52 protein-coding genes, 1 tRNA gene, 1 pseudogene and 1 riboswitch (1 of these 55 running past the window's edge) are annotated in these 57671 nt (G+C 48.9%); of the genes and pseudogenes, 46 read left to right on the top strand and 8 right to left on the bottom strand.

The genetic code is table 11. The features are described from left to right. From SOW26_RS08945 to SOW26_RS08975, 7 genes and pseudogenes are all read left to right on the top strand, one after another. A pseudogene (locus tag SOW26_RS08945) lies at positions 1-233 on the top strand (branched-chain amino acid transporter AzlC); the annotation flags it as partial. Beyond that, entirely contained in the window at positions 230-556 is a 327-nt protein-coding gene (locus SOW26_RS08950; protein WP_320652266.1) for a branched-chain amino acid transporter permease, read from the top strand. The pseudogene SOW26_RS08945 and the gene SOW26_RS08950, both read left to right, overlap by 4 nt. Positions 557-680: 124 nt before the next feature. Further along, a complete protein-coding gene (locus SOW26_RS08955) occupies positions 681-1946 on the top strand; it encodes an SPFH domain-containing protein (RefSeq protein WP_154478566.1) in 1266 nt (421 codons plus the stop codon). Between the two features lie 2 nt (positions 1947-1948). Further along, entirely contained in the window at positions 1949-3103 is a 1155-nt protein-coding gene (locus SOW26_RS08960) for a TFIIB-type zinc ribbon-containing protein (RefSeq protein ID WP_276958645.1), read from the top strand. 12 nt (positions 3104-3115) lie between these two features. Next, positions 3116-3919: a TPM domain-containing protein gene (locus SOW26_RS08965; RefSeq protein WP_320652267.1), complete on the top strand. Its 804-nt coding sequence runs from the start codon at positions 3116-3118 to the stop codon at positions 3917-3919. A 238-nt stretch (positions 3920-4157) separates the two neighbouring features. Further along, entirely contained in the window at positions 4158-5549 is a 1392-nt protein-coding gene (locus tag SOW26_RS08970; RefSeq protein WP_154478572.1) for an aminopeptidase, read from the top strand. A gap of 11 nt (positions 5550-5560) precedes the next feature. Continuing rightward, positions 5561-5905, top strand: coding sequence for a cupin domain-containing protein (locus SOW26_RS08975; RefSeq protein ID WP_276958647.1), 345 nt, complete (start codon positions 5561-5563; stop codon positions 5903-5905). Positions 5906-6134: 229 nt separating this feature from the next. On the opposite strand, the gene SOW26_RS08980 is transcribed toward SOW26_RS08975, so the two are convergent. Further along, positions 6135-7223 carry a pyridoxal phosphate-dependent aminotransferase gene (locus tag SOW26_RS08980; RefSeq protein ID WP_320652268.1) on the bottom strand — a complete coding sequence of 363 codons (1089 nt, stop codon included), beginning with the start codon at positions 7221-7223 and terminating at the stop codon, positions 6135-6137. Positions 7224-7352: 129 nt separating this feature from the next. Here SOW26_RS08980 and SOW26_RS08985 point away from each other — a divergent pair, with 129 nt between their 5' ends. The 30 genes from SOW26_RS08985 (at position 7353) to SOW26_RS09130 (ending at position 41434) form a co-directional block, all read left to right on the top strand. After that, positions 7353-10643, top strand: coding sequence for a DUF5717 family protein (locus SOW26_RS08985; protein WP_320652269.1), 3291 nt, complete (start codon positions 7353-7355; stop codon positions 10641-10643). Positions 10644-10653: 10 nt separating this feature from the next. Then, positions 10654-11943, top strand: coding sequence for a DUF5716 family protein (locus tag SOW26_RS08990; RefSeq protein ID WP_276958650.1), 1290 nt, complete (start codon positions 10654-10656; stop codon positions 11941-11943). Then, positions 11918-12700: a hypothetical protein gene (locus tag SOW26_RS08995; RefSeq protein ID WP_276958651.1), complete on the top strand. Its 783-nt coding sequence runs from the start codon at positions 11918-11920 to the stop codon at positions 12698-12700. The genes SOW26_RS08990 and SOW26_RS08995 overlap by 26 nt, the downstream gene beginning before the upstream one ends. Positions 12701-12801: 101 nt before the next feature. Then, positions 12802-13623, top strand: coding sequence for an amino acid ABC transporter substrate-binding protein (locus tag SOW26_RS09000; protein WP_154478582.1), 822 nt, complete (start codon positions 12802-12804; stop codon positions 13621-13623). 72 nt (positions 13624-13695) lie between these two features. Continuing rightward, positions 13696-14346, top strand: a complete 651-nt coding sequence (locus SOW26_RS09005; protein WP_320652270.1) for an amino acid ABC transporter permease — start codon at positions 13696-13698, stop codon at positions 14344-14346. An 11-nt stretch (positions 14347-14357) separates the two neighbouring features. Then, positions 14358-15047: an amino acid ABC transporter ATP-binding protein gene (locus SOW26_RS09010; RefSeq protein WP_276958729.1), complete on the top strand. Its 690-nt coding sequence runs from the start codon at positions 14358-14360 to the stop codon at positions 15045-15047. Between the two features lie 249 nt (positions 15048-15296). Further along, positions 15297-16004, top strand: coding sequence for a phosphoribosylaminoimidazolesuccinocarboxamide synthase (gene purC / locus SOW26_RS09015; RefSeq protein ID WP_276958728.1), 708 nt, complete (start codon positions 15297-15299; stop codon positions 16002-16004). Positions 16005-16015: 11 nt separating this feature from the next. Next, positions 16016-17449 carry an adenylosuccinate lyase gene (purB, locus tag SOW26_RS09020; protein WP_320652271.1) on the top strand — a complete coding sequence of 478 codons (1434 nt, stop codon included), beginning with the start codon at positions 16016-16018 and terminating at the stop codon, positions 17447-17449. 180 nt (positions 17450-17629) lie between these two features. Next, a riboswitch (glycine riboswitch) is annotated at positions 17630-17734 on the top strand. A 248-nt stretch (positions 17735-17982) separates the two neighbouring features. Next, positions 17983-18369 carry a GrdX family protein gene (locus SOW26_RS09025; protein ID WP_276959495.1) on the top strand — a complete coding sequence of 129 codons (387 nt, stop codon included), beginning with the start codon at positions 17983-17985 and terminating at the stop codon, positions 18367-18369. Positions 18370-18437: 68 nt separating this feature from the next. Then, positions 18438-19718 (top strand): glycine/sarcosine/betaine reductase component B subunit, encoded by a 1281-nt coding sequence (locus tag SOW26_RS09030; RefSeq protein ID WP_276959493.1) that lies wholly within the window; start codon positions 18438-18440, stop codon positions 19716-19718. Positions 19719-19731: 13 nt separating this feature from the next. Further along, entirely contained in the window at positions 19732-21042 is a 1311-nt protein-coding gene (grdB, locus tag SOW26_RS09035) for a glycine reductase complex selenoprotein B (protein WP_320652272.1), read from the top strand. Between the two features lie 34 nt (positions 21043-21076). Beyond that, positions 21077-22021, top strand: a complete 945-nt coding sequence (trxB, locus tag SOW26_RS09040; RefSeq protein ID WP_154478596.1) for a thioredoxin-disulfide reductase — start codon at positions 21077-21079, stop codon at positions 22019-22021. 116 nt (positions 22022-22137) lie between these two features. Then, positions 22138-22455, top strand: a complete 318-nt coding sequence (gene trxA / locus SOW26_RS09045; protein WP_276959491.1) for a thioredoxin TrxA — start codon at positions 22138-22140, stop codon at positions 22453-22455. A 66-nt stretch (positions 22456-22521) separates the two neighbouring features. Further along, positions 22522-22995, top strand: coding sequence for a glycine/sarcosine/betaine reductase complex selenoprotein A (gene grdA, locus SOW26_RS09050; RefSeq protein ID WP_154478600.1), 474 nt, complete (start codon positions 22522-22524; stop codon positions 22993-22995). A gap of 122 nt (positions 22996-23117) precedes the next feature. After that, positions 23118-24653: a glycine/sarcosine/betaine reductase complex component C subunit beta gene (grdC, locus tag SOW26_RS09055; RefSeq protein ID WP_154478602.1), complete on the top strand. Its 1536-nt coding sequence runs from the start codon at positions 23118-23120 to the stop codon at positions 24651-24653. A gap of 12 nt (positions 24654-24665) precedes the next feature. Next, complete coding sequence (gene grdD, locus SOW26_RS09060) at positions 24666-25817, top strand: glycine/sarcosine/betaine reductase complex component C subunit alpha (RefSeq protein WP_276959489.1); 1152 nt, start codon at positions 24666-24668, stop codon at positions 25815-25817. A gap of 312 nt (positions 25818-26129) precedes the next feature. Continuing rightward, positions 26130-27083, top strand: a complete 954-nt coding sequence (locus tag SOW26_RS09065; RefSeq protein WP_154478606.1) for a substrate-binding domain-containing protein — start codon at positions 26130-26132, stop codon at positions 27081-27083. Positions 27084-27173: 90 nt separating this feature from the next. Beyond that, on the top strand, positions 27174-28673 hold the full coding sequence (locus SOW26_RS09070) for a sugar ABC transporter ATP-binding protein (RefSeq protein ID WP_276959487.1): 1500 nt from the start codon (positions 27174-27176) through the stop codon (positions 28671-28673). Positions 28674-28693: 20 nt separating this feature from the next. Next, a complete protein-coding gene (locus SOW26_RS09075) occupies positions 28694-29680 on the top strand; it encodes an ABC transporter permease (RefSeq protein ID WP_154478610.1) in 987 nt (328 codons plus the stop codon). 40 nt (positions 29681-29720) lie between these two features. Next, positions 29721-30689, top strand: coding sequence for an ROK family protein (locus tag SOW26_RS09080; RefSeq protein WP_276959485.1), 969 nt, complete (start codon positions 29721-29723; stop codon positions 30687-30689). A gap of 16 nt (positions 30690-30705) precedes the next feature. Further along, positions 30706-31575 (top strand): class II fructose-bisphosphate aldolase, encoded by an 870-nt coding sequence (locus SOW26_RS09085; protein ID WP_276959483.1) that lies wholly within the window; start codon positions 30706-30708, stop codon positions 31573-31575. Then, positions 31572-32519 (top strand): 6-phosphofructokinase, encoded by a 948-nt coding sequence (locus tag SOW26_RS09090; protein WP_276959481.1) that lies wholly within the window; start codon positions 31572-31574, stop codon positions 32517-32519. The genes SOW26_RS09085 and SOW26_RS09090 overlap by 4 nt, the downstream gene beginning before the upstream one ends. 36 nt (positions 32520-32555) lie before the next feature. Continuing rightward, a complete protein-coding gene (locus SOW26_RS09095; protein WP_276959479.1) occupies positions 32556-33347 on the top strand; it encodes a DeoR/GlpR family DNA-binding transcription regulator in 792 nt (263 codons plus the stop codon). Then, entirely contained in the window at positions 33340-34353 is a 1014-nt protein-coding gene (locus SOW26_RS09100; protein ID WP_276959477.1) for a dihydroxyacetone kinase subunit DhaK, read from the top strand. The genes SOW26_RS09095 and SOW26_RS09100 overlap by 8 nt, the downstream gene beginning before the upstream one ends. Before the next feature lie 17 nt (positions 34354-34370). Next, a complete protein-coding gene (dhaL, locus tag SOW26_RS09105) occupies positions 34371-35030 on the top strand; it encodes a dihydroxyacetone kinase subunit DhaL (protein ID WP_154478620.1) in 660 nt (219 codons plus the stop codon). Next, positions 35027-35989 carry a 1-phosphofructokinase family hexose kinase gene (locus SOW26_RS09110; RefSeq protein WP_320652273.1) on the top strand — a complete coding sequence of 321 codons (963 nt, stop codon included), beginning with the start codon at positions 35027-35029 and terminating at the stop codon, positions 35987-35989. The genes dhaL and SOW26_RS09110 overlap by 4 nt, the downstream gene beginning before the upstream one ends. Positions 35990-36351: 362 nt before the next feature. Beyond that, the gene (locus SOW26_RS09115) at positions 36352-37542 is read left to right on the top strand and encodes a GNAT family N-acetyltransferase (RefSeq protein WP_276959475.1); all 1191 of its coding nucleotides are present in this window, start codon (positions 36352-36354) and stop codon (positions 37540-37542) included. Further along, positions 37539-38006, top strand: coding sequence for a threonine/serine exporter family protein (locus tag SOW26_RS09120; protein ID WP_154478624.1), 468 nt, complete (start codon positions 37539-37541; stop codon positions 38004-38006). Before SOW26_RS09115 ends, SOW26_RS09120 begins: the two co-directional genes overlap by 4 nt. 67 nt (positions 38007-38073) lie before the next feature. Next, positions 38074-39534, top strand: coding sequence for a glutamate--tRNA ligase (gene gltX / locus SOW26_RS09125; RefSeq protein WP_320652274.1), 1461 nt, complete (start codon positions 38074-38076; stop codon positions 39532-39534). Positions 39535-39544: 10 nt separating this feature from the next. Beyond that, the gene (locus SOW26_RS09130; protein WP_320652275.1) at positions 39545-41434 is read left to right on the top strand and encodes an ATP-dependent helicase; all 1890 of its coding nucleotides are present in this window, start codon (positions 39545-39547) and stop codon (positions 41432-41434) included. Here the strand turns inward: SOW26_RS09130 and SOW26_RS09135 are convergent. Next, positions 41404-41694 carry a DUF1292 domain-containing protein gene (locus tag SOW26_RS09135; protein WP_154478630.1) on the bottom strand — a complete coding sequence of 97 codons (291 nt, stop codon included), beginning with the start codon at positions 41692-41694 and terminating at the stop codon, positions 41404-41406. The two genes, SOW26_RS09130 and SOW26_RS09135, sit on opposite strands and share 31 nt — an antisense overlap. A gap of 182 nt (positions 41695-41876) precedes the next feature. On the opposite strand from SOW26_RS09135, the gene SOW26_RS09140 reads away from it, so the two are divergent. The 3 genes from SOW26_RS09140 to SOW26_RS09150 are packed head-to-tail and all read left to right on the top strand — an operon-like array spanning position 41877 to position 45210. Further along, positions 41877-42869, top strand: a complete 993-nt coding sequence (locus SOW26_RS09140) for a sugar ABC transporter substrate-binding protein (RefSeq protein WP_276959497.1) — start codon at positions 41877-41879, stop codon at positions 42867-42869. A gap of 12 nt (positions 42870-42881) precedes the next feature. Further along, entirely contained in the window at positions 42882-44636 is a 1755-nt protein-coding gene (locus SOW26_RS09145) for an alpha-amylase family glycosyl hydrolase (protein ID WP_320652276.1), read from the top strand. Next, positions 44596-45210, top strand: coding sequence for a DUF5662 family protein (locus tag SOW26_RS09150; RefSeq protein ID WP_320652277.1), 615 nt, complete (start codon positions 44596-44598; stop codon positions 45208-45210). The genes SOW26_RS09145 and SOW26_RS09150 overlap by 41 nt, the downstream gene beginning before the upstream one ends. Positions 45211-45363: 153 nt before the next feature. Here SOW26_RS09150 and SOW26_RS09155 read toward each other — a convergent pair. Next, positions 45364-45448, bottom strand: a tRNA-Leu gene (locus tag SOW26_RS09155). A 99-nt stretch (positions 45449-45547) separates the two neighbouring features. Between SOW26_RS09155 and SOW26_RS09160 the strand changes: the two genes are divergently transcribed. The 6 genes from SOW26_RS09160 to SOW26_RS09185 all read left to right on the top strand — a co-directional run bounded on the left by SOW26_RS09160 (position 45548) and on the right by SOW26_RS09185 (position 52868). After that, positions 45548-46552: a deoxyguanosinetriphosphate triphosphohydrolase gene (locus tag SOW26_RS09160; protein ID WP_154478638.1), complete on the top strand. Its 1005-nt coding sequence runs from the start codon at positions 45548-45550 to the stop codon at positions 46550-46552. A gap of 27 nt (positions 46553-46579) precedes the next feature. After that, positions 46580-48358: a DNA primase gene (gene dnaG / locus SOW26_RS09165; RefSeq protein WP_276959464.1), complete on the top strand. Its 1779-nt coding sequence runs from the start codon at positions 46580-46582 to the stop codon at positions 48356-48358. Positions 48359-48448: 90 nt separating this feature from the next. After that, positions 48449-49558 carry an RNA polymerase sigma factor RpoD gene (rpoD, locus tag SOW26_RS09170; RefSeq protein WP_154478642.1) on the top strand — a complete coding sequence of 370 codons (1110 nt, stop codon included), beginning with the start codon at positions 48449-48451 and terminating at the stop codon, positions 49556-49558. Positions 49559-49569: 11 nt separating this feature from the next. Then, positions 49570-50274 carry a tRNA (adenine(22)-N(1))-methyltransferase gene (locus SOW26_RS09175; RefSeq protein WP_320652278.1) on the top strand — a complete coding sequence of 235 codons (705 nt, stop codon included), beginning with the start codon at positions 49570-49572 and terminating at the stop codon, positions 50272-50274. 49 nt (positions 50275-50323) lie between these two features. Next, positions 50324-51106: a Nif3-like dinuclear metal center hexameric protein gene (locus SOW26_RS09180; protein ID WP_320652279.1), complete on the top strand. Its 783-nt coding sequence runs from the start codon at positions 50324-50326 to the stop codon at positions 51104-51106. 91 nt (positions 51107-51197) lie between these two features. Then, positions 51198-52868 carry a nucleoside kinase gene (locus SOW26_RS09185; protein WP_320652280.1) on the top strand — a complete coding sequence of 557 codons (1671 nt, stop codon included), beginning with the start codon at positions 51198-51200 and terminating at the stop codon, positions 52866-52868. Positions 52869-53066: 198 nt separating this feature from the next. Here SOW26_RS09185 and SOW26_RS09190 read toward each other — a convergent pair whose 3' ends face one another. The 5 genes from SOW26_RS09190 to aroC form a co-directional block, all read right to left on the bottom strand. Continuing rightward, a complete protein-coding gene (locus SOW26_RS09190) occupies positions 53067-54950 on the bottom strand; it encodes an extracellular solute-binding protein (RefSeq protein WP_276959985.1) in 1884 nt (627 codons plus the stop codon). Beyond that, the gene (locus tag SOW26_RS09195; RefSeq protein WP_154478657.1) at positions 54947-55795 is read right to left on the bottom strand and encodes an ABC transporter permease; all 849 of its coding nucleotides are present in this window, start codon (positions 55793-55795) and stop codon (positions 54947-54949) included. The genes SOW26_RS09190 and SOW26_RS09195 overlap by 4 nt, the downstream gene beginning before the upstream one ends. Continuing rightward, positions 55767-56840: an ABC transporter ATP-binding protein gene (locus tag SOW26_RS09200; protein ID WP_154478658.1), complete on the bottom strand. Its 1074-nt coding sequence runs from the start codon at positions 56838-56840 to the stop codon at positions 55767-55769. Before SOW26_RS09200 ends, SOW26_RS09195 begins: the two co-directional genes overlap by 29 nt. Before the next feature lie 34 nt (positions 56841-56874). Then, positions 56875-57414, bottom strand: coding sequence for a helix-turn-helix domain-containing protein (locus SOW26_RS09205; RefSeq protein ID WP_154478659.1), 540 nt, complete (start codon positions 57412-57414; stop codon positions 56875-56877). Between the two features lie 244 nt (positions 57415-57658). Beyond that, positions 57659-57671 carry the final stretch of a chorismate synthase gene (gene aroC / locus SOW26_RS09210; protein ID WP_320652281.1) on the bottom strand. It continues 1106 nt past the right edge of the window, so 13 of the gene's 1119 nt are visible here — the last part of the coding sequence; the start codon falls outside the window, past its right edge; it ends in the stop codon at positions 57659-57661.

The following is a 57671-nucleotide window of genomic DNA, read 5'->3' on the forward strand; positions in this document are numbered from 1 at the left end:
AGGGGATCGAATTTGTGATGACGGCGATGTTCGTTGTTATTTTTCTGGAGCAGTGGAGAAAAGAAAAAAGCCATGAAAGCGGCGTGCTGGGGCTGGGAATCTCCCTTCTGTGTCTTTTGGTATTTGGAAGAGACCATTTTATCATTCCGTCGATGGTGGGGATCCTGGTGGTGTTAAGCGGGATGCGGATCTATACACGGCAGAGGGAAAAAGGAAGGGAGGAAGTTGTATGACGGTGGGACAGCAGATGATCCTGATCGGCCTGATCGTACTGGGAACGGTTCTGACGCGGTTTTTTCCCTTTCTGCTATTTCCCAGAGGGAAGGAAACGCCAAAGTATATCGTCTATCTGGGTAAAGTGCTTCCTATGGCGGTATTTGGCCTTCTGGTAGTGTATTCTGTAAAACAGGTACACATACTTCAAAGACCGTATGGGATTCCGGAGGCTCTTGGGATTTTGGCGGTCGTAACCCTGCATTGCTGGAAAAAACAGATGCTTTTGTCCATTGGAGGAGGAACGGTGTTTTATATGTTGCTGGTGCAGCTGGTCTTTTAGCCGGAGGAAACATCCGGGAAGGAACAGTGTAGAAAACACAGGGAAGAAATCAGATTTTACGGAGAAGATGGCGGCGCAAGCCGCAGGAGATAACGCTTGCAAAAAGCAGGAAAGGAGATAGGATATGGGATTGATCAAAGCAGGATTCGGTGCGGCAGGAGGAACCTTGGCAGATCAGTGGAAGGAGTTTTTCTATTGTGACGCTCTGGAGGGGGACGTGCTGGCGGTACGAGGAGAAAAAAGAGTCGGAGGCCGTTCCTCCAACAAAAAAGGGAACGACAACGTGATCTCTAATGGTTCAGGGATCGCAGTGGCAGACGGCCAGTGCATGATGATCGTGGAGCAGGGAAAAGTGGTGGAGGTCTGTGCAGAGCCGGGAGAATACACCTATGACACTTCCACAGAACCCAGCATTTTTACGGGAAGTCTGGGAGAAAGCATCAAGGAGGTTTTCCGGACGATAGGAAAACGGTTTACCTTTGGGGGAGATACGGGAAAGGATCAGAGAGTTTACTATTTTAATACCAAGGAGATTATGGACAATAAATTTGGGACAGCCAATCCCTTTTTGTTCCGGGTGGTGGATAAAAATGTAGGGCTGGACCGGGATGTATCGGTGCGCTGCAATGGGATCTATTCCTACCGGATCACCAATCCGCTGCTGTTTTATACCAATGTGTGCGGAAATGTAGAAAATATATATGAAAGAGAAGAGATAGACGGGCAGTTAAAGACGGAGTTTGTCAGCGCACTGCAGCCGGCTTTTGCCAAGCTGTCTCTGTTAGAACTGCGGCCCAGCCAGATTCCGGCACATTCTGCGGAACTGGAACAGGCTATGAATGAAGTGCTGACGAAAAAATGGTCGGAGCAAAGAGGGATTACGGTAGTGTCGGTAGCCATGAATCCCATCACACTGAAAGAGGAAGACCTTCAGAAGATCCAGCAGGCACAGGACAGTGCGATCCTGAGGGACCCTACCATGCTGGCAGCAACGCTGGGCGGAGCGCAGGCAGAGGCAATGAAAGCGGCGGCAGCCAATCCCAACGGAGCCATGATGGGATTTATGGGAATGAACATGGCGGGAAATGCCACAGGGACCAATGTGCAGAATCTCTTTGAAATGGGGGAACAAAGGCAGGCACAGCAGATGGGGGCAGGAACTTTTGCTTCGGGACAGCAGATGCAGACAGGACAGGTGCAGCAGTGGTTCTGCCCATCCTGCAAAACGGCCAACGAAGGAAAGTTTTGCTGTAATTGTGGCACAAAAAAGCCGGAAGGAAGCGCAGGCTACCGATGTGATAAGTGTGGATGGCAGCCACAGGCAGGACAGAATCCGCCGAAATTTTGTCCGGAATGTGGAGATCCGTTTCGCGAGGAGGATAAGATCTGAACATGACAGGTACAGTGGAATATAAATGTCCCGCGTGCGGGGGCGCCATGGAGTTTGACAGCGCTACCCAGAAGATGAAATGCCCCTTTTGTGGGACGGAACTGGAAGTAGAGAAATTTCTCAGACTGCAGGAGCAGGAGGAGACGAAGCGCGCAGAAACGTCAGGGGTATCAGAGCTGTCTGAGCCTGCGGAGGTGAAAGCGGGGGAAAGCGCCCAAAAGCCGGAGGAGCAGAAATCCTGGGAATCCGAAAAAGAGGGATGGTCCCCGGAAGAAGCGGAACAGATCTGCGTTTATATCTGTCAGTCCTGCGGAGGAGAGATCGTGGCAGAAGCGACCACAGGCGCCATGTCCTGTCCGTTTTGCGGCAACCATGTGACCGTTCGCGGGAAATTTGAACAGGATGCAAAACCGGATTACGTCATTCCCTTCAAGAAAAACAAACAGGAGGCAAAAGCGGCTTACCGGAAGCATTTGGAGAGAAAGCCTTTTTTGCCCAAGGTGTTTTCCAAAGAAAATCACATAGATGAGATCAGAGGGCTTTATGTGCCCTTTTGGATTTTTGATACACAGGCGGAGGGCGATATTTCCTACGAAGGAGAGAAGATCCGGAAGTGGAGGATCGGAGATATTGAGTATACGGAACATGAGCTGTACCAGATACAAAGGAGCGGAAGAATAGAATTCAGGCACATTCCGGCAGATGCTTCCAGAAAAATGGAAGACACCCTGATGGAATCCATTGAGCCTTACGAGTTTTCCGAGGCGGTGCCGTTTGAACTGGCGTACCTGGCAGGCTACGTGGCAGACCGTTACGACGTGGAAAGAAAAGAGTGTGAAAAGCGGGCGAAGGAAAGGGTAAAAGCCAGCGTAGAAAGAGAATTTGCGGCTACGGTGGAAGGGTATCTGGCGGTCAGCTGTACCGACAGCAGGCTGGATGTCTCCAAGGGAAGATACTGGTACACCCTGTATCCGGTCTGGATGCTGAATACCACCTGGAAGGGCAAACAATATACCTTTGCCATGAATGGACAGACGGGGAAGTTTGTAGGAGACCTTCCCATGGATAAGAAGGCGTTTTGGATGTTTGTCCTTCCCTGTGGACTGATACTGAGCGTGGTGATCTATGCCATCGTATGGCTGTTGTCCATGCTGTAGGAGGGAAAACGCATGAAAAAAAGAAGAAAGCTTCTTGCGGTGGGGATTTTGTTTCTAGCAGTGCTGGCCGGATGGGCGACCGGCGGGGAAGCGTCGGGACATCCGTCAGAAAGAATCCTGGATCAGGCAGACCTTTTGACGGACCGGGAGGAGAGCAGGCTGTCGCAGCTTCTGGACCGGTACAGTCAAAAGAATCAATGTGATATTGTGGCGGCTACGGTGGATTCCCTGGGAAACAAGACGGCGCAGGAGGCGGCGGACGATCTGTTTGATGAAAAGGGATATGGCACAGGAACGGAAAGAGACGGGATTCTCTTACTGGTCAGTATGGAGCGCCGGGACTGGGCCATCAGCACCTCCGGATTTGCTATGCAGGCGTTCTCCTTGGACGGGCAGACGTATATCATGGATCAGGTAAAGCCTCTTCTTGGGGAAGAAGAGTATTTCCAGGCATTTCAGACATATGCAAACCTGTCTGCGGAGCTTGTGGAACAGGCAAGGGAAGGGAATCCTTACGGAGAGGGAAAGAGCTCCGGAAAGCCGGTTCCTCTCTACTGGATCCCGGTGAGTATAATCCTGGGAATGGGACTGGCATGGGTATTTGGAAGAATCAGAGCCTCTGCATTAAAATCTGTCACAGGAGAGAAGCTGGCAGCCAGGTACATCGTTCCAAAGAGCTTCCATCTGACGGTCAGACAGGATCAGCTGATCCGAAAATTTGTTACCACCAGAAGAATAGAAAAAAGCGGGTCGGGAAGCGGAGCGCACACAAGCTCTTCCGGCAGAACCCATGGCGGTTCCAGCGGAAAATTTTAAGAGGAAAGCTGTACGCATACAAAAAGAAGGAGGCATCAGGCGTCCTTCTTTTTGTATAAGAATCCATGGGGAATTTCCCTGAAAAATCCGAAAGGCTCCGTTGCCGAAAGAAGGGCAAAAGCCTGTAGAAAAAGAAGGAAACAGAGGGAAACCGGGAGCTGACTTATATTGAACCGGGAAAAAAATTGTGCTATATTGGAGACAGCAAAACTATATCAATTTGACGGAGGACAACAAAATGGAACGTAAAAATGTCTGGAAAGAGTATACCAAAGAGCAGCTGGACCAAGTGGAAGCTATGGCAGTGCGCTACAAGACCTGTCTGGATCTGGGGAAGACAGAAAGGGAATGTGTAAAAATCTCCATAGACATGGCGAAAGAGAGAGGATATGTAGACCTGAACGAATGTATTGCGCAGGGAAAGACTCTGAAAGCCGGAGATAAGGTGTATGCATCCTGGATGGGTAAGGCGGTAGCCTTCTTCCATATCGGAGAAAGACCGTTGGAAGAGGGGATGAACATCCTGGGAGCCCACATTGATTCTCCCAGGATCGACCTGAAGCAGAATCCGCTGTACGAAGATTCGGAGCTGGCTTTTCTGGACACACACTATTATGGAGGTATCAAAAAATACCACTGGGTAGCCATGCCGCTGGCACTTCACGGAGTAGTGGCAAAGAAGGACGGGACGGTTCAGGAAGTGGTGATCGGAGAAAGGGAGGAAGATCCGGTTCTGGTCATTACAGACCTGCTGATCCATCTGTCACAGGAGCAGATGGAGAAGAAGGCAAGTGTCGTGATCGAGGGAGAAAACCTGGATGTGCTGGTAGGAAGCAGACCTTTGACGGGAGAGGAAAAGAAAGAGGGAGAAGAGGTAAAAGAAGCGATCCTCAAATTCCTGAAGGACACCTATGACATAGAAGAAGAGGACTTTCTGTCTGCAGAGCTGGAACTGGTTCCGGCAGGAAAGGCAAGAGACTGCGGACTGGATCGGAGCATGGTCATGGGATATGGGCAGGATGACAGGGTATGTGCCTTCACCTCCCTGTTTGCCATGCTGGAAGCAGACGCTCTGAAGCGGACGGGCTGCTGTCTTCTGGTAGACAAGGAAGAAATCGGAAGTATGGGAGCAAGCGGGATGCAGTCCAGATTTTTCGAGGATATGGTGGAGGAAGTGGCTCTGTTGACAGGAAACGGCAATACGGTTGCGGCGAGAAGAACTCTGCGGAATTCTTTCATGCTGTCTTCAGACGTAAGCGCCGCCTTTGATCCTTTGTATGCCAGTGCTTTTGAAAAGAAGAATACGGCGTTCTTTGGGAAAGGAATGGTGCTGAACAAATACACAGGTGTTCGAGGCAAGGCAGGAAGCAGTGATGCCAATGCAGAATACATTGCAAAGATCCGCAAAGTGTTTGCGGACAGGCAGATCGCTTTCCAGACGGCAGAGCTGGGAAGAGTCGATCTGGGCGGCGGCGGTACCATTGCCTATATCATGGCGAATTACGGAATGAACGTGATTGACAGCGGAGTGGCTGTTCTGGCCATGCATGCACCCTATGAGATCAGCAGCAAGGCAGATATTTACGAGACCTGTCGGGGATATAAGGCCTTTTTGGAAGAGATGGAATAGGGGGAAGCGTGATGACGAAAGCAGGAGAAAGAGAAGTAGTGCGGGCAGAGCATGTCAACGGAGGAGCCGGATACATCCTAAAGGAAGCTCTCCTGAATCAGGAGGAGATGGGAGCGCACTGCCGGATGTTCAGCAAGGTTGTCATCCCGCCGGGAGGCGAGCTTGGATGTCATGAGCATGTGGGAGAGACGGAAACCTACTATATTTTGTCCGGACAGGGTATTTACACCGACAACGGAACGGAGCTGACGGCAGAAGCGGGAGATGTTTTCTTCTGTAAGGATGGAGACAGCCACGGTCTGAGAAATACGGGAACAGAGGACATTGCCTTTGTGGCAGTGATCCTGAAAAAGTAGCGTAGAAGCAAAGACAGAATACAAAGACAGGATACAGATACAAAGAGGATCCACAAACAGCCAAAGAGACAGCTGACGGGATCCTCTTTTGGTGTCACAGACAAAAAGAAACCACCTGCATAGTCGGTGCCCCTGATTTCGACAGAAACGAGCCAGAGCGCAGGCTTGCCCAAGACCCCGGCGACTGCAGGGGGACCGGAATGCCTGTGCAGTTCGGTGATCAGGCATATTAGGCAAACAGTCTTTGAAAAAATTCCAGCAGCCGCTGATCTTCCTGTGGCAGGCGGTAGCAGAAGCGGACATATTCTCCCTTTAGCCCTGCAAAAGAAGAGCAGTCCCGGATCAGAAATCCTTCCCGGATGGCGGCCTCAAAGACCTGTGGGGAAGTCGGGCCGCGCAGGATCTGCACCAGCTGGAAGTTGGCAAAGGAAGGATATAGTTTCAGAGCGGGAATGGCAGACAGCGCTTTCTGGCAGCGAAGGCGTTCCTGCCGGATCAGTTCCTTCGTCTGTTGGATGTAGTCGGTATCCTGAAACAGCCGTTCTCCGGCAAAGGCTGCGATGCTGTTCAGGCTCCAGGGATTCTGCAGCTTCTGCAGATGGGCCAGGAAGTGCCGACTGCCGGTGACGCCGTAGCCCAGACGCAGGCCGGGTGCGGCGAAAAACTTGGAAACACCCCGGATGACCATCAGGTTGTCATAGCGCTTTGTCAGAGAAACAGAGGAAATGTTGTCCGCAGGGGCAAACTCCACATAGGTTTCATCGATCATCACATAGATGTTTCTGGCTTTGCAGAAGCGTATGATCTCTTCCATCTCGTCCAGGCAGATGGCGGAGGAGGTGGGATTGTTGGGGTTACAAAGGATCAGAAGGGAGATGGTTTCATCCAGCGCCTGAAGAAAATGAGGAAGATTCAGGCGAAAATCATCCTCTCTGCGAAGGAAATAAGAAACCTTGCCGCAGCCGTTCAGGGAAAGCTCCCGTTCGTATTCCGAATAGGACGGAGAAAGGAGCAATGCCTTTTTCCGGGCGTACAGTCGGATAAACAAAGAGATCAGCTCTGTAGATCCGTTGCCGATGGCGACGGAAGAGGGGGAAACATCCAGATACTGCCCGATGGCCTCTTTCAGAACCGTATAATTCCGGTCCGGGTATCTGGTGACAACATCCAGATGAGCTGCCAGCTCCTGACGGACGGCAGGGGAAAACCCCAGAGGATTTACGTTGTCGGCAAAGGGAAGGATGGACTCGGGAGAGATCCGGTAAAAAGCGGATATTTCTTCCAGATCACTTCCGTGAAAGGTGGCTGTTTTTGTCATATATAGGGTCCTCCTGTCATTGTGTTCAAGATTTTGTGTCTATTCCATTGCTATTTTCCTTAGAGTGATGATATAATTTATTATAATTATGCGTGTAGAAAAAAGCAATGGAAGAAGCAGGTGTGAAAGTTGAAGAATAAGATTCAAAAATTTTCAAAAGGGGATTTTCAGGAATCCAGGACACAGGTGGTGCTGGATGAGACCAATCTGGTTTTGATCATCGGAGAGGGAGAAGTCTATCGGGGGAGTTTTACGATCCGGACCAATGGAAAGGGAACGGTAAGAGGGCTGGTCTATCCCTCTTCTTTTCGCGTCAGTTTCAAGGACCAGGGATTTGAAGGCAATCCGGCCAGGGTCGAGTTTACCTACGACGGAAGAGGACTGCGCCCCGGACATGTGGAGGAAGGAAAGTTTACGGTGGTCTGCAATGGAGGAGAGCTGGACCTGGCCTTTACGGCGATCATCGAAAAGCCTTATGTGATGACCTCCTACGGAAAAGTCCAGAGTACGGATGATTTTCGGAAACTTGCCATTAAGGATTTTTCGGAAGCGGTGCGGCTTTTCCGCTCCAGAGAATTTTATGAGATCTTAAAATACGAAAACGAACGGATTTTTCACCTGTATGACAATATGAGAAAATGGTCCCTGGGAGAACAGGCGATGGAGGAGTTTCTGGTGGGGATCAAGCAGAAGGAGTGTATCTTCCTGACCATGCAGGGAGACGGGATGCTGTTTGAAGACATCCAGGAGCCTACCAAGGGGACACTGACTCTGATGAAGAATACCTGGGGATTCATGCCGGTCAGGATCGAGACGGAAGGGGAGTTTCTACGGGTTTCCCGCACGCAGTTAAGTACCGATGATTTTGTAGGAAATGTGTACGAGGTAGAATATGTGGTGCGTCCGGAAAAGCTGCACGGAGGCCGGAACTTTGGCATGCTGAAGTTTGTCACGCCCTACGAGGAGCTGACCTACCAGGTGGAAGTGCTTCAGAATCAGGAATATCATGACGATCATGGGATCGCGGAGCTTTTGAAGGCGCAGATCCTGAAAGAATATATCGGATATGTTGCAGGAAGAAATGAACTGGGACGATGGGTGGACAGCGCCACGGAAAAGATGACGGCGCTGCGAAAGATAGACCCTCTGAATGAAATGTACCAGCTGATGCAGGCGCATGTGTACCTGTTCGGCAACAAGGTGGAGGAAGCAAAGTGGATCCTTGAGAATTATAACTACAACCGTTTTGCCATCGGAAAGGATCCGGTCACCAATTGCTACTATCTGTTTTTGACGGCGATGGTCAGGGGAAAGGGCAATCATGTGGAGCGGGTGCTGGACGAGATCGGGAAGACCTACATGAAGCACCAGGATTCCTGGTTTTTGCTGTTTATGATCATGAAGCTGGATCCCCGCTACAAAAACCCGTACAAACGGATCGAAGTGCTGGAACAGCAGTTTCAGTATGGGATCAACGAAGCGCTGTTTCTTCTGGAATCCTACCTGTGCTACCAGGAGAAGCCGATCCTGCTGAAAAAGCTGGGACGCTTTGAGATCCAGGTGCTGAATTTTGCGTCCAAATACCGGCTGATGACAAGGGAGCTGGCGCTGTATGTGGCCAATTTTGCCAGCCAGCAGAAGCAGTACAGTGACGAGATGTTCCGGATCCTGGAGCGTATCTACAAAATGTACAGTGAGCCGATGATCTTAAACACCATCAGCACCTTCCTGATGAAGGGAGATAAAAAAGAGCAGAGGTATTTTGGTTGGTATCAGAAAGCGGTGGAGGCGAAGCTGAAGATCGCAAGGCTGTATGAATATTACATGATGACGATCCGGGAAGATGTGGTAAGAGGGCCTCTTCCCAAGGAGATCCTCCTTTACTTTATGCACGGGAATTCTCTGGACTACAGAAAGGCGGCTCTTTTATATACCAACCTGGTGACCTACGAGGAACAGGCGGGAGATTTGTACCTGGCTTACCGGGAGCAGATGGTGGCCTTTACTTGGGAGCAGCTGGAGAAGCGTCATATCACAGAATCCCTTCGGGTTTTGTACAAGCGCTTTTGCAGGGAGGAAGAGATGACGCCGGAGAGGATGGAGGCGATGCGGGATATCTGCTATTCCTACGAGATCACCACCAGGGTACCCAATATGAAGTGCGTGCTGGTGATCGAAAAGGACGGAAGCATCCGACAGCGGATCCCCTATACGGAAGAGGGAACCATTGTCCGCTTGTACGACAAGGAGTCCAGAGTGGTGTGGGAGTCGGTGGAAGGCCGCTATTACACAGACTCGGTGGCCTATGAGACGAAACGCCTCTTTTATGAACCGAGGTTTCTGGAAATGTGCCGCAACTATGAGGGCGGCACAGGGGCGTGGAAACAGGAGCAGAAAAAAGAAGAGCCTACGTTTGAGAACATTCATCAGAAAGGACTGGATGCCTTCGATGAAAAGGATGTATTTATCCTCTGCAGCAAACGGATCCGGGAAGACAACTACGAAGAAGATGACTTCCTGAGCCATCTTTGTTTTGAACTGTTTAAGCGGGGACAGTACGATAAAGTCACCCTCACCTACCTGGCAAGTTACTACTGCGGAGCGACTTCGGACATGAAGCGTCTGTGGAAGGCTCTGAAGGAGTACGAAGTGCCTGCGCATAAGGTGGGAGAACGGATCATTACCCAGATGGTCTTTTCGGAAAACCTGTTCGGGGAAGAAAAGATCTTTGAGGATTATTATCTGACGGATATGGTATATTTCCGATTAAAGCAGGCGTACCTGGCCTATGTTGCCAGAGAATACATTTTGTATGAAAGAGAACTGGAAGAAAGCGTGTTCCAGATCATTGGAAATGAGTGTGAGAAAAAGGAAGATCTGCCGGATGTATGCAAAATTGCCCTTCTGAAGTTTTACGCCGGAAAAACCTGTTCCTCCGACATGGAGGCGGTGCTGCACCAGGCGCTGCGGGAGATGTGTGAAAAGCAGATCGTATTCCCCTTCTACTTTCAGTATCGGGAAGAGTGGCTGCGGGAGGTGCTGCTGTACGACAAGGTGCTGCTGTCCTACCGGGGCAGACCGGGCAGCAGCGTGGTGCTGTATCACAAGAGCAAGGAGGCCGGGAAGGAAGAGCTGGGCTATCGGTCAGAAGCCATGATCTCTGCCTACGAAAACATCTATGTAAAACGGTTTGTGCTGTTCCAGGACGAAGCGGTGCATTACTACATACAGGAAACGGACGGAGATCAGATCCTCACCACGGATAAGCATGTTCTGACGGGAGAGGCCAACCGTACCGTTTCCGGAAAATACGGAAGACTGAACCAGATGACAGAAATGGAAGGCGGAAATCTGCTGAGAGCCATGCAGACATATGCGGAAGAGGAAGAGATGGCAAAGAAGCTGTTCCACAAATACTAAAAAGGAGGATATGCCGGTGAGAAAGGGCGGTATTCTTGGCTATGACTTAAACGATAAGTATTGCCAGATCAGCTATTATGACGAATCAAAGGAAGAACCACAGACACTGGAATCCTCCGGAGAAAACTACCAGATCCCCATGATGATCGGATATGTGCGGGAGCACTGGGTCTATGGCAGGGAAGCGAAAAAGTACAGCGTTATCAATGAAGGTCATATTGTATCGGGAATTTTTGAGAAGGCGGTCAAGCGGGAAAAGGTTATGATCGGCGGAAAGAGTTTTGACGGAGTGTGGCTGTTGGCCAGATTCATCCGACTGAGCCTGCAGGAATTTGACTCCATCGATTTCATCACATTTTCTGTTCCCTATACGGATATCGACATGTCCAAAATGCTAAAAGGCATCGGGCAGCATATTGGCGTGGAGAAGGATCGGATCTTTATAGAAGACTATAAGGAAAGCTATTGCAACTATATGTTTTATCAGCCAAAGGAGCTGTGGCAGTACGAATCGGCTCTGTTTTACTGCGATGCAAGAGAGATCCGCGCCTACATGCTGAGAAAGCTGAACGCCATCAGCGGAAGAGGAAACGACAGATTCGTGACGGTGGATGAGGTGGCAAACGCCAGGATCCAGGAGTTGTCGGCTATCTATCCGGTTTTAAATGTGGACCGGGCAAAGGATGCAGACGAAAAGTTTAAAGGGTTTATCGAAAATATTTTTGAGAAAAAGGTGGTTTCTTCCGTGTATCTTACGGGGGAAGGATTTGAAAACAGCTGGTATCCCAATTCTTTGAAGATTCTTTGCAACGGAAGGCGGGCATTTATCGGGAATAACCTGTACAGCAAGGGCGCCTGCTATCACTCCATGAAGAAACTGAGAGGATATGAGGAGGGGCCGATCTATCTGGATGAATCCAAGATGGCGGAGCAGATCTGTCTCCGGATGCGGGTGAGAGGACAGGAAAGATGGTATCCCATCGTAGCATGGGGAACCCACTGGTACGAAGCAGACGGCGAATGGGAAGTTCTTTTGGAGGATGCTTCGGACATTGAGATCCGTGTGGAGACGCTGGCAGGCAGCGAGGTGCAGATGGAGCGGGTATCCCTGTCGGGACTGCCTTCCAGAAGGGACTACTCTTTGAGGCTTCGGATCGAAGTGATGTTTTTGGATGAGAGGACCTGCAAGATCATCTTCCGGGATGCGGGGTTTGGAGAATTCTTCCCCGCCACGGATTTTTATGCAGAGAAGCTGTTGAATTTAGGAGGGACCAATGGGCAGTTTAATTCTATGTCATAGGCAAAAAGCAAAGCAACCATATGAGATTGCCAGGGTCCATGTACGGGTCTATACCATAGAGGAGCTTTGCTATTACATCTGCAACAACCTGTATCTCATTGATTATACCCTGATGAATCGAAGGCTTTGCAGATGGTTTGAAACAGAACTGGGACTTTTGGAGCTGGCAAACAAGCTGCGGGAAGCGCTGGATGAAAACTGTTCGCTGGAACAGTTTGTGATGATGATCCTGAAAGAGTCCTGCATTTATCTTCCGGCTGATCTGAACCGGATCCAGGGGATCCTGGAGCACCTGCAGTCCCAGAAGGAAGTGGAAAGAGCCAAGCACAAGGCGGACAGCCTTTGGGAAGGCGGAGAATACGAGGCTTCGATCCTGGTGTATCAGACCATTGTGGACGGCGAATGGGATGACTCTCTGGATAAGAGCTTTTACGGAAAAGTGTACGCCTGCCTGGGGGCGGCTTACGGCAGGCTGTTTTTGTACAAAGAAGCCATTCGTATGTATGAAGAGGCCTGCAGGCTGTGTGAAGAACCGGAATTTTTAAAAGCATACCTGTATTGCTGTAAAAGAGGGCGGTCCGAGGCGGAGTATGTCAAGATGCTTTCGGGCAATCCGGCATTTTTAAGCCTGGACTCTGTCCTGAAAGAGGAATTAAAGCAGATTTCAGTGGAAAGTGAACCGGTCTGCACACAGGAGCAGTTGACACTCTGGAAAAAAGACTACAAAAAGGTTGACAATCATTCCGAAGCGTGTTAGTATGACAAAGTAATTTAGCAAGGTAAAGTAGTCAATTGTTAGCAAGGTAGCATAATGACGAAACAAAAGCATACCGACAGAACAGATTTGGAGGAATGGTTATGAAGAGGAAACTGGCAGTTGTATTGGCACTGACGATGGCGGCAGCAGTGGTATTGGCAGGCTGCGGCAGCAATAAGAAAGAAACAAAGAAGGAAAGCAAGGCAGAATTTGCAGCCAAGGAAAAAGGGGATACCTTTACAGTAGGGTTCGATCAGGATTTCCCGCCCATGGGCTTTGTGGGGGATGATGGGGAATATACAGGATTTGACCTGGAGGTGGCAAAGGCTGTGTGTGAAAAACTGGGCCTGAAATTTGTACCCAAGCCCATTGCCTGGGACGCAAAGGATGCAGAGCTGAAATCCGGCGGGATCGACTGCGTATGGAACGGATTTACCATCAATGGAAGAGAAGACGATTATACCTGGAGCAAGCCGTATCTGAATAACAAGCAGGTGTTTGTGGTCAGGAAGGATTCCGGGATCAAGACGGAGAAGGATCTGGCAGGGAAGGTGGTAGACGTGCAGACGGACTCTTCTGCCCAGGTAGCGTTGGAAGACAACAAAGAACTGACAGACACCTTTGGAAATCTGCAGGTGGTCGCGGATTATAATACCGGCTTTATGGATCTGGAATCCGGTGCGGTGGATGCAGTTGCCATGGATATCGTGGTGGCAGCGTACCAGATTGAAAAAAGAGAAGCGGAGTTTGAAATTCTGGATTACGAGATCGCGTCCGAGGAGTACGGAGTGGGATTTGCAAAAGGAAATGAGGCCCTGCGTGACCAGATCCAGAAGGCGCTGGAAGAACTGGCCGATGAGGGGACACTGGCACAGATCTCCGAAAAGTGGTTCCAGAAAGATATTACAACGATCAATCAATAAGCTTAGGGGAAGCGAAACAGGTGAGCTGTCCGAAAGATGGCTCGCCTTTCGTTTCGTAGGAAGGAGTAAGTTATGTCCGTTTCAGTCATGATCCATAAATTGATGGAGGGCATGCTGGTGTCGCTGGCGATCTTTGCCGTTACACTGGTGTTTTCTTTGCCGCTGGGACTTTTGGTGTCCTTTGGAAGGATGTCCAGAAATCCGGTAGTCCGGGGCGTGTTCAAAATTTATATTTCCATTATGCGGGGAACGCCCCTGATGCTCCAGCTGATGGTCATTTATTTTGGACCCTACTATCTGCTGGGGATCCAAAACAGCTACACCTGGAAAAACATGGCGGTGGCAGTGGGATTTGTGTTGAACTATGCAGCATATTTTGCGGAAATCTACCGGGGCGGGATCGAATCGATGCCAAAAGGACAGTATGAGGCGGCAAAGATCCTGGGCTATAACAGAAGCCAGACGTTTCTTCGGATCATTCTTCCCCAGGTAATGAAAAGGATCCTTCCTTCCATCACAAACGAAACGATCACGCTGGTCAAGGACACCTCTTTGGCCTTTACCATCGGCATCATGGAGATGTTCACCATTGCCAAGGCGCTGGCAGCGTCCCAGACCACCATGCTTCCGTATCTGTTTGCAGGGATCTTCTATTATGTGTTTAATTTTGTAGTAGCATTCCTGATGGAAACCATCGAAAAGAAAATGAACTATTACAGTTAGGGGGAAATCAGATGAACTTATTGGAAATGCGTCATATCAGAAAAAGTTTTGACGGTGTGGAAGTGTTAAAAGATATCTCCCTGACGGTGAAAGAAGGAGAGGTACTGGGGATCATAGGACCCTCCGGTTCCGGGAAATCCACGCTGCTTCGCTGCGCGACAAAGCTGGAGACTTACGACGCCGGAGAAGTGACATACGGAGGAAGCGTGGGCCTGGTCTTCCAGAATTTTAATCTTTTCCCACATTTTTCAGTGCTGAAGAATATCATGGATGCACCTATACGGGTACAGAAGAGAAACCGGGCGGAGGTAAAACAGGAGGCGGAGGAGCTTCTGGAAAAAATGGGGCTGAAAGACAAGGCGAACGCCTATCCCTGCCAGCTGTCAGGGGGACAGCAGCAGAGGGTATCTATCGCGCGGGCTTTGGCCATGAAGCCGGACATCCTGTTTTTTGACGAGCCGACTTCTGCTTTGGATCCGGAGCTGACAGGCGAGATCCTGAAGGTGATCCGGCAGCTGGCGCAGGAGAAGATGACCATGGTGATCGTGACGCATGAGATGGATTTTGCAAAACATGTTTCGGATCACATTATTTTCATGGAAGAAGGCTATATTGCCCTGGAAGGAAGCCCGGAGGAGGTTTTTGAGTCTTCTAATGCCAGGATCCAGGAGTTTTTGGGGAAGTTTTCCAAGAACCGGTAGAGGACAGGAAACTTTTCGCGGAGAAGCAGGAGCAGAAAGGCGTGCCGCAAAAGCGGCTGCCGATTCAAATACATGGGACAAAACTAATAAGTGATGAAAATAAATTAGGTATACTAATAAATAATCACAATAGAAATAATAATCAAATACAAGACACAGGCAGGGGGAAATATTGCTTTTCCCCCTGCCTTGTATTATACTGAGAAGGCACACAAAGGGCAATGAATTCAGAAAAGGATGGGTGTTATTATGCAAAAATTAGAGCAATTGTACGAGGGAAAAGCAAAGAAAGTGTTTCGGACGGACGATCCGGATGTGGTGATCGTAGACTATAAGGATGACGCTACTGCTTTTAACGGAGAGAAAAAAGGAACAATTGTGGGGAAGGGTGTAATCAACAACCGTATGACCAATTATATTTTTCAGAAATTAGAGGAAGAGGGCGTGCCGACACACTATGTGCAGGAGCTGAGCGACCGGGAGACGGCAGTAAAGAAAGTGGAGATCGTACCTCTGGAGGTGATCGTGCGTAATGTGGCGGCAGGAAGCTTTTCCAAAAGACTCGGGATCGAAGAGGGAACGGCCCTTCTTGCCCCGACGCTGGAATTCAGCTACAAGGACGATGATCTGGGCGATCCTCTGATCAACGATTATATGGCGATCGCCATCGGAGCTTCCACCAGGGAAGAAATTGAAAAGATCACAGAATATACCTTTAAGGTCAACGAGGTCCTGAAAGCGTTTTTCAAAGAAGCAGGGATCGAACTGATCGACTTTAAGATTGAGTTTGGGCGCTACCACGGAGAAGTGATCCTGGCAGATGAGATCTCTCCGGATACCTGCCGCCTGTGGGACAGCAAGACCAGAGAAAAGCTGGATAAAGACAGATTCCGCAGGGATATGGGGAATGTGGAGGACGCTTATCAGGAAGTATTCAGAAGGATCGGAATTCAGTAAGGAGCAGAAGAATGAGTCAGGACAGATACAAAAGCCCTCTTTCCGAGAGGTACTCCAGCAAGGAGATGCAATATATATTTTCGCCTCATAAGAAATTTACCACCTGGAGAAAATTATGGGTGGCCCTGGCGGAGACAGAAATGGAACTGGGACTTCCCATTACACAAGAGCAGATTGACGAACTGAAGGCAAATGTAGAAAACATCAACTACGACGTGGCCCGGGAAAGAGAAAAGCTGGTGCGCCACGATGTGATGTCTCATGTATATGCCTACGGGGAACAGTGCCCGAAAGCCAGAGGGATCATCCATCTGGGGGCCACCTCCTGCTATGTGGGGGACAATACGGATATTCTGATCATGGCAGAAGCATTGGAACTGATCCGGAAAAAGCTTCTGAATGTGATCGACAGGCTGGCAGGATTTGCGGATCGGTACAAGGATCTTCCTACCCTGGCATTTACCCACTTTCAGCCGGCACAGCCTACTACCGTGGGAAAAAGAGCTGCACTGTGGATCCAGGAATTTATGATGGATCTGGAGGATCTGGACTATGTGCGCGGCAGCCTGAAGCTTTTGGGATCCAAGGGAACAACGGGAACACAGGCAAGCTTCCAGGAACTGTTTGAGGGCGAGGAGGAAAAAATCTCCCAGATAGACAAAAAAATCGCGGAAAAAATGGGAATGCCGGACTGTTATCCGGTTTCCGGACAGACCTATTCCAGAAAGGTCGATACCAGGGTACTGAATGTCCTGGCGGGGATTGCTGCCAGCGCCACCAAGATGTCCAATGATATCCGTCTGCTGCAGCATCTGAAAGAGGTGGAGGAGCCTTTTGAAAAAAATCAGATCGGTTCATCCGCCATGGCTTACAAGAGAAATCCCATGCGGAGCGAGCGGATCGCGTCTCTCTCCCGGTATGTGATGGTAGATGCACTGAATCCGGCGATTACCTCCGCTACACAGTGGTTTGAACGGACGCTGGACGATTCTGCCAATAAGCGGTTGAGTGTGGCGGAAGGCTTTCTTGCCACAGACGGGATTCTGGATCTGTGCATGAACGTAGCGGACGGACTGGTGGTCTATCCCAAGGTGATAGAGAAACGTCTCCGCTCGGAGCTGCCTTTCATGGCTACGGAAAACATCCTGATGGACGCAGTGAAGGCAGGAGGAGACAGACAGGAGCTTCATGAGAAGATCCGGGAAATGTCTATGGAGGCAGGCCGTAACGTAAAGGAAAACGGGCAGGAGAACAATCTGCTGGAGCTGATCGCAAAGGATTCTTCCTTTGATCTGTCAGAAGCAGACCTGGAGAGGGTGATGGATCCCTCCAGATATGTAGGGCGCTCCGGCCGCCAGGTAGAGGCATATCTGGCGGATCATGTAAGACCGGTACTGGCTGCAAACCAGGGAGAACTGGGCATGATGTCTGACATAACGGTATAGCTGAAAAATGAAGTCAATCCAGAAAGTTTCACAAAAAAACTGACAGGAAACTGTGCAAAAAAGACAAATTAAAGCGATTGGTTTTTGGGGCTTGAAAAATAAATAACAATGGATTATTATTGACGTATGCAATAGTTATTTATAAATAAAACCTATAATACATATAAAAATGGAGCGGGTTGAGATTTTTCTGGAGAGAACTTTTAAAGTCGCCGAAGAGGCAAGCTTGTAAACGGATCGTATTTACAAAGTGAAACTTTCAGGCAAAAGGACAGAGAAATGGACTGCATTCTGGATATTGTACTGTGCGACTGAAGATAGTGAAGGCAGGACAAAAGACAGGAAGGGCGAGATACACAAGGTGTATGTTCGTCCTTTTTCTTATTCTGTGGGAACATTGTCTCCTGTGCAATCAAAATTCCCTGACAGGAGGGCACCGCGGGAGAAGCGCCTTATGACAGAGAGACTTCCGACAATGGATTCCCGGGAGAAGAGGCTTGATTTATAGAAAATTTCAATAAGGAAACGAAAAAATGGCAAAAGAAGATTATATCATAGTTACCAACAATCCTATGGTGTATCAGAAGTACGACGGACAGAGGAAGATGATCTATGCAGAAACTTCCTATGAAGGACTTTTGCAACAGGTCCGGGATAAGGTACACGAGGGACATCATTTGCTGTCCCACCCCCTTTCCGGAAGCGTCAAGCCCAATGAGACGCCTTATAAGTCTGTGATGATCTCAGCAAGGCCGGGCAGTCTTTCACGGGAATCCCTGCGGATGATCGAGTCGGCGATAGAGGCCTGTAAGAAGTTCGCATTTCGGACGGAGACTTATGATGAAGCAGTCCACAGAGATTTTCAGTGGGTAGACCTCAACCTGATCGAAAGCGGGATGGAATCCGCCGATCTTATGTAACAGGAACCAATCGGTTGCAGAGCGTTTCGCTATGACAATACACATTTCATATGAAGGAGGAATTTACAGTGAGATTAGAAATGGGACACATTTACATCAAGGATGTTCAATTCGCTTCAGAATCCAAGATTGAAGACGGAATCCTTTATGTATCCGAAGAGGAAGTGCGCAAAGTGGCAATGGAGGATGACAAGATCAAAAAAGTATCCTTTGACATTGCAAAACCGGGAGAGTCTGTGAGAATCACACCGGTAAAGGACGTAATCGAGCCGCGTGTAAAAGTGGAAGGACGCGGAGGGATCTTCCCGGGCGTGATCGCAAAAGTGGACACGGTAGGAGAGGGAAAGACCTATGCACTAAAAGGAATGGCTGTAGTGACAGCAGGCCCCATTGTAGGATTTCAGGAAGGGATCATTGATATGACGGGACCGGGCGCCGACTATACTCCGTTCTCCCAGACATTGAACCTGGTAATGGTATGTGAGCCGGTGGACGACATTAAGCCTCATGATTATGAAAAGGCAGTAAGATTTGCAGGGTTCCGTGTAGCTGTTTATCTGGGAGAGCTGGCAAGAAACCTGACTCCGGATGAGACAAAGGTATATGAGACCTGCACCATCAAGGAAGGAATGACCCAGTATCCGGATCTTCCTAGAGTGGCTTATGTGCAGATGCTTCAGAGCCAGGGACTGCTTCACGACACCTATGTATACGGAGTGGACGCAAAGAAGATCGTGCCGACCATCATGAGCCCGACAGAGATCATGGACGGAGCCATCGTATCAGGAAACTGTGTTTCTGCATGCGACAAAAATCCTACCTATGTACACCTGAACAACCCGGTAGTACACGACCTGTTTGAACAGCACGGAAAGACCATCAATTTTGTGTGTCAGATCATCACCAATGAAAATGTGTATCTGGCAGACAAGCAGCGCTCTTCCGACTGGACGGCGAAGCTTTGCAAGATGCTGGATCTGGACGGAGTGATCGTATCACAGGAAGGATTTGGAAATCCGGATACCGACCTGATCATGAACTGCAAGAAGATCGAGGCAGAAGGGGTTAAGACAGTCATCATCACAGATGAATACGCAGGACGCGACGGAAAATCCCAGTCTCTGGCAGATGCAGATGCAGCGGCAGACGCGGTGGTAACAGGCGGTAATGCAAATCAGGTGATCATCCTGCCGAAGCTGGATAAGGTGATCGGAACGATGGATTATGTAACGAAGATCGCAGGAGCCAGCGATGAGACACTTCGTGAAGATGGATCTTTAGAGGTAGAGCTTCAGGTGTTGACTGGTGCTACGAACGAAACCGGATTCAACAAGCTGAGTGCAAGATAAGGAGGACAGTACGATGGCAAAATTAAGAGTGGTTCATTACATCAATCAGTTCTTTGCTCAGATTGGTGGAGAAGAAAAAGCGGATTATCCTGCAGAGATTCGTGTGGGAGAAGTAGTAGGACCGGGTGTGGCATTTGCGGCATCCTTTGGAGAAGAGGCAGAGATCGTTGCGACCATCATCTGTGGAGACTCTTACTTCAATGAAAATCTGGAAAAAGCAAAGGTAGACATCCTGGCGATGGTAAAAGAGCAGGCTCCGGACGTATTCATCGCAGGACCGGCATTTAACGCAGGACGTTACGGTGTTGCATGCGGAACTATCGCAGCGGCTGTTCAGGAAGAACTGGGTATCCCGTCCCTGACAGGTATGTATGTGGAAAATCCGGGTGCGGACATGTTCAAGAACCAGGTATATATGGTTTCAACCAAGAACAATGCGGCAGGTATGAGAGACGCGGTGAAGAAGATGGCGCCGTTGGCTCTGAAGCTGGCGAAAAAAGAGCAGATCGGAGCTTCGGCAGAGGAAGGATACATGCCAAACGGCGTGCGTGTCAACTTCTTTGAGAAAGAAAGAGGATCTAAGAGAGCGGTAAAAATGCTGCTGAACAAGCTGGCTGACAAACCGTTTGTAACAGAATTCCCCATGCCTGACTTTGACAGAGTAGAGCCCAATCCGGCCGTGAAGGATCTGGCACACGCTAAGATCGCTATCGTGACTTCCGGAGGTATCGTTCCAAAAGGAAATCCGGATCACATTGAAAGCTCCAGTGCTTCCCGCTACGGCGAGTATGATATTACCGGAGTAAATGATCTGACAGAGGAAACCTATGAGACGGCTCACGGCGGATATGATCCGATTTATGCAAATGAGGATTCAGACCGTGTTATCCCGGTGGACGTGCTTCGAGATATGGAAAGAGAAGGCGTGATCGGAGAGCTGCATCACCTGTTCTATACCACGACAGGAAACGGAACGGCTGTTGCATCTTCCAAAGCGTTTGCAGCAGAATTTTCCCAGAAACTGAAAGCAGACGGAGTAGACGCTGTGATTCTCACTTCTACATGAGGAACCTGTACTCGTTGCGGTGCAACGATGGTGAAAGAAGTGGAGAGAGCAGGAATTCCGGTGGTACACATCTGTACCGTTACACCGATTTCCATGACAGTTGGAGCAAACAGGATCGTTCCGGCTATCGCGATTCCTCACCCGCTGGGAAATCCGGCACTGGATAAGGCGGAAGAAAAAGTGCTTCGTCGTCATATTGTAGAAAAAGCATTAGAGGCTTTGACGACAGAAGTAGACGGACAGACTATTTTTGATTAATTCCAAGAGAGGAAAAGAAGGAGGCAGAAAACAGATGAGCAAAGTGTATGATGTGGTAATCCTGGGAGCAGGACCTGCCGGTCTGGCAGCCGGACTGTATGCAGGCAGAAGCCGTTTGTCTACTCTCATCATTGAGAAGGGACAGGACGGCGGACAGATCGCCATCACGGACGAGATCGAAAACTATCCGGGGCAGATCGTGGAGGGAGAGTCAGGACCTTCCCTGATCGCAAGGATGACCAAGCAGGCAGAAAGATTTGGTGTGGAGAGAGTATCTGATACCATCAAGGAAGTACAGCTGGAAGGAGACGTAAAAGTCCTGAAAAGCGAAAAAGGAGAGTATCAGGGAAAAAATGTGATCATCGCCACCGGAGCGTATGCACGCCCCATCGGATGCAAGGGAGAGGCTGATTTCATCGGAAAAGGCGTATCCTACTGTGCCACCTGTGACGCCAACTTCTTTGAAGATTTTGAAGTGTATGTGGTAGGCGGCGGAGATTCCGCCGTAGAAGAGGCGATGTATCTGTCCAAGTTTGCAAGGAAAGTGACCATTATCCACAGACGTGATGAACTTCGTGCGGCAAAATCCATCCAGGAAAAAGCATTTGCCAATCCAAAGATCGAATTCTTCTGGGATTCCGTAGTAGAGGAGATCTACGGCGAAGATATCCTGCAGGGAATGATCGTAAAAAATGTAAAGACCGGAGAAACCAGAAAGGTAGAAGCAGATCCGGAAGACGGAATGTTCGGCTTGTTTGGGTTCATCGGAACCATCCCCAATTCCAAATTGTTTGAGGGGATCATCGATATGGATGAAAGAGGATACATCAAGGGAGATGAGGATATGCACACCAATGTTCCCGGTGTATATGTGGCAGGAGACGTTCGTATCAAGAGCCTTCGCCAGGTAGTAACGGCGGCAGCTGACGGAGCGATCGCAGCAACCCAGGTGGAAAGAAGCCTGTCCAACTATTTCTAAAAAATGAAGGGGGCGGCCGAAGGAAGAGAAGATCCCTCCGGCTGCCTCCCGGAAGAAAGCAGACAGCCGAAGCTGTCAGAATCAATCAGAGAACGATGAAAAATGGAGGTAGCAAGATGTTAGATCTGGATAAGACAAATTTTGAAGGAGAAGTATTGAAGGCAGATGGATACGTATTTGTAGACTTTTACGGAGACGGATGTGTTCCCTGTCAGGCACTGATGCCGAAGGTGCATGAGTTTGCAGAAACTTATGGAGACAAGATGAAGTTTACGTCTTTGAACACTACAAAGGCACGCCGTCTTGCAATTTCCCAGAAGATCCTGGGACTTCCGGTTATGGCGATCTACAAAGGCGGAGAAAAGATCGATGAAGTCGTAAAGGACGACGCGACACCGGAAAGCATTGAAGCAATGATTCAGAAATACATTTAATCGGGGGTATTTCTTGATCATAAAGCAACTTGAAGTAGGTATTTTCAGAAAGGAGAAAGCATAATTATGGCTATTTTAGAAGGAAAAAAAGCAATAATTATCGGAGACCGTGACGGAATTCCGGGACCGGCGATCGCAGAATGTGTGCAGACGGCCGGAGCCGAGATTGTGTTTTCCTCAACGGAGTGCTTCGTTTGAACGAGCGCAGGTGCAATGGATTTAGAGAACCAGAAAAGGGTAAAAGAATTTGCTGACGAGTATGGTGCAGAGAACTTGATCGTAGTTCTTGGTGCAGCAGAAGGTGAAGCAGCAGGACTTGCTGCTGAAACTGTAACAGCAGGTGACCCGACGTTCGCAGGTCCATTGACGGGAGTCCAGCTTGGACTTTTAGTATATCATGTATGTGAACCGGAGATGAAAGAAGAGTTTGACGAGGCTGTTTATGATGAACAGATCAGTATGATGGAGATGGTACTTGACATTGATGACATTGTCAGCGAGATGACAGCCATCAGAGATGAATTCTGTAAGTTTTTATAAAGTGAAAGGTTACACTTTCGGCGGAGGCAGGTCGGACCGCTCCGCCGATATCATCATAAGGGTCTGACCGGCAGGCTCTTTCTTTTCTAATAAGAGAAAATAAGAAAGGTGGAAAACCAAGAATGAATAGCGTAATTAAGGGAGCAAGTTATGTTTTAGTGCATACACCGGATATGGTGTTATATAATGGAACGACACAGACGACGGAAAAGATCGTAAATCCGGAGTCCGACTATTTAAAAGAAGTACCCAACCATCTTCGTACCTACGAGGAGGCGCTTACTTACTGGCCGAATCAGACCTATATTGGGAACGCTCATCCGGAAGAGCTTGCTGCGGTAGAGTTTCCGTGGTTTGACAAGAAAAAAGAAGATGCAAAACGCTATGGTAAATATGGAGAGATCATGCCACAAGAGGAATTTTTACTGCTGGTGCAGGCTTGTGACATGTTTGAAGTCGTAAGACTGGATAAAGAATTTGTAGCAGAACACAAAGAGGCTTTTGCTGCCAATCCTGTGATTTCCCAGGATATTGTGGAAAAGATCCACGAGGGCGCAGAGCTTTCTGAAATCGAAAAGTTTGTAACGGAAGAACATGCGGAAGGTCTGTACCATGACGGAAAGTTGGTAGGATGCGTAAAAAGAGCGCACGATATCGACGTAAACCTTTCCTCCCACGTTATGCACGAGAATCTGATGAGCAAGGCTTCCAGCGTACTGGCTCTGCTTCACGCAGTGAAAAATGCAGGGATCAGCAAAGAGGATGTAGACTACGTGGTGGACTGTGCAGAGGAAGCCTGCGGAGATATGAACCAGAGAGGCGGCGGCAACTTTGCAAAAGCGGCAGCCGAGATCGCAGGGCTGGTAAACGCTACTGGTTCCGATGCAAGAGGATTCTGTGCAGCGCCGACCCATGCGGTGATCGAAGCGGCGGCTTTGGTAAAATCCGGAGCATACAAGACGGTTGTAGTAACATCCGGAGGATGCACGGCGAAACTTGGCATGAATGGAAAAGATCATCTGAAGAAGGGGCTTCCTATTCTGGAGGATTGTCTGGGAGGATTTGCCGTAGTCATTACAGAAAACGATGGAGTGAGCCCGGAGATCAATCTGAATATTCTGGGACGTCACTGCGTAGGAACAGGAAGCGCACCGCAGGCGGTAATCGGAAGTCTGGTTTCTGAGCCACTGGAGCGGGTAGGAATGAAGATCACGGACATCGATAAATATTCGCCGGAGATGCAGAACCCGGATATCACCAAGCCGGCAGGAGCAGGGGACGTTCCGATGGCAAATTACAAGATGATCGCAGCCCTGGCGGTAAAACGCGGCGACATCGACAGAAAAGAGCTGGCATCCTTTACGGAAAAGCATGGTCTGACCGGATGGGCGCCTACGCAGGGACATATTCCTTCCGGTGTGCCTTACATCGGGTTTGCATGTGATGATATTCTGGCAGATAAGATCAAAAACGCCATGATTATCGGAAAAGGAAGTCTGTTCCTGGGACGTATGACCAACCTGTTTGACGGAGTATCCTTCGTGATCCAGAAAAATGAGGGAGCAACGGAAGAGACGGCAGGGGTTTCCGAAGAAGAGGTAAAAGGACTGATCGCAAAGGCAATGAAAGAGTTTGCTGCTACTCTTATGGCAGAGTAAGGGGTGGTGACGATGGCAAATAAGATAGAGCAGATGATCGCATCCACATTCATGGAGATGGCACAGGGACTGGAGACCGGAAGCTTTGGCAAAAAGCCCAGGATCGCCCTGACAGGGATGGGAAGCGAGCATGGAGAAGAAAACGCAATGGAAGCTGCCGTGATGGCAGCAAAAGAAGGGATCGAGGTATATTACATCGGTACCCTGGAAGCGGAGGGTGTGATCACCGTAACCGTGAAGGATGAAGAAGAAGGCCACAAGAAAATGGAGGAGCTCCTGAAAAACAAAGAGGTGGACGGAGCCGTTACCATGCATTTCCCCTTCCCTATCGGGGTATCGACGGTAGGAAGAGCGATCACGCCTGCAAAGGGAAGAGAGATGTTTGTGGCGACCACTACCGGTACTTCCAGTGCAGATCGTATTGAAGGTATGATCAAAAATGCGATCTATGGAATCATTGCTGCAAAGGCCTGCGGCAAACAGGATCCGACGGTAGGGATCCTGAACGTGGATGGAGCAAGGCAGACCGAGATCGCATTGAAGCAGTTAAGAGACAACGGATATGCTATCAGCTTTGCAGAGTCTGCAAGAAGTGACGGCGGCTGTGTCATGCGGGGAAATGATGTGCTTCAGGGATCGGCGGATGTAATGGTGTGCGATTCCCTGTCAGGAAATATCCTGATCAAGATGCTTTCTTCCTACACGACAGGCGGAAGCTACGAAGCTGCCGGATATGGATATGGCCCAGGTATCGGAGAAGGCTATGAGCAGCTGGTAATGATCATTTCCAGAGCATCCGGCGCGCCTCTGATCGCAGGAGCGATCCGCTATGCGGCAGAACTGGTCAGAGGAAAGGTGTTTGAGGTGGCAAAGAAAGAGTTTGCCGCAGCCAAGAAGGCCGGCCTGACAGAGATCCTTGCTGCAAGAAAAGGAGCAGAGAAGCCGGCTGCAGCAGAGGAAGTAGCGGCACCGCCCAAAGAGGTGGTCACAGAACAGATTGCCGGTATTGAGATCATGGATCTGGAGGATGGCGTAAAGACGCTGTGGAAGCTGGGGATCTATGCGGAAAGCGGAATGGGCTGTACCGGACCGATCATCCTGGTATCTGCACAGAACCTGGAAAAAGCAGCGGAAGAGCTGAAAAAAGCAGGGTATATTAATTAAAACAAACGGCAGGATCTTGTCTGTCATAAAAAGGGTGTCCAAGCACTCTGAATGGAAGCATTCAGATGTTTGGGCATTCTTTTTTTGTGCCCCCTTTTGGAAATTTCGAAAGCCTAAAAAGCCTGGAGGGAGGAAAAATGACGGAAAGAAATATCACCAAGAGATGGCATTGTACACAAGAATAGAAGGGTGATTTTGTGCAAACAAACAAAAACGATAATAAACGATAATAAATAAACTAAAAATGTTGACTAAAAAGAATAAAAACGATAATATAACTTCATCAAAACTACCTAAGAGGAGGAAAAGTGAATGAAAAAGAAAATCGTAGCAGGACTGTTGACGGCAGCCATGGTATGCGTGATGATCGCAGGCTGTGCAGGGCAGAAAGAGACAAAGAAGGAAGGAGAAAAGAAAGAGGAAGCGTTTAAAGCAGGGTTTGTGGTAGGTTCCTTTGAACATGTGTTTTATCAGCAGATCCGCGACGGGATTGAGGAGCAGGCAAAAGAACTGGGAATGGATGCAACCGTTACAGACGCAGAACTGGATCCCAATATCGCATCCGACAGGATCCAGGATTTTGTAACGCAGGGCTGTGACGCAGTGGCTCTTTCCTGTAATGATGCGGCAGGGGTAAAACCGGCCATTGAGAATGCAGACAAAGAAGGCGTAAAGATGTTTACCTTTGACTGTACGACGGATTCAGAAGCGATCCAGTGCTTTGTAGGAACAGACAATCTGGAAGGCGGAAGACTGGGCGGACAGGAACTGCTGAAATATTCCAAAGATGGAGATACAGTAGGAATTATCTGTTATCCGACAGCTTCTTCCTGTCTGGATCGTCAAAACGGAGCATTGGAAGTGCTGGAAAAAGAGGACCGTAAAGTAGTCTATGACAACAACTACGAAGGAGATGCCAACAAAGCGCAGGAGATCATGGAAAACATGCTGACAGCACATCCGGATATGGCGGCAGTGTTCTGTGTGGGAGATCCGGCTGCAACAGGAGCGCTTGCGGCGATCAAGGCTGCAGGATCCGACTGTAAGATCATCGGATTTGACGGAAATCCGGAAGCAAAAGAAGCGATTGCCGATAAAGAAGGAAACGGAAAATGGTGGGTGTCTGAAATCGCACAGAATCCGAAGGAAATCGGAAAACAGATCGTAGAACAGATGCATCAGTATCTGAGCACCGGAAAAGTGAAAGAAAAAACGATTTACATTGCTCCGTATGTTATTGATGCAAGTAATGTAAGCGAAAAATAGGAGACATCTACAGCAGGCAAAAGCCAGATAAGGACAAAAAGGAGCAGGCGGGCAGTTTGTGTCCGCCTGAACTTGTGAAGGGATAGGGATATGAAGCCGATTTTTCAAGTAAAGCAAATCAGTAAAAGCTTCCCGGGAGTAAAAGCGTTGACAGAGGTCAGTATTGATTTTTATCCGGGAGAGGTTCATGCATTGGTTGGAGAAAATGGTGCGGGAAAATCTACATTGATCAAGATCATGTCGGGAGTGTACACCCCAACGGACGGAGAATTGATCTATCAGGGAGAAAAACTGTCGTTCAAGGCGCCAAAGGAAGCCATTGATCTGGGAATTCTGGTGATCCACCAGGAGCTGAGCGTAGCAAATCATCTGACTGTGGCGGAAAATATCTATCTGGGCTGCGAGCCCAGAAGGAAGAACGGAATGCTGGACAGGAAGAAAATGAACCGGGATGCACAGGCAATTCTGGACGAGATGAATGTAGATATGCAGGCGGATATGCTGGCAGGACATTTAAACGCCGCCCAGCAGCAAATGATCGAAATTGCAAAAGTAATTTCCAAGCAGGCCAGGATCGTGATCATGGACGAGCCTACCTCGTCACTTTCAGAGCATGAGATACAGTCTTTGTTTATCCAGATCAAAAAACTGATCGAGAAAAATGTATCTGTTGTATATATCACACACAGGATGAAAGAGATCACAGAGATCGGACACCGTGTTACCGTCCTGAGAGACGGCTGCAAGGTAGACACCATGCAGGTGAAGGAAGTAACCGAAAAAGAGATCGTTTCACGGATGGTAGGAAGGGAAATAGGCGATTACTACCACAAAAAAGAGCATAAGAGAGGAAAAGAAATGCTCCGTGTGGAAAATCTGTCTAAACAGGGAGTGTTCTCAGAGATTTCCTTTTGTGCGTATGCGGGAGAAATCGTAGGATTTTCAGGACTGGTAGGAGCCGGAAGAACGGAAGTGATGGAAGCGATCTTCGGAGCCACCGGATATGAGGAAGGAAAGGTCTATCTGGAGGGGAAAGAGGTGCTGTTTCGGACGCCGAAGGAGGCCATCCGAAGTAAGATCGGACTGGTGACGGAAGACAGAAGACGGACGGGACTTCTCCTCAAGAAAAAGATCCGGGAGAATATCGTTCTGCCCAGCCTGACAAGGCACCGAAAAAAGCTGGGATTTCTGAACAAGGCATGGGAGGTCACATCCAGCAGGCAATATATGGAAAAATTAAAGATCAAAGCGCCGGGCATCGATACGGTGGTAGGAACCTTGTCGGGAGGGAATCAACAGAAGGTCATACTGGCAAAATGGCTGGTTGCGGATTCCAAGATTCTGATACTGGATGAACCTACAAGAGGGATCGATGTCAATGCAAGGTCGGAATTCTATACGCTGATGAATGACTTTGTGGAACAAGGCGGGGCGATCATCATGATTTCTTCCGAAATGCCGGAAATCCTGGGAGTATCTGACAGGATTATCGTGATGCGGGAAGGAAGGATCAGCGGAGAACTGTCCAGAGAGGAAGCGACAGAACAAAGAGTGATTCATATGGCAAGTATCACCAGTGAGAAGGAGTAAGGAAGAGAGGACGAAAGACTATGAGTGTTAAAAAATGGCTGAACCAGAATATTGTAATCGTCGTGTTGGTTTTGCTTTGTATTGGATTTGGACTGGCATCACCGGTGTTTTTTACAGTGAAAAACATTACGAACATTTTATCGCAAATGTGTATCAATGCGCTTCTGGCGTCCGGACTGGTGTATGTCATCATCCTGGGCGGGATTGATATTTCGGTAGGAAGTGTGGTCGGACTTTCCGGAGTCCTTTCTGCGTGGATCGGACTGCATTTTTTCCCAAACATGAATGTGGTGGAAGGCGTTCTTCTCTTACTGGTATCAGGATTGGCGGTGGGAACGGTTATTGGAGCGATCAACGGGATCATGATCGCAAAATTTAAAGTGGTTCCCATGATCGCAACGCTCGCCATGCTCTCCATTGCAAGAGGAGCGGCTTATATTGTGTCAGACGGACAGCCTGTTTACGGACTTCCCAACAGTTTTGCGTTTCTGGGAGCCGGACGCATCATAAAAACAGAAAATTCCCCCAATGGGATCATTCCGGTTATCGTAATCTTCACAGCAGTGATCGTGGTGATCATGCATATACTGTTGTCGAAAACAGTGTTTGGACGCCATGTTTATGCGTGCGGGAGTAACGCAAATGTTGCGCACTTAAGTGGAATCAGCGTACCCAAGATTACATTTATCTGCCATGTTCTATGTGGAATAACGGCAGCGCTTGGCGGAATCGCCATGGCGTCCAAGCTTCAAAACGGGCAACCGGCAGGAGGAGAAGCTTATGAAATGTATGCAATCGCATCGACCGTGCTGGGAGGAACCTCATTGGCCGGAGGAAGCGGATCTGTGGGAAGAGCCATGTTTGGAGCGGCGGTGATCGCAGTGATCAACAACGGAATGAATCTGATGCAGATCAATTCCTATTGGCAGAAGGTGGTGATCGGAGCGATCATCCTGATGGCGGTAGTTCTGGATATGGCACAGCAGGGAAAGACGAACAAACACTAGGAAGCAGAGCGAGGCAGGGAAGCGGGGTGAGGCTGGAATCATGAAAAAGTATTATATTGCGTTGGATATAGGAGGAACAAAGACGTCGGGGGCCGTTTTTTTACAGGGTGGAACGATCGCAGAGGATTATGTGTACGTCACCCCCTCGAAAACTTTTGACGGAGAAGAGGCCGTGTACCAAAACACAAAAGGAGTGGTGGATCATCTGCTCCGTCGTTTTCAGATAGAAATCTCAGATGTTCTGGGAATCGGAGTGGGATGTCCGGGGCCGCTGGATCGGAAGACGGGAGTGATCCTGCACGCCCCTATGATGCGATGGAGAAATTTTCCGCTGATAAAGAGGCTTCAGGAAGATTTTCCGGTACCGATCTGTCTGGACAATGACGGAAATTTGGGAGCTCTGGCTGAACAAAGATGCGGAGAGGCCAAAGGAGAGGAAGCGGTTTTCTATATGACTGTCAGTACAGGCTGCGGCGGCGGATTGGTAGTAGATGGAACGATCTATCATGGGGCAAAAGACGGAGCGATGGAAATCGGGCATATGTGTGTGGAAACAGAAGGAAGACAGTGCCCCTGCGGAGCAAAAGGATGCTTTGAATTATATGCATCAGGGACGGCTCTGAACAGGCGGGCGAACAGTCAGATCCGACGGCACAAGGACAGCATCCTGTACAGGCTGGCAATGGAAGAAGAGCGGGAAATTACAGGAAAAGATATTTTGGAAGCGGCAGAGAAAGGGGACTTTTTTGCCCTGGAACTTTACCGAAAGGAAGGAGAATATCTGGGGATCGGAATCGGAAACATTCTGCGGCTGTTTGATCCTTCGGCCGTCGTGCTGGGAGGAGGCGTGACAAAAGCAAAGGCATTTTTTCACGATGCGATGGTCCGCACGCTGAAAAGCCGGGGATTTGTAAATATGAAAGAAGATATGATCCGTTATTCTCGCATGAATGACAGGGTAGTACTTTATGGAGCTTATTATCTGATAAAAGAAGAAACACTTTCGTAAGTGGGAAGGAGATTATATGTTAGTGACTTTGAAGGAAATCTTATCGAAAACAAGGACAGAAGGATACGGAGTAGGCGCTTTTAACTATAACGACTATGAGGATGCAAAGGGAATCGTGGAAGCTGCGGTGGAAGAGAATGCACCGGTTATTCTGATGGCTTCTATGGGCGCGGTAAAATATATGGGATTAAAGCATGCGGCAGAGATGGTGAAGGAACTGGCAGAAAAGGCTCCTGTTCCGGTGTGCCTGCATCTGGATCATGCAACGGATGTGGAGCTGATCAAGGATGCGGTGCGTGCCGGATTTACCTCTGTTATGATAGATGCGTCGAAGCTGGATTACGAGGATAATATCCGGGTGACAAAAGAGGTGGTGGAATTTGCAAGACCCTATGGATGCTCTGTGGAATCCGAGCTGGGAACAGTGGGGGGAAAAGAAGAACAGATCGAAGCGGAAGACGATGTATCCGGATATACCAGACCGGAAGACGTTCCGGATTTTGTGGGACGTACAGGGATCGACGCACTTGCGGTTGCCATCGGGACCTGTCATGGATTTTATAAAAAAGAGCCTAAAATAGATTTTGACAGACTGGGAAAGATCGTAGAACTGACAGACTGTCCGCTGGTACTTCATGGCGGCTCCGGCGTTCCGGAAGAGGACTTTAAAACCTGTGTGAAAATGGGAATGAGTAAGATCAACGTCGGGACGGAATTAAAGGCGGGCTTTTCCCGGGCTCTCCGTGAAGCAGTGGAAAAAGAACCGAAGGAAGAATTTGACCCGAGAAATTATATGAAGTATGTGATCCGCACCTGTAAGGCGATCGCAAAGGAAAAGATGCAGATTTTTGGAAGTACGGGCAAAGCATGGAAGGAGCAGGCATGAAGCTTGGAGTCATTACCAGCGGAGGAGACGCCCCGGGCATGAACCCCTGTTTGGCACAGATCATTCGGGAGGGACAAAAACGCGGGCATGAGATCATAGGGTTTGAAGGAGGGTTTCGCGGGATCGCAGAAAACAGATGCCGAAAACTTTCGCCGGAGGAAGTGACTTTGTGGTACCAAAGAGGAGGCACCTGCATCAAAACAGGGAGGTTTCCGGAACTGGAAAAGGAGTCGGCACAGAAAAAGGTTGCAGAGCAGCTGAGAGCGCACCGGATAGAAGGTCTGCTGGTCTTGGGAGGAGACGGCTCCTTTAAAGGGGCGCTGGCGGTTCACCGCATATTCCCGGAACTCAATATCATCGGGATTCCCTGCACCATAGACAATAATGTGTACGGGAGCGACTACACACTGGGATTTGACACGGCTTTGAATACACAGACGACCTACCTGGACGGACTGATGGATACGGGAGAATCTCTGGACGGAAGGGTGTTTTTCATTGAAACCCTGGGAGCCTATGACGGATATCTGGCACAGAGCACCTACCTGATGGGCATGGCGGAATTTGCGGTTCTGGATGAAATGCCAATGGAAGAGGAAGAGATCATTCGGAAGGTGCTGCAGGCAAGAGAAGAAAAAAGATCAGGAAGTATTTATGTGATGTTTTCCGAAAGCGACGGGAAGCATAGATGTTTAAGGATTGCAGATGTGATTCGGGATAGATATAATATAAATATCAAGTGTAGTATATTAGGATTCAGTCAGAGAGGAAATGCGCCGACAGCCAGGGACAGATTGATGGCCTCCGGATTTGCGGACAGAGCGATCCGGGCGATGGAAACGGGAGTAAAGAACCAGTATATTGTATATCGCAAAGGTGAGTTTCAGTACATGGATATTTCAAATGCATCAAAGAAGAAAGTATTTGACTGGCACCACATATAATCTACTTCACGATAAATAAAGGCGGTGGAGACGAGTATGTTACCTGAGGAAAGAAAAAATTATATCTATAACATCATCAATGAACGAAAAGTGGTCAAGGTTTCGGAACTGAGCAAAGAACTGGAACTGACAGAGGCAACCATCCGGAGAGACCTGGAAGAACTGCAAAATGAGAAAAAGCTCCGGCGCACCCATGGCGGGGCAGTGGCGCTGCAGCCGGAAGAAACCTTTTATGTGATCCGACAGCTGGCGACCATCCATGTGCAGGAAAAGCAGGCGATCGCCAAAAAGGCGTATGAATTTATCGAGGACGGCGACACCCTGATTCTGGATGCGTCCAGCACGACGCAGGAGCTTTGTAAGCTGATCGCAGAAGGTAATAAAAAAGAGCTGACGGTTATTACAAACGCATTCAGCGTGGTGAATATTCTGCGGGTAAAGCACGATATGATCATTATCCACACAGGGGGAGTGGTGGAGCCAAAAACAGAGTCCAGTATAGGAGATTTTGCCGTCCGCCAGCTGTCTAAACTAAAGGCAGACAAGGTGTTTATGGGTGTCAACGGGATCGATCCGGAATTTGGTTATTCCATCACAAACCTAAATGAAGGAAATGTAAAAAGAGCCATGATCAATTGTGCGGCAGAGGTCTTTGTGATCGCAGATCACAGCAAATTTTCTTCAACGTTTTTATCTCAGGTGGCAGAGCCGGAAGGAGAGGTGGACTACCTGATCACCGACCGGAAACATCCCAAGATAGATTACAGTGTGTATGAAAAAAAAGTACATTTGATTTTTGCAGAAGAAACAGGAGGCTGTAGTGAATAAGATCATAGAAAATCCGGATACCATATTAGAGGATATGGTAGAGGGGTATCTTGTGTTAAATCAGGGGAGGATCCGTCCCATCTGTGATGAGGCGGGACAGCCGATCAAAGGAGCGCTGACAAAGGTACACGGAAGGAACAAGGTCAGCATCGTGATCGGCGGCGGAGCGGGAAACGAACCGTGGTGCCTGGAATATGTGGGAAAAGGAATGGCGGATGCAGTCGTTTCTGGAAATGTCTACATGGCGCCTCCGGCCTTTTCCCTTCTGGAGGCCGGAAAAGGGATTTATCATGAAAAGGGGATCCTGTTTGTAGGAACCAACCATATGGGAGATCTTCTGAATTTTGAACTGGTGGGAGAATTGCTGGCAACAGATCCCAAAGAGCGGATCAAGACAGAATGTGTATTTGTGAATGACGACGTTGTCAGTGATGAAAAACCGGAAAGAAGAAGAGGGATCGCCGGCATTTTTTATGCGGTAAAAATGGCGGGAGCGGCTTCGGAAAAAGGCCTGGATCTGGCAGAATGTAAAAGGATCACGCAAAAAGCCATCGACCGCACAAGGACGATGACGGTGACAACCTCTGCCGGAGTGATGCCTTCCAACGGGATTCCCATGGCGGATCTTCCGGACGGATATGTGGAATATGGCATGGGTTTTAACGGAGAACCGGGAATCAGGCGGGAAAAGCTTCCGGCAGCTTCCGCGATGACAGAGTATATGCTGGAAACCCTGATGGAGGATCTCAAGCTGAAAAAAGGGGAAGAACTGGCAGTACTGATCAGCGGTCTGGGAGGAAGCAGCCGGCTGGAGCTTTTGATCGTGGTGCAGCAGGTAAGCAAATGGCTGCGCCATCGTCAGATCCCGGTGTTCCGGATAGAGCAGGCAGATATTTTTTGTCCGCAGGAGACAGGAGGATTTTCTGTCACAGTACTGGCGCTGGATGAGGAGTTAAAGCCATATTTCCTGCATCCGGCGGAGATTGACAGATATCACAGAGAATAAGCATACGGGTGAAGATTATGACGGCAATAGATAGCAATGAAGTAAGACAGATGTTTTGTGCAGTAAGTAGACGCATGATCGATATGGAACCATACTTGACGGAGATCGATAATCGAGTAGGAGACGGAGACCACGGAATCGGCATGAAGATTGGATTTTTACAGGTGGAAAAAGTTCTTTCCGCCGGAAGGTATGACACGGTTAATCAGGTGTTCCGGGAGATCGGATATACGCTTCTGAAAGTGATGGGCGGAGCGTCGGGCGTTCTTTTTGGAACCATGTTTGTCAGCGGACTTGTGGGAATGGAAGAGAAGAAACAATTTACGATGGAAGACTTTGCATGCCTGTTCCAAAAATCTGCAGAAGCGCTGACCAGGCGGGGAAAAGCCGGAATAGGCGATAAGACTATGATGGATGCATTGATCCCGGCGGCCGGAGCGATGAAAGAGGCTTTGGATCTGCCTTTGGAAGAAGGCTTTCAAAAGGTCGCCAAGGCGGCAGAGGCGGGAATGGAGTACACAAAAGAATGTGTAGCAGCCTTTGGAAGGGCAAGGTACTACAAGGACAAGGCAAAAGGCTTCCAGGATGCAGGAGCGACCTCCGTCTATCTTATTTTTCAGACCATGGCCGACTGGATCGTAGGGCACGCAGAAAAGCATCGGGAGGAAACAGTGTGATAGGAACAATGACTTTGAATCCATGTATGGACAAGACCATTACCATTGATGGATTTCACTACGGAGGGCTGAACCGGACCAATGAAGTCCGGGTGGACGCTTCGGGAAAGGGGATCAACGTATCGATCGCCCTGACGCAGCTGGGCCGGGAAGTGCGCAGCTTCGGAATTGAATTTGAAAACGGAAGCGAACTGTTCCGGAAACAATTAAAAGAACAGGGGATTTCGTATGAAAGCATTCTGGTTCCGGGAAATTTAAGAGAAAATATCAAGATCCGAAACAGCAGGGACCGGATCACAACAGAACTGAATCAGAGAGGAGATTACCTTTCTCCCTCGCATGTAAAAGAGTTTTTGGAAAAGCTGTACCAACAGATTCCAAAGCTGGACGTATTGGTGATCACAGGCTCTGTGCCGTGCGGCGTGGAAACGGACGTATATGCTTCCGTCATCCGGTACGCCAACTGCCATGGGGTAAAATGTATTCTGGATGCGGAAGGGGAGCTGCTGCTTCGGGGGATCAAAGAAAAGCCGTACCTGATAAAGCCCAATTTTTTTGAGCTGGTCACGGCCTTCCATCTGGAGAAAAAGGGCATGGGAGAGCTGTTGAAGGTGTGCAGGGAAATCCTGCAAAGTGGAGTAAAAGTCATATGCCTGTCCATGGGAGAGAAAGGCGCTTTGATCCTGGATCAGGAGGAAATTTATTTCTGCCGTCCCAATACATTGGACGTTAAGAGCACACAGGGGGCAGGAGATTCCCTTGTAGCAGGACTTTGTTCTGCCATAGAAGACGGAAAAGAGCTGTCACAGATGCTTCGCTATGGGGTGGCGGCCGCACAGGGCTCTCTGATAAAACCGGGAACCCTGCTTTGCACCAGAGAGGACTTTGAGCATTTTTATCCGATGATACAGATCGAACGGATCGATGAAAAGTCTTTGGAAGGGCTACTGGACTTTTAGGGGACAACAGGGGAAACCCGGGAAGAAAACGGAAATGGCGGAATGTCCCGGGCGAAAGCGCGGAAAAAAGATAAAACAGACGGAGACGACAAAAACAAAAGAGCGAAAAAGAGACAGAGCCATTGCGGACAGGAAAGAAGAGCTTCACCTGCGGTGGCTTTGTTTTTTATTTTGCGTGGGCCGGCCAGGAATCTGTGCAAAAGGCATAAAGCCGGAGTTATAGATCAACACGTTTTGACCTATAAGCCTAAAGCCGCTCCGTATGAAGAAGGGGAAATCGGGATCAACTATTGATAAAATAAAAACAGACGGTGGAAGGGGGAAAAGAAATTTGCTATAATGAGGCGGTTAGGAGAGAAACGATGCAGATAGTACAGTTAGCAAACAGAGAAAAAATGGAACAGGAGGACTTCCTGAAAGAAGTAAAAGAAAGAGAGTTTCCGGCAGAGGCTCTTCAAAAAGCGGAGAAAAAGGGCGGAACGGAAGAAATCTATGTTTTGGAAGAGGAAGGGGTGAAAGCAGTCGCGTTGCTCCTTCCCCTGAAAAACCGAAAGGCCAGTATCCGTTGCCTGGTGGTCAGACCGGAAGAGAGAAGAAGAGGCTATGGAAAAAAACTGCTGCAGTTTTTATGCAGGGAATGCAGCAGGCGGTTTGATACCCTGTATGGGTTTTCCTGTGGGGAGGAAGGGATTGAATTCTACAAGGCCTGCGGCTTTGTCAATTCCCATATGGAAACGGATGCCACCTATCTGAAACGGATGCTGGATTCCCAGATCGACGTCAAAAAGGTTGTGGACATGGCCATGGAAGCAGGCAGGATCCTTTTGAAAAATGGAGCGGAGATCTTCCGGGTGGAAGAAACCATTACCCGGATCTGCAGGCATTTTGACGTAGAAACGGTAGAAATTTTCACATTAAGTCATGCGATCTTCGTCAGTGCGGAGGATGGAATGAACCAAACCTATACGAAGGTGCAGCAGGTGCCTTTATCTTCTCCCCATCTGGGGATCGTGACAGAGGTCAATTCTCTTTCCAGAAGGATCGAGGCAGGGGAGATAGAGCTGTTTCAGGCTGTGGAGATCCTGAAGGAGATCGACAGGATGCCGCCGAAGAAAAGCTATTTTCAGATTTTGGCGGCAGGGATGGGAAGCGGATTTTTTGGTTATCTGCTGGGAGCCAGCCAGGTGGAAAGTCTCATTGCAGGGGGGATCGGAGCGCTATTATATGTGTGGGTGCTTTTTTCCAGAAAACACCGGATCTCAAAGATTATCACCAACATTGCGGGAGGAATGATCATCACTACGCTGGCGCTTTTGGCCGGACAGATTCCATTGCCTTTTCCCATCCGGCTGGAGGGAATGATCATCGGGGCTATCATGCCGCTGGTGCCGGGGCTTGCCTTTGTCAATGCCATCCGGGAGATTGCCGACAGTGATTTTCTGGCGGGGACTGTACGGATGATCGACGCACTTCTCGTGTTTGTATACATCGCCGTAGGCGTTGGAATCACGCTGAGTGCATACAGCAAGATGATGGGAGGGATGGGACTATGATCAAAGAAGTGATAACCAGCCTGATCTGCCCCTTCTTTGGAACCATCGGATATGCGGTCATGTTTCAGGTGCCAAAAAAATATTATGTCAGCTGCGGACTTACGGGAATGCTGGGATGGATCGTGTACCACACGGCCAACATGCGGGTATCGGCGGGAGTGTCGGCCTTTTTGGGCGCACTGGTGGTGGTACTGTTTTCCAGGATGCTGACGGTCCGGATGAAGTGTCCCATTACGATTTTTCTGGTATCCGGTATTTTTCCGCTGGTGCCGGGGGCCGGGATCTATTTTACCGCCTATTATTTCGTGACCAATCATTTTGCGCGAGCGGCGGCTCAGGGAATGGAGTCTGTCAAGATCGCCTTTGGGATCGTTTTGGGTATTGTACTAGTGGTCTCCGTTCCGAGAGATCTGTTTTCCTGGTCTTACTGGAAGGAAAAGCGGATCCGGAAGAAACAGGGCTGATTGTTGATAGACAGAAAGCATTTGTGTTACAATGAACATATTAAGGAAAGAAAGAAGGAAACTGGAAATGAGTAAGGTAAGAACAAGATTTGCACCCAGCCCCACAGGCCGGATGCATGTAGGGAACCTGAGAACGGCGCTGTATGCCTATCTGATCGCGAAGCATGAGGGAGGAGACTTTATGCTGAGGATCGAGGACACAGACCAGGAACGGTTTGTGGACGGGGCGCTGGAGATCATCTACCGCACACTGGAAGAGACGGGACTGGTACACGATGAAGGTCCGGATAAGGATGGAGGAGTAGGCCCCTATGTACAGAGTGAACGGAACAGATCCGGTCTGTATCTGCAATATGCAAAACAGCTGATCCGGCAGGGAGACGCCTATTATTGTTTTTGTGACAAGGAGAGGCTGGAATCTTTAAGAAGCCAGGTATCCAGCGAGAATGGGACGGAGATCGTTGTGTACGACAAACATTGCCTGCACTTATCCCAGGAGGAGATCGAAAAGAATCTGGCGGAAGGGAAGCCCTATGTGATCCGGTTTAATATGCCTACAGAGGGAATTACCACATTCCAGGATGATATTTACGGATCGATTTCTGTTCCCAACAAGGAGATGGAGGATCTGATTCTGATCAAATCAGACGGATATCCCACCTACAATTTTGCCAACGTGATCGATGATCATTTAATGGGCATTACCCATGTGGTACGAGGAAATGAATACCTTTCCTCAGCACCCAAATACAATAAAATCTATGAAGCTTTCGGATGGGAAGTACCGGTCTATGTGCACTGTCCTTTGATCACGGATGAGAATCACAAGAAGCTGAGTAAGCGGTGCGGACATTCCTCCTACGAGGATTTGATCCAACAGGGATTTGTGAAGGACGCAGTGGTGAATTATGTGGCGCTTCTGGGCTGGTGTCCTTCCGGCAATCAGGAGATCTTCTCGCTGGAAGAGCTGGTCAGGGAGTTTGACTACCATCATATGAACAAGTCTCCCTCTGTATTTGATATGACAAAGCTGAAATGGATGAACGGAGAATACCTGAAAGCAATGGACTTTGATACCTTCTTCCGGATGGCGGCGCCCTATCTGGAAAAAGTGATTAAAAAGCCTTACGATCTGGAAAAGATCGCAGCTCTGGTCAAGACGAGGATCGAGATCCTGCCGGATATCTGTGAGCAGATCGACTTTTTCCAGCAGCTTCCGGAATATGATACGGCGATGTACTGCCATAAGAAAATGAAGACGAATGAAGAAAATTCCCTGGAGGTACTGCGGGAAGTCCTTCCCATTCTGGAGAAACAGGAATCCTTTGAGAACGACGCTTTGTTTGCAACATTGAAAGCTTATGCAGAAAGTATAGAAAAGAAGATCGGCTATGTGATGTGGCCGCTTCGGACGGCGGTGTCGGGAAAGCAGAGCACACCGGGCGGGGCTACGGAGATTATGGACATTCTGGGAAAAGAAGAGTCTCTGGAGAGGATTCGTCAGGGGATCCGCCTGCTGGAACAATAGGAGAATCTATATGAGTTTGGATGAAGCTCAGTCTAGGGCGGCAGCCCATCTTGACGGGCCCTGCATGGTGATCGCAGGGCCCGGTTCGGGAAAAACATTTACCATCTTACAGCGAATTGAACAACTGCTGAAAAAAGGGGTAAGACCGGAAGAAATTTTGGTCATTACCTTTACAAAGTATGCGGCAAAAGAAATGCGGCAACGGTTTTATGAAGCAAGAAGAGGGAAACCTCTTCCTGTTACATTTGGGACATTTCACGGAATCTATTATGGAATCCTCCGATGGGCCTATGGCTGGGATGCGTCCTGCCTTCTGGATGAGAGCCGCCGCTATGAACTTTTGGAAAAGGCATACAGAGAAAGTCTGACGGGCGATTTTCTCCGGGAAGATACAGAAGAAAAGAAAGACCTGCTGAAGGAGCTGGGAGATGAGATCAGCAGAGTCGCAAACTGCGGATGGACGGCTTCTTATGTGCCGAAGGCTACAGACCGGCAGAGGTTTCTAAAGATCTGCCGCAGTTATCAGCAGTTAAAACGCAGGGAAAGCAAGATTGACTTTGACGATATGCTGATTTTATGTCGGAATCTGCTTCGGGATCATCCGGATATTCTGAGAAAGTGGCAGAAAAGATTTTCTTACATCCTGGTGGATGAATTTCAGGATAGTAACCCTGTACAGTATGAGGTGCTAAAGCTTTTGGCTGCGCCCCGGAACAATCTGTTTGTAGTAGGGGACGATGATCAGTCTATTTATGGATTCAGGGGAGCGAAGCCTCATATCATGCAAAGCTTTCTGAAAGACTTCCCGACAGCCGGGAGGATCTGCCTGGAAGTAAACTATCGTTCCACCGCACACATCGTGTCAGGGGCTTCCAGGGTCATTCGCCATAACCGGGAACGTTTCGCAAAGAACATACGATCCGGGCGGGAAAAAAGCAAAACGGTACATATTCAGGAGACCAGAGATGCCATGGAGGAAGGAAGATACGTACTTCGCAAGATTCTTTGCCTGCGGGAAGAAGGGATCAGGGCAGGAGAGATCGCTGTACTGTTCCGCACGGCAAGAGAAGGGGGCCTGATAGCGGAGCTTTTGACCAGACAGGGGATTCCTTTTGACAGGAAAGAACAGGAGAGGAATCTGTATCATCACTTTGTGGGAAGGGATCTTTGCAGCTATTTGAAACTGGCGGCAGGAAAAGGGAAAAGAAAGGATTTTCTACGGGTGGCCAACAGGCCGAACCGGTATCTTTGTCGGGATGCTTTGCGGGAAGAGGAAGTGTCTTATGAAAGTCTGCGAAGATTTTACTGCGACAAGCGGTGGATGCAGGAGCGAATCAGCCAGTGGGAGGAAGAGATGGAGACCATCAGGCTTTGGACGCCCTTTGCTGCCATGGAATATATTCGAAAAAAGGTAGGATATCACGGATTTTTGAAAGAATACGCTCAGAAAATGCAGCTGTCTTTGGAAGAATTGGAGGAGATCCTGGATGAGATCCAGCAGAGAGCCAAAGGCTGTAAGACGCTGGAGGAATGGTTTGATCTGACAGAAGAATGTCAAAGGGAAGCGGAACGAAAAAAAAGAAGGCGCAGAGAGGGCGGAGAGGAAAGCAAAGCGGATGCGATCCGGCTCCTTACCATACACGGCTCCAAGGGGCTGGAATTTGAAGCGGTATTTGTGATCCGGGGAAACGAGGGAAGCATCCCCTCCAGAAAGGCCAGAACGGCGGAGGAGCTGGAGGAAGAAAGAAGACTGTTCTATGTGGCGATGACTCGGGCAAAAGACCGACTGTATATCAGTTATATCAAAGAAAAAAACGGGAAAGAACAAGTTCCTTCCCGCTTTGTGGGTGAAGTCATGCAGGCAGAGGACTATTCCTCTTCTCCTTCCTCAAACTCCTGAGTATCCAGCCATTCATCGAATAAATCGGCAACGATCTCGTATTCCTCATCATCTTCGATGTTTTCCAGATCCGGCTCCTTGCCCTCTTCTTCAATGTACCGATACAAGAAGACGTCTCCTTCCTCGTTAGGTTCGCCGTCTTCCGTCAAGGGCAAAAGAGCGATGTACTCCTTATCATTGGCTTCCAGGATCGTCAAAATCCCACACTGAACTACTTCGTCGTCATCCAGGGTCAGTTCAACCGTTGTAAAATCATCCATGTTCCTATCTCCTTTTCTCTGTCTATGCCCTTACTTTAACAAAGTGACAGGGGAAAAGCAAGGAGAATAGTAGTCAAATGAAGCAAAATGGTGTAAAATACAGAGGAATATGGAAAGCAGAAAACAGGGAGGTCATAGTGACAGTGAATCATAAAAGACGAATCGGTCTGCTCCTGCTTTGTATGCTGGTGGTCTGCGGGCTGGCAGGCTGCAAGAGAAACGTGGGAACACCGGAAGATAATGCGGTTAAAACGAACGAGGAAACGAAGGAAGAAAAAAAAGCGGACGAAGAAGAGGAAGCTGTGAAGGAAGAGGGACATCTGCTTGGATTTACGGCAGTAGATATGGAGAACCCTTATTATGTCACGCTGGAGGCTTCCACCAGACAGGTGGTGGAAGAGGCGGGGTGTCGTATGATCACCAAAAATCCGGCCTCGGACGCAAAACTTCAGGCACAACAGATTGAAGAGATGATCGAAGAAGGAGTGGAAGTGATATTTCTGGCCCCGGTCAACTGGGAGGAGATCACTCCCTCCTTGGAGGCTTTGAAGCAGGCAAATATTAAGATCATCAACATAGACACCCAGGTAAAGGAGAGCGCCTATGTGGACGCCTATATAGGATCGGATAATAAGAAAGCGGGTTATATCTGCGGGGAAGATCTGATAGAAAAGTGTCCGGAAGGCGGAAAGATCGCTATTTTGGAGTCGCCATCCCAAAATTCGGTCAATGAGCGGATGACAGGATTTGAGGAAGCGATCGCCAAAGCAGAAAAAGGCTTTGAGGTGGTGGCGCGTGAAGATACCGGAGGAAAGCTGGAGAGGGCGCTTGAGGTTGTCCAGCAGATTCTAAAAGACCACGAAGACATCAAAGCCATTATGTGCGGCAATGATCAAATGGCCGTAGCAGCCAAGACGGCAGCGAACCTGACCGGGCGGACGGATATTCTCATTTATGGGGTGGACGGATCTCCGGACATCAAAAAAGAATTGAAGAAGCCGGACAGCCAGGTAGCCGGAACGGCCGCCCAGTCTCCCATCAATATGGGACAGAAAGCGGCGCAGACAGCCATTAAGATTATAGAAGGCGAAACCTATGAAAAAGAAGTTTATGAGGATGTGTTCCTGATCAATCGAGACAATGTAGAAATGTACGGCGCAGACGGATGGCAATAGCCGGGAGGTAGTATGAAGGAAACAAAAGGAAGGCCTCTTCCTCTGGGGGCTTCGGTGGAGGGGAAACGGGTCAACTTTGCTGTGGAAGCAGAGGAAAAAGCAAGATGTCAGGTGCTGCTCTACAAAAAGGGAGAGCCGTTGCCCTTTAAAGAGATTCCCATGAAGGGGAGAATAGGAAAAGTCCATTTTACAGGTGTTTCCGGGATGGATCCGGCGGATTGGGAATATAATTTCCTGATAGACGGCGTGATAAGCCAGGATCCCCGTGCCAGAAGGCTGATAGGAAGGGAGATCTGGAACGATCCCAAGGAAAAAGACCCTCATGAGGTGCGCTGCGGTTTCCTTTCGTCAGAATATGACTGGGAAGGAGATGAGCCGGTCTTTCTTCCTTACCAGAAGGCCATCGGATACAGCCTCCATGTTCGGGGCTTCACCATGCATCCCTCCTCCAGGGTAACCGGAAAGGGAACCTTTCAGGGGGTTAGGGAAAAGCTTTCCTATCTGAAAGAGCTGGGAGTCAACCAGTTACATCTCCTTCCTGTTTACGATTTTCAGGAGAAAAAAGATCCCCTGAACTACTGGGGATATGGAGAAGGCTTCTATTTTGCGCCAAAATCGGCTTACGCGGCTTCGGGCGACGGGGAAAAAGAACTGAAAGATCTGGTAAAGACGATGCATCAGGAGGGGATAGAGGTAGTTTTGGAGCTGCCTTTTGCACAGGGGACCTCTCCCCAGCTGATGGAGGAGTGTGTCCGTTTTTACCGGATGGAGTATCATATAGACGGGTTTGTGCTGGATGAATGGAATGCTCCCGTATCGGCCATCCGAAAAGACCCGGTGCTGGCAGGAACCAAGATCATGACCAGGCAGCCGGAGTTTTCCAAAGTCATGAGACGGTTTTTAAAAGGAGACGAGGGAATGGTGGAGGGAGTCATGTACTGGCTTCGCCGTTACACGGCGAAGGAAGAGCAGTACCATGAGATTACGTCCCATACAGGATTTACCCTGCATGACCTGGTGTCCTACGACAGGAAGCATAATGAGGGAAACCTGGAGAATAACCGGGATGGAACCGACTATAATTACAGCTGGAACTGTGGGGAGGAAGGGGAAACCCGAAAAAGAACCATACAGAATCTCCGGAAAAATCAGATCAAGAATGCATTTTTCCTTCTGCTGACAGGTCAGGGAACTCCCTGCATCCTAAGCGGAGATGAATTTTCCAATAGTCAGAAAGGAAACAACAACCCCTATTGCCAGGATAATGCGATTACCTGGCTGGACTGGCGGGAGCTGAAAAAAGAAAAACAGTTGTTTGAATTTGTAAAGGGTCTGATCCGGATCCGAAAGGATTATCAGATTTTCGGGCAGCCGGAGGAGCTGACGGGGAATGACAGAAAAGGGGTAGGGATCCCGGATATCTCCTATCACGGAGAGCATGCCTGGCGCGTTCCCTCGGAGATTTCCAGCAGGCAGCTGGGGATCCTGTATTCCGGACAGACGGTAAATGACAGATCGGTATTCATTGCCTACAATATGCACTGGGAGGAACATGATTTTGCGCTTCCGATCCTGCAGAGGAAAAAGCGGTGGTACAAGCTTGCAGGAACAAGGGAAGGGATCTTGGAAGCTTTTGAGGCGCTGGAGGATCAGAGGATGATCCGGATAAAAGAAAGAAGCATTGTACTTTTGGCAGAAGGGGAAAGGAAAGAGAAGCAAAAAGGATATGAAAGCTTGGCAACATTTCAGGACGATCAGCCGTCATAAAATCATTGTGATGAAGCATTGTTTTCAAGTGGGACTTTACTGGCAGGGACTGACCCATGATCTGTCCAAATATTCGCCCACAGAGTTTCTGGTGGGCTGCCGATATTATCAGGGAACACAAAGCCCCAATAATGCGGAGCGAAAAGATAAGGGATATTCCAGAGCATGGCTGCATCATAAGGGACGGAACAAGCATCATTATGAATATTGGATGGATTACAGTATGAATCCGAAAGAGGGGATCGTGGGCTTAAAAATGCCGCCCAGGTATGTGGTCGAGATGTTTTTGGACAGGATTGCCGCTTCCAAGACCTATAAGGGAGAGAGCTACACGGACGACTGTCCGCTCCAGTATTATCAGCAGGCGATTGAGCGATTTCCCAATGTGGCAGGGGGAGGTCGGATGATCCACCTGGAAACGGAGGCGCTGCTTCGCTGCCTTCTTACCATGCTGGCCAGAGAGGGAGAAAAGAAGACGTTTGCCTATATCCGATCTGAGATTCTGAAAAAAGGGTACCCGGATACGCTGCATCTGCAGACATTGCAGCAGAAGGACGAGGAATGGACGAAGTAGATCCTGAAAGGCAGCCGTGATAAAGGAAACGGCATGCCCTGCTGCGGAAGAATCTTTGCGGAGCATTTTTGTCCCATAGGACGAAATTTCCTATGAAACAAAAAAAGCCCTTGAAAATCAAGGGCTTTTGGATCAAAATAGACAAATAAAAAATGCGGAAGATGGGACTTGAACCCACACAAGCGCATTGCTTACAAGATCCTTAGTCTTGCTCGTCTGCCAGTTCCGACACTTCCGCATAGACAATTGCTGTCCGAAAAACATAATACTACATTGAAAATGAAAAGTCAACTAAAAATCTAGGGAAATCCATCACGACCAGAAGGAGATGAAACAGATGACCATACGTGAGCAGATGGAGCTTTGGGAAGAAGAGTATTTGAGCCCATATGCCGCTAAAAGCGCCAGATCCAGAGGCAGAGAAAGAGAGGAAGAGGAGTGTGATATCCGGCCGATCTTCCAAAGAGACAGGGACAGGATCCTGCACTGTAAGTCTTTTCGCAGAATGAAACAAAAGACACAGGTATTCCTCATGCCGGAGGGAGACCACTACAGGACGAGGCTGACCCATACCCTGGAGGTTTCCCAAAACGCAAGAACCATAGCCAAGGCGCTGCGTCTCAATGAAGATCTTACAGAGGCCATTGCGCTGGGGCATGATCTGGGGCATCCTCCCTTTGGGCACGCGGGAGAAAGGGCGCTAGATGAAGTATGCTCCCTGGGATTTCAGCATAATCGGCAGAGCGTGCGAGTAGTGGAATGTCTGGAAAAGGAAGGCAAGGGACTGAATCTGGCGTGGGAGGTACGGGACGGGATCTTACATCACAAAACCAGCGGTTCGCCCGGTACCCTGGAGGGCCAGGTAGTACAGCTGTCGGATAAGATCGCCTATCTGAACCATGATATTGATGACGCTATCCGGGGCGGGATCCTGACAGAGGAAGATCTGCCCAGGGAATGCACGGAGATCCTGGGGAAAAGTATAAGGGCGAGACTTGACACCATGGTCCATAATGTGATCACCAGCAGTATGGGAAAAGACAGGATCTCCATGTCGCCGGAGGTGATGGAAGCTACCAGACGTCTCCGCCGGTTTATGTTTGAACAGGTGTATCTGAATCCCCAGGCAAAGGGGGAAGAGGCGAAAGCGATCCATCTGGTGACCAGTCTGTATGAATACTATTTAAAACAGGAGACGCTTCTTCCGTCCCTGTATCTGCAGATGATGGAGAAGGGAGTGCCGAAAGAACAGGCAGTCTGCGACTATATCACAGGGATGACAGACAGCTACGCCATCAAACAGTTTGAAACTTATTTCGTCCCAAAGGTCTGGAAGATCTGAGGGAGCTCTATAGACAGGAGGACAGCTTTGTATTATTCAGACGATATCGTAGAGGAAGTGCGGTCTAAAAATGACATCGTAGATGTGGTATCCGGCTATGTGAAACTGACAAAAAAAGGAAGAGACTATTTTGGATTGTGCCCATTTCACAACGAAAAGACACCTTCCTTTTCTGTCAGCGGCTACAAGCAGATGTACTATTGCTTTGGCTGCGGGGCAGGAGGGAATGTATTTTCCTTCCTGATGGAATATGAAAATTATTCCTTCCTGGAGGCGCTGGAGGAACTGGCGAAACGGGCAGGGGTAGATCTGCCGAAGCAGGAGTATTCCGAAAAAGACAGAGAAAGAGCCAACGAAAAAGAAACACTTATGGAAATACAGAAGGCAGCAGCCGGTTACTATTACTTCAAGCTTCGGAATCGGGAGGGGGAAACAGCTCTGTCTTACCTGAAAAACCGGGGGCTTTCGGATGATACCATGAATGTGTTTGGGCTTGGATATGCAGGGAAATACAGCAGCCACCTGTATCAATATCTGAAGGGCAAAGGCTATGCGGACGAGATGATCGCCAAGGCGGGGCTGATCACAGTAGATGAAAAGAGGGGAGCCAATGATAGATTTTGGAACCGGGTCATGTTTCCCATTATGAACGCCAACCATCGGGTGATCGGATTCGGTGGCAGAGTCATGGGGGACGGAACTCCCAAATACCTGAATTCTCCGGAAACGCTCATTTTTGACAAGAGCAGGAATCTTTACGGGTTGAACCGGGCAAAAAGCACCAGAGAATCGTATTTTCTCCTGTGTGAGGGGTATATGGATGTGATCGCTTTGCATCAGGCGGGATTTACCAATGCAGTAGCCTCCCTGGGAACGGCGCTGACGGTGGGGCACGCCTCTTTGATCCGCAGATATGTAAAAGAAGTCTACCTGATTTATGACAGTGACCCGGCAGGAGTTCGGGCAACGCTGCGTGCCATGCCCATCCTGAAGGAGGCGGGGCTTTCCGTAAAAGTGGTACGTTTAAATCCCTATAAGGATCCGGATGAATTCATAAAAAATAAGGGGGCAAAGGCCTTTGAAGAAAGGATCCGGGATGCGGAAAACGGATTTCTCTTTTCCATTACCGCATCAGAAGGGGACTATGACATGGATTCTCCGGAAGGAAAGACCCAGTTTATGCGGGAAACGGCAAAGAGACTGACAGAGTTTGAGGAGGAGATCGAGAGAAATTATTATGTGGATGCAGTGGCTAAAAAATATGGGGTAAAAGCGGAGCATCTCAGAAGCCTGATGGAAAAACAGGCGATCCAGATGGGCTTGGCCAGACCGGTGCTTCGGGCTAAGTCGGCCAGAAAAAGTGTGACAGAAAAAGAAAACGGTCTTCTGCAATCGCAAAAAGCCCTACTTACCTGGATGACGGAGAATGTTTCCATATACAGACAGGTGAAGGAATATCTGAAGCCGGAAGATTTTTCCGGAGAGCTTTACAAAACGGTGGCAGAAATGATCTACCGGCAGTATGAGGAAGGGCAGCTGAATCCGGCAAGGCTGATCAATCATTTTACGGAAGAGGAGGAGCACCGGCAGGTGGCCGCCTTGTTCCACACCAAACTGAACCAGCTGCATACGGTGCAGGAGCAGGAAAAAGCATTGGGAGAGATGGTGCTGCGAATCAAGCAGAACAGTCTGGATGAGGCGACAAAAGCCCTGGATCCCACAGATATGGCGGGACTCCAGCGGCTGGTGGAGGCCAGAAGGCAGCTGCAGAAGATGGAAAAGATCACGATACGGCTGGAATCTTAAGCTGGCATTCCAGGGAGTTTTTTGATACAATCATAATACTTTGTGGCAGAAATAGAGATGGATGAGAGAAGATAGACGGAGGTAGATAAAATGGACGAGCAGGCAGTAAAATTTTTAGAGAAGCTGAAAGATCTGGTAGCACTGGGAAAAAAGAAAAAAAGCATTCTGGAGATCCAGGAGATCAATGATTTTTTTGCGGATATGGAGCTGGAATCTGACCAGATGGAAAAGGTGTTTGAATACCTGGAGGTCAACAACATCGATGTGCTGCGGATCAGTAGCGATGATGATATTGACGCTGTGGAGCTGGAGATCAGCGAGGAAGAAGAGGTAGACGTTGAGAAGATCGATCTGTCTGTACCGGACGGGATCAGCATTGAAGACCCGGTGCGCATGTACTTAAAAGAGATCGGGAAGGTGCCTCTTTTGACGGCGGAAGAAGAAGTAGAGCTTGCCAAAAGGATGGCGGACGGAGACGAGGAAGCAAAGAAAAGACTGGCGGAAGCCAACCTTCGTCTGGTAGTCAGCATTGCCAAGAGATATGTGGGAAGAGGAATGCTGTTTCTGGATCTGATCCAGGAGGGAAACCTGGGACTGATCAAGGCGGTAGAAAAGTTTGACTATCATAAGGGCTTTAAGTTCAGTACCTATGCCACCTGGTGGATCAGACAGGCGATCACAAGGGCTATCGCAGACCAGGCAAGAACCATCCGGATCCCGGTGCATATGGTGGAGACAATCAACAAGCTGATCCGGGTATCCAGGCAGCTGCTGCAGGAACTGGGAAGAGAACCGTCTCCGGAAGAGATTGCGGAGCATATGGATGTACCGGTAGAAAAGGTCAGGGAGATCCTGAAAATTTCTCAGGAGCCGGTGTCTTTGGAGACTCCGATCGGAGAAGAAGAAGACAGCCATCTGGGAGATTTTATCCAGGATGACAACGTTCCAGTGCCGGCAGAGGCGGCAGCGCAGACGCTTCTGAAGGAGCAGCTGGACGAGGTACTGGATACCCTGACAGAGAGAGAGCAGAAGGTTCTGCGCCTGAGATTCGGAATGAATGACGGGAGGGCCAGAACGCTGGAGGAAGTAGGAAAAGAGTTTGACGTAACCAGAGAGCGGATCCGGCAGATCGAGGCAAAGGCTCTTCGCAAGCTTCGCCATCCAAGCCGCAGCAGGAAGCTGAGAGACTATCTGGATTAAAGAGAGGATTTATGGAATTATCAAAAAGACTGCAGGCAGTGGCGGATATGATCCCGCCGCAGGCGGCAGTGGCGGATATAGGGACAGATCATGCCTACATTCCCATTTATTTGACAGAGCATCGGCTGGCAAGGCGGGTCGTTGCCATGGATGTGGGAAAGGGTCCCTTGGAACGTGCAAGAGAACATGTCAGGCAGTATGGATATGAAGACCGGATAGAACTTCGACTGTCAGACGGGCTGGAGCAGCTGAAGCCGGGCGAGGCAGATACTATGGTGGCAGCGGGAATGGGAGGTCCTCTTATGATCCGGATCCTGGAGCAGGGAAGAGACCGGGTCAAAGAGCTGAAAACCTGTATCCTTCAGCCACAGTCGCAGATGGCAGAAGTCAGAAAATATCTGGAAGAGCGGCAGATGCAGGTGACAAAAGAAGATATGGTGGAAGAAGACGGGAAATTTTATCCCATCCTGAAGGTGGAGCATGGAAAAGAAAGCAGTCTGTCACCGCTGGAGCTGCAGTATGGAAGAAGACTGCTTGCCGGTCGGCATCCTGTGCTGAAGCGGTTCCTGGAGAGAGAGTACCGGATAAAAACAGAGATCCGCAGGGGACTTTTAAAAGAAAAAGAAAGTGCTCGTGCAAAGAAAAGGCTGGCCTGTCTGGAGGAAGAAATCGAGCTTGTGGTGCAGGCGCTGTCCTGTTACGGAGTGGACGTCTGAAGATACTGCGAAAGTGACAGGGAAGGAAGGGCATAAGGAGGAACAAAAGATGCTTTGCAGCAAGATCATAGAAGAGATCGAGAAAGCATACGGCAGGGCGTATGGGATGGAAGGAGATAATATTGGTCTTTTGACGGGAAGGGCAACAAAAGAGGTCACACATATTTATGTGGCGGTAGACGCGGTAGAGGAAACGATCCAAAGAGCAAAGGAAGCAGGAGCAGATATGCTGCTTACCCATCATCCCATAATCTATGGTTCTCTCAGGCAGATCACAGACCAGACGGCTCTGGGCAGAAACTTGTTGTATCTGATAGAAAACGGGATTCCCTGCTACGCGCTGCATACGAATTATGATGTGATCACCATGGCGGGGAAAGCTTCTGACCGGCTGGGACTGGTCGGGCGGGAAGTCCTTCTTCCTACCTGCGAGGAGGCAGGGAAGCAGATGGGGATCGGACAGGTGGGAGAACTTCCGGAGGAGATGCTTCTGAAGGACCTGGCGGCGGTGGTAAAGAAAGCGTTTCAGGCGGAAGGGATCCGCACCTTTGGGCGGCCGGAAAAAAAGATACGCAAGGTGGCAATCTGTCCCGGATCAGGGCGGAGCACACTGGAAAGTGCCTTGAAAAAAGGCGCGGACGTACTGATCACCGGTGATATCGGCCACCATGACGGACTGGACGCCATGGAGCAGGGAATGGCAGTGATGGATGCAGGCCATTATGGGATCGAGCAAATCTTTTTGCAGGACCTTACGGAAGAATTGAGAAGGATGTTTCCCGACATTACCGTGACAGCAGAAGAGAGGCACTCTCCCTTCTTTGTTTCCTAGGAAATACCGGGCCGCAGGCTTCCTTCTCATCTGCAGAAAAGCAAAGGAGAAGGAAAAGGCAGGAGACGATGAAGGAAGAAAGGAGGATGGGATGGAAAACGGCGTTTATCAGGTAAAGATAAAAGGGACAACAAAAGTGTTTCCGGAAGGAACTACGCTAAAAGAGGTGGCGGAGCAGTTTCAGGAAGCATACAGATTTCCTGTCGTGCTGGCGTTTGTAGATGGGAAACTGCAGGAGCTGCATAAGAGGCTGACAAAGGATTGTGAGATCTGTTTTGAGACCATAGCTGACAGCCTGGGCTATAATGCTTATCAAAGAAGTCTTTGCCTTCTTATGGTAAAAGCCATTCACGATCTGGATCAACATACCTACAGACATAAAGTCAGGATCCACTATTCCATCAGTGGAGGATATTACTGTACCCTTACCAATCAGGAAACCTGTGAGAAAGATTTTCTGGAAAAGGTAGAAGCACGGATGCGAGAACTGGTAAAGATGAATCTGCCGATAGAAAAAACCTCCGTGCATACGGATGAGGCCATTTCCAGATTCCGCAGATACAGAATGTTTGACAAGGAAAGACTGTTTCGCTACAGAAGAGTTTCCCGGGTCAATCTGTACCGCATCAATGAATTTGAAGACTACTATTATGGATATATGGTTCCGGAAACGGGGATTTTAACGCAGTTTCGCCTGCAGGCCTATGAAGAAGGGTTTGTCCTGTTGTTTCCGGTAAAATCCAGTCCCGACAGGGTGGCCCAGTTTCAGCCGCCCAGAAAGCTGTTTCAGGTGATGCAGGAATCCACCAGATGGGGAGATATGCAGGGAATTGAGACGGCGGCGGACTTAAATGATGCCGTGACGGGAGGACACACCCGGGAAATGATCCTGGTGCAGGAGGCGCTGCAGGAAAAGAAGATCGCAGAACTGGCAGAAAGGATCTCAAAAGATGGAAAAAAGAAGATCATCCTGATCGCAGGGCCTTCTTCTTCCGGAAAGACTACTTTTTCGCACCGTCTTTCAATCCAGCTTCGGGCAAATGGCATGAAACCGCATCCCATTGCGGCGGATAATTATTTTGTGGAGCGGGAGGATACCCCTAAAGACGAGAACGGCGAATATGATTACGAATGCCTGGAAGCTTTGGATCTGGAGCTGTTTAGCCGACAGATGCAGGAGCTTTTGGAAGGAAGGGAAGTGGATCTTCCCACCTTCAATTTCAAAACAGGAAAAAAAGAATATGGTCTGCAGAAAAAGAAACTGCAGAAGAACGATGTCTTGATCATTGAAGGCATCCATTGCCTGAATCCGAAGATGACGCAGCATATGCCAAAGGATGCGCAGTTTAAGATCTACATCAGTGCGCTGACTCAGCTGAATATTGACGAGCATAACCGGATCCCCACCACAGACGGGAGGCTGATCCGCAGGATCGTGCGGGATGCCAGAGTCAGGGGAGCGTCTGCGCAGAAGACCATTGCCATGTGGGATTCTGTAAGAAGAGGAGAGGAAGCTTATATTTTTCCTTATCAGGAACAGGCGGACGTCATGTTTAATTCTGCTTTGATCTACGAAATCGCTATCCTGAAGCCTTATGTGGAAGCCAATCTGTTTGGCATCGACAGACAGAGTCCGGAATATCTGGAGGCAAAAAGGCTTTTGAAATTCATGGACTATTTTGTAGGGATCGGAAGTGAAAACGTTCCGGATAATTCTCTTTTAAGGGAGTTTATCGGAGGAGGATGCTTCTCCGTGACCTGAAAAGTCTGTTGCTGTCATTATGATGAAATGCCAAAGAGCCCGTTTCCTCGGTATTATCCAGAAGGAACAGGCTCTCTTTTTTTGGCGCTATAAAATATGTTCTGGGAAATGACCTCCCATGAAGTAATGACCTCCCATGAAGTAACGACAGATCCTGAAACACAATAAATTTTATCAATGGCATCAGAGGCGGCAGCTTTAACGGGATTTCACTTCCCTCCACATCTGATTGTAGATCCTGTCGTTTTTTTCTCCGAGAAAATTAAAGGTTTCACAGTTTTCCAGCTGCTGGGCTGACGGGAAGGCCACCGGACTGTTGCGGATCGCCTCATCCTTGATCAGCTCTCTGGCAGCTTCATTCGGAGTAGAGTAAGTAATATAATCAAAATTCATCTTGGCAATATCGGCACGGCAGAGGAAGTTAATAAAGGCCTCTGCATTTTTTTTATGCTTTGCATTTTTGGGGATCACCCAGGAATCGATCCAGACATTGGAGCCTTCCTGCGGGATCACATACTCCAGGTCAGGGTTTTCCGACTGGGTGTAGATGGCTTCCCCGGAATAGATCACGCCGATGGCCGCCTCGTTCCCGATCATCTTATCCCGAACCTGATCGATCACATAAGCCTGAATCAGAGGCTTTTGCTTCAAAAGCAGAGCTTTTGCCGCTTCCAGTTCATCCAGATCCGTGGAATTCAGGGAATATCCCAGATATTTTAAAGCAACGCCGAAGGCATCCCGCACACTGTCCTGCATCAGGATATTGTTCTTGTATTTGGGATCCCACAGAATGGACCAGCTGGTGACCGGTTCGGTGACCATGGTCTTGTTATAAAGGATCCCTACAGTTCCCCAGCAATAGGGGACGGAGTACTTATTTTCCGGATCAAACTGCCGGGACTGATCCAGGTAGGTTTGGCCGATGTTCTTGATATTGGGAATGTTCGTATAATCGATCTCTGCCAGAAGATCATTTTGGATCATACGCTGGATCATGTAGTCAGAGGGGCAGACCACATCATAGGCAATGGCGCCCGACTGGATCTTGGGGTACATGATCTCATTGGTCTCAAATTCCTCGTAGACCACCTGGATCCCTGTTTCTTTTTCAAACAGTTCCAGAATCTGGGGATCCATATATTCTCCCCAGTTGTAGACGATCACCTGGTTATCGCTGCTTAATTTATCGCGGGAGGCGTAGAAAACGCCGCTTATGGTGATCAGAAGGATCATAACAGCCGGCACCACTTTTTTCAGCACGAAGGTACTGACAGCCTGCCGTTTAGACACGCCGGAAGCGGCCGGATGCCGGCCTTTCTTTTCATCAGGAGCCAGATTCACCAGGATCATCAGCAAAAGCACAGAAAGAAACAGCAGGGTAGAAAGAGCGTACATTTCCGGCTTGATCCCTTTTCGTACTTCACTGTAGATTTTTGTGGAAAGGGTGTCTACCCCGGGCCCTTTTGTAAAGTGGGTGATGATAAAATCGTCCAGGGACATGGTAAAGGCCAGCAGAAATCCGGAAGATACGCCGGGCAGGATGTCCGGGAATACCACTTTAAAAAAAGCATACAGGGGGGAAGCTCCCAGATCCAGAGCTGCCTCGTAGGTGCTTACATTGGTCTGCTTCAGCTTTGGCATGACGCTCAGGATCACGTAGGGAATATTGAACGTGATATGTGCGATCAGGATCGTGGAGAAGCCAAGCGAAAAGCGAAACGCGATAAACAAAAGCATCAGGGAGATACCGGTTACGATATCGGCATTTAACATGGGGATATTGGTAACGCCCATCATGATGGTACGGTATTTCTTTTTCATGGAATGAATGCCGATGGCGGCTGCCGTACCGATCAAAGTGGCGATCAGGGCAGACAGCAGAGCGATCAGAAGAGTGGTATAAAGGGCACTCATGATCTGATCGTTCTGAAACAGGCGCTCGTACCATTTCAGGGTAAATCCTCCCCATTTTGACCGAGACTTGGAGCTGTTAAAGGACAGAACCATTAAAGTCACGATAGGAGAGTAAAGCAGTATAAAAATAAGAACCAGATAAAACCGTTGTAAAAATCTGCGGATCAAAATGCATTTCCCTCCCCGTCTTTATCGTATTTGGCTATAAGCGCCATGCTGATAATAATGAATATCATTAAAACAAGAGACAGTCCGCTGCCTACGTTCCAGTTGCTTCCCTGCTTGAATTCCTGCTCGATGACATTTCCGATCAGCAGGATCTTGCTGCCGCCCAGAAGGTCGGAGATCACAAAGGTAGTAAGGGCAGGGACAAATACCATGGTAATGCCGCTGATGATCCCGGGAACGCTAAGGGGCAGGATGATCCGGAGAAAAGTCTGTACCGGATTGGCGCCCAGATCCCTTGCAGCTGCGATCACATCTTTGTCGATCTTGGAAAGAACGTTATAGATGGGCAGGACCATAAAGGGCAGGAAATTATAGACCATCCCCAAAATGATGGCATAGGGCGTGTTGATGATCTTCAGGCCGGGCAGATGAAGAAAATGCAGGATGGCATTGATGGTGCCGTTTTTTTCCAGAAGATTCTGCCATGCCAGCGTCCGAAGCAGAAAGTTCATCCACATAGGCAGGATGAAGATCAGCACAATGAAGCTGGACTGGTTCATCTGAAAATCTCGCAGGATCATGGAAAGGGGATAGGCCAGAAGCAGGCACAAAAGCGTGCTGATAAATGCAAGTAAAAGGGCCAGACCCAGCGCTTTCAGGTTTTCCGGGGTAGTGATCTTTGCCAGGTTCAGCAAAGTAAAATTCTTTTTGGTGTCTGTCAGTCCGTAATAAAAAATCATGATCAGGGGGATGATGATAAAGGAGATCATCCAAAACAGGTAGGGACCGGACAGAAGCTGTTTGAGTTTTCTGTTCTTATTCTTCAATGGTAGCCGCCTCCGCATCTTCTGATTCTGGTTTTTTCATGATCTGGATATTAAAAGGGTCTACCTGGATGCCTACTTCGGTACCGACCTCCACCAGATCGGTACTGTGGACCAGCCATTCAAAATTGTTGGCGAGGACTTCCATCTCATAGTGGACGCCTTTGAAGATCAAGTGTGTGACAACACCCTCTATGATGCCGTCCTCCGGCTTCACCAGATCGATATCCTCAGGACGGATCACGGCGTCCACCGGCTGATTTTTTCCGAATCCTACATCCACACAGGGGAAATTGGCGCCCAGGATCTTTACCAGCTTATCCTCCACCATGGTGGCGGAGAGGATATTGCTTTCCCCGATAAAATCGGCGACAAAAGCGTTCTTAGGCTCATTATAAATATCCTCCGGCGTTCCGATCTGCTGGATGTAGCCCTGGTTCATGACCACGATGGTATCGGACATGGTAAGCGCTTCTTCCTGATCGTGGGTCACATAGACAAAGGTGATTCCCAGTTCGTTTTTCAGGCGGATCAGTTCGTACTGCATATCCTGGCGAAGCTTGAGATCCAAAGCTCCCAGCGGTTCGTCCAGAAGAAGAACCTTGGGCTCGTTGACGATGGCGCGGGCGATGGCGATCCGCTGCTGCTGACCGCCGCTGAGGGAATCCGGCATCCTGTCTTCAAAGCCTTCCAGGTTGACCAGCTTTAGGGCATAACGGATCTTGTCCTGGATATAAGCCTTGGTCTTTCCCTTGATTTTCAGACCGAATGCAATATTGTCGGCAATGGTCATGTTGGGGAAGAGCGCATACTTTTGAAACACGGTATTTAATTGGCGCTTATTGGGAGCCAGGTCGGTAATATCCTGCCCGTCAAAAACGACACTTCCGGTATCGGGAGATTCAAATCCGCCTAAAATACGCAGGAGAGTCGTTTTTCCGCAGCCGCTGGGACCCAGCAGTGTGAGAAATTCATTTTCCCGGATGTACAGGTTCAGATCATCCAGAACCAGATTACTCCCGTAAGATTTTGAAATGTGTGTAAGGTCAATTAATTTGTGCGACATGGCAATCTTCCTCCGATCATGTAATGGTATGGGGTTAGAAGCTGGGAGGCGTGCTGACCCAGATAATGACAGCGCCCGAGGGGGAACCCGCTTCTATATAGTGTTCCCGGTTTGGGATAAAATAAAAGGCTTCTCCTTTTTTTGCAAGATGAACATCATTCCCGATATGAAGGCGGATACTTCCCTTCAGGACATAACCAAATTCCTCTCCTTCATGGGGAATGTCCCGGTAGGTGCTTCCGCCGGGGCCCAGAGTCAGACGGATGGGTTCCATCATATTTTTCTGCGCATTGGGGATGATCCATTCTGTCTTGTTGTTCAGCTGGGTTTCTTCTTTTTCAAAGTAGTCTTCGTCGCGGAACACGACCTGCTCTTTGGTGTCCTCCTGAAAAAAAGCGCTGATGGTGGTTCCCAGACACTGCAGGATATCCACCAGAGTAGAAATCGAAGGGGAGGTCAGATCCCGTTCCAGCTGGGAGATGAAGCTCTTGGACAGTTCCGCACGATCAGCCAGTTCCTCCTGGGTCAGATCTTTGGCGATCCGAAGCTGACGAAGCTTGTTTCCTATGTTCATAACAGTCTCCTTTTGTGTTAAATAAAAATAAACACAGAGTTTAGTATTTATTAACTTTACCAAAACACATTATACTATGTATCTGCAAAAAATCAAGATGAAAAAAAGATATTTTTCACGTATGTTTTGGAAATTTGAAAGGGATGAAATCAGGGGCCTCGGCGGAGGCGTTTCGAAAAAATACCGGAGAATTTTTCTGACATTTTTGCGTATCCGAAAAACTCTCCGGCAGGATGACAAATCGTTAAAACGAATCT

This window comes from Suipraeoptans intestinalis (assembly GCF_034091795.1).
Lineage (GTDB): Bacteria > Bacillota > Clostridia > Lachnospirales > Lachnospiraceae > Suipraeoptans > Suipraeoptans intestinalis.

What these genes read in the sequence shown, in the direction of transcription:
- SOW26_RS08995 (WP_276958651.1), top strand. Translation starts at nt 11,918, where the DNA reads ATGGGCAGTTTAATTCTATGTCATAGGCAAAAAGCAAAGCAACCATAT.
- SOW26_RS09075 (WP_154478610.1), top strand. Translation starts at nt 28,694, where the DNA reads ATGAGTGTTAAAAAATGGCTGAACCAGAATATTGTAATCGTCGTGTTG.
- grdD (WP_276959489.1), top strand. Translation starts at nt 24,666, where the DNA reads ATGGCAAATAAGATAGAGCAGATGATCGCATCCACATTCATGGAGATG.
- SOW26_RS09175 (WP_320652278.1), top strand. Translation starts at nt 49,570, where the DNA reads ATGGAATTATCAAAAAGACTGCAGGCAGTGGCGGATATGATCCCGCCG.
- grdC (WP_154478602.1), top strand. Translation starts at nt 23,118, where the DNA reads ATGAATAGCGTAATTAAGGGAGCAAGTTATGTTTTAGTGCATACACCG.
- SOW26_RS09195 (WP_154478657.1), bottom strand. Translation starts at nt 55,795, where the DNA reads ATGCGGAGGCGGCTACCATTGAAGAATAAGAACAGAAAACTCAAACAG.
- SOW26_RS09140 (WP_276959497.1), top strand. Translation starts at nt 41,877, where the DNA reads ATGCTGGTGGTCTGCGGGCTGGCAGGCTGCAAGAGAAACGTGGGAACA.
- SOW26_RS09080 (WP_276959485.1), top strand. Translation starts at nt 29,721, where the DNA reads ATGAAAAAGTATTATATTGCGTTGGATATAGGAGGAACAAAGACGTCG.
- SOW26_RS09150 (WP_320652277.1), top strand. Translation starts at nt 44,596, where the DNA reads ATGAAAGCTTGGCAACATTTCAGGACGATCAGCCGTCATAAAATCATT.
- SOW26_RS09180 (WP_320652279.1), top strand. Translation starts at nt 50,324, where the DNA reads ATGCTTTGCAGCAAGATCATAGAAGAGATCGAGAAAGCATACGGCAGG.
- SOW26_RS09200 (WP_154478658.1), bottom strand. Translation starts at nt 56,840, where the DNA reads ATGTCGCACAAATTAATTGACCTTACACACATTTCAAAATCTTACGGG.
- SOW26_RS09065 (WP_154478606.1), top strand. Translation starts at nt 26,130, where the DNA reads ATGAAAAAGAAAATCGTAGCAGGACTGTTGACGGCAGCCATGGTATGC.
- SOW26_RS09205 (WP_154478659.1), bottom strand. Translation starts at nt 57,414, where the DNA reads ATGAACATAGGAAACAAGCTTCGTCAGCTTCGGATCGCCAAAGATCTG.
- SOW26_RS08970 (WP_154478572.1), top strand. Translation starts at nt 4,158, where the DNA reads ATGGAACGTAAAAATGTCTGGAAAGAGTATACCAAAGAGCAGCTGGAC.
- dhaL (WP_154478620.1), top strand. Translation starts at nt 34,371, where the DNA reads ATGACGGCAATAGATAGCAATGAAGTAAGACAGATGTTTTGTGCAGTA.
- SOW26_RS09120 (WP_154478624.1), top strand. Translation starts at nt 37,539, where the DNA reads ATGATCAAAGAAGTGATAACCAGCCTGATCTGCCCCTTCTTTGGAACC.
- SOW26_RS08990 (WP_276958650.1), top strand. Translation starts at nt 10,654, where the DNA reads ATGCCGGTGAGAAAGGGCGGTATTCTTGGCTATGACTTAAACGATAAG.
- SOW26_RS08975 (WP_276958647.1), top strand. Translation starts at nt 5,561, where the DNA reads ATGACGAAAGCAGGAGAAAGAGAAGTAGTGCGGGCAGAGCATGTCAAC.
- SOW26_RS09185 (WP_320652280.1), top strand. Translation starts at nt 51,198, where the DNA reads ATGGAAAACGGCGTTTATCAGGTAAAGATAAAAGGGACAACAAAAGTG.
- SOW26_RS09005 (WP_320652270.1), top strand. Translation starts at nt 13,696, where the DNA reads ATGTCCGTTTCAGTCATGATCCATAAATTGATGGAGGGCATGCTGGTG.
- rpoD (WP_154478642.1), top strand. Translation starts at nt 48,449, where the DNA reads ATGGACGAGCAGGCAGTAAAATTTTTAGAGAAGCTGAAAGATCTGGTA.
- SOW26_RS08960 (WP_276958645.1), top strand. Translation starts at nt 1,949, where the DNA reads ATGACAGGTACAGTGGAATATAAATGTCCCGCGTGCGGGGGCGCCATG.
- SOW26_RS09090 (WP_276959481.1), top strand. Translation starts at nt 31,572, where the DNA reads ATGAAGCTTGGAGTCATTACCAGCGGAGGAGACGCCCCGGGCATGAAC.
- SOW26_RS08955 (WP_154478566.1), top strand. Translation starts at nt 681, where the DNA reads ATGGGATTGATCAAAGCAGGATTCGGTGCGGCAGGAGGAACCTTGGCA.
- SOW26_RS09135 (WP_154478630.1), bottom strand. Translation starts at nt 41,694, where the DNA reads ATGGATGATTTTACAACGGTTGAACTGACCCTGGATGACGACGAAGTA.
- SOW26_RS08965 (WP_320652267.1), top strand. Translation starts at nt 3,116, where the DNA reads ATGAAAAAAAGAAGAAAGCTTCTTGCGGTGGGGATTTTGTTTCTAGCA.
- gltX (WP_320652274.1), top strand. Translation starts at nt 38,074, where the DNA reads ATGAGTAAGGTAAGAACAAGATTTGCACCCAGCCCCACAGGCCGGATG.
- trxA (WP_276959491.1), top strand. Translation starts at nt 22,138, where the DNA reads ATGTTAGATCTGGATAAGACAAATTTTGAAGGAGAAGTATTGAAGGCA.
- SOW26_RS09000 (WP_154478582.1), top strand. Translation starts at nt 12,802, where the DNA reads ATGAAGAGGAAACTGGCAGTTGTATTGGCACTGACGATGGCGGCAGCA.
- SOW26_RS09130 (WP_320652275.1), top strand. Translation starts at nt 39,545, where the DNA reads ATGAGTTTGGATGAAGCTCAGTCTAGGGCGGCAGCCCATCTTGACGGG.
- SOW26_RS09095 (WP_276959479.1), top strand. Translation starts at nt 32,556, where the DNA reads ATGTTACCTGAGGAAAGAAAAAATTATATCTATAACATCATCAATGAA.
- SOW26_RS09115 (WP_276959475.1), top strand. Translation starts at nt 36,352, where the DNA reads ATGCAGATAGTACAGTTAGCAAACAGAGAAAAAATGGAACAGGAGGAC.
- trxB (WP_154478596.1), top strand. Translation starts at nt 21,077, where the DNA reads ATGAGCAAAGTGTATGATGTGGTAATCCTGGGAGCAGGACCTGCCGGT.
- SOW26_RS08950 (WP_320652266.1), top strand. Translation starts at nt 230, where the DNA reads ATGACGGTGGGACAGCAGATGATCCTGATCGGCCTGATCGTACTGGGA.
- purB (WP_320652271.1), top strand. Translation starts at nt 16,016, where the DNA reads ATGAGTCAGGACAGATACAAAAGCCCTCTTTCCGAGAGGTACTCCAGC.
- SOW26_RS09010 (WP_276958729.1), top strand. Translation starts at nt 14,358, where the DNA reads ATGAACTTATTGGAAATGCGTCATATCAGAAAAAGTTTTGACGGTGTG.
- SOW26_RS09025 (WP_276959495.1), top strand. Translation starts at nt 17,983, where the DNA reads ATGGCAAAAGAAGATTATATCATAGTTACCAACAATCCTATGGTGTAT.
- SOW26_RS09070 (WP_276959487.1), top strand. Translation starts at nt 27,174, where the DNA reads ATGAAGCCGATTTTTCAAGTAAAGCAAATCAGTAAAAGCTTCCCGGGA.
- SOW26_RS09145 (WP_320652276.1), top strand. Translation starts at nt 42,882, where the DNA reads ATGAAGGAAACAAAAGGAAGGCCTCTTCCTCTGGGGGCTTCGGTGGAG.
- SOW26_RS09160 (WP_154478638.1), top strand. Translation starts at nt 45,548, where the DNA reads ATGACCATACGTGAGCAGATGGAGCTTTGGGAAGAAGAGTATTTGAGC.
- SOW26_RS08980 (WP_320652268.1), bottom strand. Translation starts at nt 7,223, where the DNA reads ATGACAAAAACAGCCACCTTTCACGGAAGTGATCTGGAAGAAATATCC.
- purC (WP_276958728.1), top strand. Translation starts at nt 15,297, where the DNA reads ATGCAAAAATTAGAGCAATTGTACGAGGGAAAAGCAAAGAAAGTGTTT.
- SOW26_RS09085 (WP_276959483.1), top strand. Translation starts at nt 30,706, where the DNA reads ATGTTAGTGACTTTGAAGGAAATCTTATCGAAAACAAGGACAGAAGGA.